This is a genomic window from Acinetobacter seohaensis, assembly GCF_056431365.1.
Window position 1 is genome coordinate 1 of the sequence record NZ_JBWKMK010000145.1, and the last position, 57,671, is coordinate 57,671.

The 57,671-nt window shown below is 42.5% G+C and carries 58 protein-coding genes (1 of these 58 running past the window's edge); 24 read left to right on the forward strand and 34 right to left on the reverse strand.

Features of this window, described 5'->3' with window-relative positions; genetic code table 11:
* Nucleotides 1–152 precede the first annotated feature (152 nt).
* Genes AC07E5_RS14810 through AC07E5_RS14820 form a run of 3 tightly spaced genes read right to left on the reverse strand, consistent with a single transcriptional unit; the run spans nt 153 to nt 3,001 of the window.
* Nucleotides 153–1,235, reverse strand: coding sequence for a DUF6670 family protein (locus AC07E5_RS14810; protein WP_104853049.1), 1,083 nt, complete (start codon nt 1,233–1,235; stop codon nt 153–155).
* Nucleotides 1,236–1,275: 40 nt separating this feature from the next.
* Nucleotides 1,276–2,100, reverse strand: a complete 825-nt coding sequence (pssA, locus tag AC07E5_RS14815; RefSeq protein ID WP_004976213.1) for a CDP-diacylglycerol--serine O-phosphatidyltransferase — start codon at nt 2,098–2,100, stop codon at nt 1,276–1,278.
* A 43-nt stretch (nt 2,101–2,143) separates the two neighbouring features.
* On the reverse strand, nt 2,144–3,001 hold the full coding sequence (locus tag AC07E5_RS14820; protein WP_026438537.1) for a 23S rRNA (adenine(2030)-N(6))-methyltransferase RlmJ: 858 nt from the start codon (nt 2,999–3,001) through the stop codon (nt 2,144–2,146).
* Between the two features lie 116 nt (nt 3,002–3,117).
* On the opposite strand from AC07E5_RS14820, the gene AC07E5_RS14825 reads away from it, so the two are divergent.
* Nucleotides 3,118–3,720, forward strand: a complete 603-nt coding sequence (locus AC07E5_RS14825; protein WP_180169080.1) for a 2OG-Fe(II) oxygenase — start codon at nt 3,118–3,120, stop codon at nt 3,718–3,720.
* An 86-nt stretch (nt 3,721–3,806) separates the two neighbouring features.
* The gene (locus tag AC07E5_RS14830) at nt 3,807–4,334 is read left to right on the forward strand and encodes a hypothetical protein (RefSeq protein ID WP_154321050.1); all 528 of its coding nucleotides are present in this window, start codon (nt 3,807–3,809) and stop codon (nt 4,332–4,334) included.
* 62 nt (nt 4,335–4,396) lie between these two features.
* Here the strand turns inward: AC07E5_RS14830 and AC07E5_RS14835 are convergent, their stop codons facing one another.
* The 6 genes from AC07E5_RS14835 to AC07E5_RS14860 form a co-directional block, all read right to left on the reverse strand.
* Nucleotides 4,397–4,654 (reverse strand): DUF2789 family protein, encoded by a 258-nt coding sequence (locus AC07E5_RS14835; protein ID WP_026438086.1) that lies wholly within the window; start codon nt 4,652–4,654, stop codon nt 4,397–4,399.
* Nucleotides 4,655–4,833: 179 nt separating this feature from the next.
* Complete coding sequence (locus AC07E5_RS14840; protein WP_096901745.1) at nt 4,834–5,082, reverse strand: DUF2789 family protein; 249 nt, start codon at nt 5,080–5,082, stop codon at nt 4,834–4,836.
* A gap of 205 nt (nt 5,083–5,287) precedes the next feature.
* A complete protein-coding gene (locus AC07E5_RS14845) occupies nt 5,288–6,499 on the reverse strand; it encodes a YeeE/YedE family protein (protein ID WP_131261021.1) in 1,212 nt (403 codons plus the stop codon).
* A 240-nt stretch (nt 6,500–6,739) separates the two neighbouring features.
* A complete protein-coding gene (locus AC07E5_RS14850) occupies nt 6,740–7,726 on the reverse strand; it encodes a malate dehydrogenase (RefSeq protein ID WP_019836931.1) in 987 nt (328 codons plus the stop codon).
* A 204-nt stretch (nt 7,727–7,930) separates the two neighbouring features.
* Nucleotides 7,931–8,578: a ribonuclease T2 family protein gene (locus AC07E5_RS14855; protein ID WP_179988453.1), complete on the reverse strand. Its 648-nt coding sequence runs from the start codon at nt 8,576–8,578 to the stop codon at nt 7,931–7,933.
* Between the two features lie 106 nt (nt 8,579–8,684).
* Nucleotides 8,685–10,571 (reverse strand): lytic transglycosylase domain-containing protein, encoded by a 1,887-nt coding sequence (locus AC07E5_RS14860; RefSeq protein ID WP_324529537.1) that lies wholly within the window; start codon nt 10,569–10,571, stop codon nt 8,685–8,687.
* Between the two features lie 358 nt (nt 10,572–10,929).
* Here AC07E5_RS14860 and miaB point away from each other — a divergent pair, with 358 nt between their 5' ends.
* The 3 genes from miaB to ybeY are packed head-to-tail and all read left to right on the forward strand — an operon-like array spanning nt 10,930 to nt 14,023.
* Nucleotides 10,930–12,384 (forward strand): tRNA (N6-isopentenyl adenosine(37)-C2)-methylthiotransferase MiaB, encoded by a 1,455-nt coding sequence (gene miaB / locus AC07E5_RS14865; protein WP_498625735.1) that lies wholly within the window; start codon nt 10,930–10,932, stop codon nt 12,382–12,384.
* Between the two features lie 39 nt (nt 12,385–12,423).
* Nucleotides 12,424–13,497 (forward strand): PhoH family protein, encoded by a 1,074-nt coding sequence (locus AC07E5_RS14870; protein WP_004976193.1) that lies wholly within the window; start codon nt 12,424–12,426, stop codon nt 13,495–13,497.
* A 43-nt stretch (nt 13,498–13,540) separates the two neighbouring features.
* On the forward strand, nt 13,541–14,023 hold the full coding sequence (gene ybeY, locus AC07E5_RS14875) for an rRNA maturation RNase YbeY (protein ID WP_004976192.1): 483 nt from the start codon (nt 13,541–13,543) through the stop codon (nt 14,021–14,023).
* Between the two features lie 212 nt (nt 14,024–14,235).
* Here ybeY and AC07E5_RS14880 read toward each other — a convergent pair whose 3' ends face one another.
* Nucleotides 14,236–15,093: an energy transducer TonB gene (locus tag AC07E5_RS14880; protein ID WP_171062604.1), complete on the reverse strand. Its 858-nt coding sequence runs from the start codon at nt 15,091–15,093 to the stop codon at nt 14,236–14,238.
* Between the two features lie 275 nt (nt 15,094–15,368).
* On the opposite strand from AC07E5_RS14880, the gene AC07E5_RS14885 reads away from it, so the two are divergent.
* The 4 genes from AC07E5_RS14885 to AC07E5_RS14900 all read left to right on the forward strand — a co-directional run bounded on the left by AC07E5_RS14885 (nt 15,369) and on the right by AC07E5_RS14900 (nt 18,270).
* Nucleotides 15,369–16,043 carry a hypothetical protein gene (locus tag AC07E5_RS14885; RefSeq protein ID WP_004976182.1) on the forward strand — a complete coding sequence of 225 codons (675 nt, stop codon included), beginning with the start codon at nt 15,369–15,371 and terminating at the stop codon, nt 16,041–16,043.
* A 145-nt stretch (nt 16,044–16,188) separates the two neighbouring features.
* Complete coding sequence (locus AC07E5_RS14890; protein WP_004976176.1) at nt 16,189–16,902, forward strand: DUF3108 domain-containing protein; 714 nt, start codon at nt 16,189–16,191, stop codon at nt 16,900–16,902.
* A gap of 128 nt (nt 16,903–17,030) precedes the next feature.
* Nucleotides 17,031–17,606 (forward strand): xanthine phosphoribosyltransferase, encoded by a 576-nt coding sequence (locus tag AC07E5_RS14895; RefSeq protein WP_498625737.1) that lies wholly within the window; start codon nt 17,031–17,033, stop codon nt 17,604–17,606.
* 283 nt (nt 17,607–17,889) lie between these two features.
* Nucleotides 17,890–18,270, forward strand: a complete 381-nt coding sequence (locus AC07E5_RS14900) for a hypothetical protein (RefSeq protein WP_371972010.1) — start codon at nt 17,890–17,892, stop codon at nt 18,268–18,270.
* Nucleotides 18,271–18,328: 58 nt separating this feature from the next.
* Here AC07E5_RS14900 and AC07E5_RS14905 read toward each other — a convergent pair whose 3' ends face one another.
* Nucleotides 18,329–18,520, reverse strand: a complete 192-nt coding sequence (locus AC07E5_RS14905) for a hypothetical protein (protein WP_179989432.1) — start codon at nt 18,518–18,520, stop codon at nt 18,329–18,331.
* A 569-nt stretch (nt 18,521–19,089) separates the two neighbouring features.
* Nucleotides 19,090–19,686, reverse strand: a complete 597-nt coding sequence (gene wrbA, locus AC07E5_RS14910; RefSeq protein ID WP_026438329.1) for an NAD(P)H:quinone oxidoreductase — start codon at nt 19,684–19,686, stop codon at nt 19,090–19,092.
* Nucleotides 19,687–19,800: 114 nt separating this feature from the next.
* Here wrbA and AC07E5_RS14915 point away from each other — a divergent pair, with 114 nt between their 5' ends.
* The gene (locus tag AC07E5_RS14915) at nt 19,801–21,048 is read left to right on the forward strand and encodes a YihY family inner membrane protein (protein WP_178866098.1); all 1,248 of its coding nucleotides are present in this window, start codon (nt 19,801–19,803) and stop codon (nt 21,046–21,048) included.
* A 146-nt stretch (nt 21,049–21,194) separates the two neighbouring features.
* Here the strand turns inward: AC07E5_RS14915 and AC07E5_RS14920 are convergent, their stop codons facing one another.
* The 6 genes from AC07E5_RS14920 to AC07E5_RS14945 all read right to left on the reverse strand — a co-directional run bounded on the left by AC07E5_RS14920 (nt 21,195) and on the right by AC07E5_RS14945 (nt 26,060).
* Nucleotides 21,195–22,133, reverse strand: coding sequence for a DMT family transporter (locus AC07E5_RS14920; RefSeq protein WP_136144062.1), 939 nt, complete (start codon nt 22,131–22,133; stop codon nt 21,195–21,197).
* 166 nt (nt 22,134–22,299) lie between these two features.
* The gene (locus AC07E5_RS14925) at nt 22,300–22,704 is read right to left on the reverse strand and encodes an ExbD/TolR family protein (RefSeq protein WP_278518480.1); all 405 of its coding nucleotides are present in this window, start codon (nt 22,702–22,704) and stop codon (nt 22,300–22,302) included.
* Complete coding sequence (locus AC07E5_RS14930; protein WP_096901723.1) at nt 22,704–23,327, reverse strand: MotA/TolQ/ExbB proton channel family protein; 624 nt, start codon at nt 23,325–23,327, stop codon at nt 22,704–22,706. The genes AC07E5_RS14925 and AC07E5_RS14930 overlap by 1 nt, the downstream gene beginning before the upstream one ends.
* Nucleotides 23,328–23,347: 20 nt before the next feature.
* Nucleotides 23,348–24,139: an energy transducer TonB family protein gene (locus AC07E5_RS14935; protein ID WP_104853035.1), complete on the reverse strand. Its 792-nt coding sequence runs from the start codon at nt 24,137–24,139 to the stop codon at nt 23,348–23,350.
* Between the two features lie 261 nt (nt 24,140–24,400).
* On the reverse strand, nt 24,401–25,267 hold the full coding sequence (purU, locus tag AC07E5_RS14940; RefSeq protein ID WP_004976151.1) for a formyltetrahydrofolate deformylase: 867 nt from the start codon (nt 25,265–25,267) through the stop codon (nt 24,401–24,403).
* A 91-nt stretch (nt 25,268–25,358) separates the two neighbouring features.
* Nucleotides 25,359–26,060: a TetR/AcrR family transcriptional regulator gene (locus tag AC07E5_RS14945; protein WP_278518476.1), complete on the reverse strand. Its 702-nt coding sequence runs from the start codon at nt 26,058–26,060 to the stop codon at nt 25,359–25,361.
* A gap of 117 nt (nt 26,061–26,177) precedes the next feature.
* Between AC07E5_RS14945 and AC07E5_RS14950 the strand changes: the two genes are divergently transcribed.
* The 4 genes from AC07E5_RS14950 to AC07E5_RS14965 all read left to right on the forward strand — a co-directional run bounded on the left by AC07E5_RS14950 (nt 26,178) and on the right by AC07E5_RS14965 (nt 30,071).
* The gene (locus tag AC07E5_RS14950) at nt 26,178–27,626 is read left to right on the forward strand and encodes a coniferyl aldehyde dehydrogenase (RefSeq protein ID WP_004976148.1); all 1,449 of its coding nucleotides are present in this window, start codon (nt 26,178–26,180) and stop codon (nt 27,624–27,626) included.
* Nucleotides 27,627–27,789: 163 nt separating this feature from the next.
* A complete protein-coding gene (gene rpmB / locus AC07E5_RS14955; protein WP_004976147.1) occupies nt 27,790–28,026 on the forward strand; it encodes a 50S ribosomal protein L28 in 237 nt (78 codons plus the stop codon).
* 16 nt (nt 28,027–28,042) lie between these two features.
* Nucleotides 28,043–28,198, forward strand: coding sequence for a 50S ribosomal protein L33 (rpmG, locus tag AC07E5_RS14960; RefSeq protein ID WP_004976146.1), 156 nt, complete (start codon nt 28,043–28,045; stop codon nt 28,196–28,198).
* A gap of 157 nt (nt 28,199–28,355) precedes the next feature.
* Nucleotides 28,356–30,071: a cation:proton antiporter gene (locus AC07E5_RS14965; RefSeq protein WP_498625738.1), complete on the forward strand. Its 1,716-nt coding sequence runs from the start codon at nt 28,356–28,358 to the stop codon at nt 30,069–30,071.
* A 191-nt stretch (nt 30,072–30,262) separates the two neighbouring features.
* Here AC07E5_RS14965 and AC07E5_RS14970 read toward each other — a convergent pair whose 3' ends face one another.
* From AC07E5_RS14970 to AC07E5_RS15015, 10 genes are all read right to left on the reverse strand, one after another.
* On the reverse strand, nt 30,263–30,541 hold the full coding sequence (locus AC07E5_RS14970) for a hypothetical protein (RefSeq protein ID WP_131261040.1): 279 nt from the start codon (nt 30,539–30,541) through the stop codon (nt 30,263–30,265).
* Between the two features lie 103 nt (nt 30,542–30,644).
* Nucleotides 30,645–31,148, reverse strand: a complete 504-nt coding sequence (locus AC07E5_RS14975) for a DUF6586 family protein (protein ID WP_346781440.1) — start codon at nt 31,146–31,148, stop codon at nt 30,645–30,647.
* Nucleotides 31,149–31,323: 175 nt separating this feature from the next.
* Entirely contained in the window at nt 31,324–31,578 is a 255-nt protein-coding gene (locus AC07E5_RS14980; RefSeq protein WP_004976139.1) for an RNA recognition motif domain-containing protein, read from the reverse strand.
* Between the two features lie 79 nt (nt 31,579–31,657).
* Entirely contained in the window at nt 31,658–33,646 is a 1,989-nt protein-coding gene (locus AC07E5_RS14985) for an ATP-dependent helicase (protein ID WP_278518472.1), read from the reverse strand.
* A 147-nt stretch (nt 33,647–33,793) separates the two neighbouring features.
* Nucleotides 33,794–34,549, reverse strand: a complete 756-nt coding sequence (locus tag AC07E5_RS14990) for a hypothetical protein (protein ID WP_104853029.1) — start codon at nt 34,547–34,549, stop codon at nt 33,794–33,796.
* Between the two features lie 14 nt (nt 34,550–34,563).
* Complete coding sequence (locus tag AC07E5_RS14995) at nt 34,564–35,532, reverse strand: NYN domain-containing protein (protein ID WP_154321061.1); 969 nt, start codon at nt 35,530–35,532, stop codon at nt 34,564–34,566.
* An 11-nt stretch (nt 35,533–35,543) separates the two neighbouring features.
* The gene (topA, locus tag AC07E5_RS15000) at nt 35,544–38,183 is read right to left on the reverse strand and encodes a type I DNA topoisomerase (RefSeq protein WP_278518471.1); all 2,640 of its coding nucleotides are present in this window, start codon (nt 38,181–38,183) and stop codon (nt 35,544–35,546) included.
* Nucleotides 38,184–38,217: 34 nt separating this feature from the next.
* Nucleotides 38,218–38,667 (reverse strand): ammonium transporter, encoded by a 450-nt coding sequence (locus AC07E5_RS15005; RefSeq protein WP_004976129.1) that lies wholly within the window; start codon nt 38,665–38,667, stop codon nt 38,218–38,220.
* A 261-nt stretch (nt 38,668–38,928) separates the two neighbouring features.
* Nucleotides 38,929–39,894 (reverse strand): hypothetical protein, encoded by a 966-nt coding sequence (locus tag AC07E5_RS15010; RefSeq protein ID WP_180096124.1) that lies wholly within the window; start codon nt 39,892–39,894, stop codon nt 38,929–38,931.
* Nucleotides 39,895–40,021: 127 nt separating this feature from the next.
* The gene (locus AC07E5_RS15015) at nt 40,022–40,264 is read right to left on the reverse strand and encodes a SlyX family protein (protein ID WP_004976120.1); all 243 of its coding nucleotides are present in this window, start codon (nt 40,262–40,264) and stop codon (nt 40,022–40,024) included.
* A 35-nt stretch (nt 40,265–40,299) separates the two neighbouring features.
* Here AC07E5_RS15015 and AC07E5_RS15020 point away from each other — a divergent pair, with 35 nt between their 5' ends.
* From AC07E5_RS15020 to AC07E5_RS15030, 3 genes are all read left to right on the forward strand, one after another.
* Nucleotides 40,300–42,207 (forward strand): ATP-binding cassette domain-containing protein, encoded by a 1,908-nt coding sequence (locus tag AC07E5_RS15020; protein WP_004976119.1) that lies wholly within the window; start codon nt 40,300–40,302, stop codon nt 42,205–42,207.
* A 141-nt stretch (nt 42,208–42,348) separates the two neighbouring features.
* A complete protein-coding gene (locus tag AC07E5_RS15025) occupies nt 42,349–43,284 on the forward strand; it encodes an LpxL/LpxP family acyltransferase (protein WP_104853025.1) in 936 nt (311 codons plus the stop codon).
* 24 nt (nt 43,285–43,308) lie between these two features.
* Nucleotides 43,309–44,421: a glycosyltransferase family 4 protein gene (locus AC07E5_RS15030; RefSeq protein ID WP_278518467.1), complete on the forward strand. Its 1,113-nt coding sequence runs from the start codon at nt 43,309–43,311 to the stop codon at nt 44,419–44,421.
* Between the two features lie 338 nt (nt 44,422–44,759).
* Here AC07E5_RS15030 and AC07E5_RS15035 read toward each other — a convergent pair whose 3' ends face one another.
* A complete protein-coding gene (locus tag AC07E5_RS15035; protein ID WP_104853024.1) occupies nt 44,760–45,887 on the reverse strand; it encodes an endonuclease/exonuclease/phosphatase family protein in 1,128 nt (375 codons plus the stop codon).
* A gap of 189 nt (nt 45,888–46,076) precedes the next feature.
* Between AC07E5_RS15035 and asd the strand changes: the two genes are divergently transcribed.
* The 5 genes from asd to truA all read left to right on the forward strand — a co-directional run bounded on the left by asd (nt 46,077) and on the right by truA (nt 52,036).
* Complete coding sequence (asd, locus tag AC07E5_RS15040) at nt 46,077–47,195, forward strand: aspartate-semialdehyde dehydrogenase (RefSeq protein ID WP_004976115.1); 1,119 nt, start codon at nt 46,077–46,079, stop codon at nt 47,193–47,195.
* 169 nt (nt 47,196–47,364) lie between these two features.
* Nucleotides 47,365–48,783: a type IV pilus assembly protein FimV gene (locus AC07E5_RS15045; protein WP_498625739.1), complete on the forward strand. Its 1,419-nt coding sequence runs from the start codon at nt 47,365–47,367 to the stop codon at nt 48,781–48,783.
* Between the two features lie 66 nt (nt 48,784–48,849).
* Nucleotides 48,850–50,199 (forward strand): T4P machinery localization factor FimV, encoded by a 1,350-nt coding sequence (gene fimV, locus AC07E5_RS15050; protein WP_278518463.1) that lies wholly within the window; start codon nt 48,850–48,852, stop codon nt 50,197–50,199.
* Between the two features lie 46 nt (nt 50,200–50,245).
* On the forward strand, nt 50,246–51,226 hold the full coding sequence (locus AC07E5_RS15055; RefSeq protein ID WP_004976109.1) for an asparaginase: 981 nt from the start codon (nt 50,246–50,248) through the stop codon (nt 51,224–51,226).
* 12 nt (nt 51,227–51,238) lie between these two features.
* Nucleotides 51,239–52,036 carry a tRNA pseudouridine(38-40) synthase TruA gene (truA, locus tag AC07E5_RS15060; RefSeq protein WP_004976106.1) on the forward strand — a complete coding sequence of 266 codons (798 nt, stop codon included), beginning with the start codon at nt 51,239–51,241 and terminating at the stop codon, nt 52,034–52,036.
* Nucleotides 52,037–52,164: 128 nt separating this feature from the next.
* Here the strand turns inward: truA and AC07E5_RS15065 are convergent, their stop codons facing one another.
* A complete protein-coding gene (locus AC07E5_RS15065; RefSeq protein WP_004976104.1) occupies nt 52,165–53,172 on the reverse strand; it encodes an AraC family transcriptional regulator in 1,008 nt (335 codons plus the stop codon).
* Nucleotides 53,173–53,402: 230 nt separating this feature from the next.
* Here AC07E5_RS15065 and infA point away from each other — a divergent pair, with 230 nt between their 5' ends.
* Both infA and AC07E5_RS15075 read left to right on the forward strand, forming a co-directional pair.
* On the forward strand, nt 53,403–53,624 hold the full coding sequence (gene infA, locus AC07E5_RS15070; protein ID WP_001284370.1) for a translation initiation factor IF-1: 222 nt from the start codon (nt 53,403–53,405) through the stop codon (nt 53,622–53,624).
* A gap of 158 nt (nt 53,625–53,782) precedes the next feature.
* Nucleotides 53,783–54,190, forward strand: a complete 408-nt coding sequence (locus AC07E5_RS15075) for a hypothetical protein (RefSeq protein WP_324529388.1) — start codon at nt 53,783–53,785, stop codon at nt 54,188–54,190.
* 114 nt (nt 54,191–54,304) lie between these two features.
* Here AC07E5_RS15075 and leuB read toward each other — a convergent pair whose 3' ends face one another.
* From leuB to leuC, 4 genes are all read right to left on the reverse strand, one after another.
* Complete coding sequence (gene leuB, locus AC07E5_RS15080) at nt 54,305–55,384, reverse strand: 3-isopropylmalate dehydrogenase (protein WP_004976098.1); 1,080 nt, start codon at nt 55,382–55,384, stop codon at nt 54,305–54,307.
* Between the two features lie 39 nt (nt 55,385–55,423).
* Entirely contained in the window at nt 55,424–55,987 is a 564-nt protein-coding gene (locus AC07E5_RS15085; RefSeq protein WP_004976096.1) for a hypothetical protein, read from the reverse strand.
* A 102-nt stretch (nt 55,988–56,089) separates the two neighbouring features.
* Nucleotides 56,090–56,740: a 3-isopropylmalate dehydratase small subunit gene (leuD, locus tag AC07E5_RS15090; protein ID WP_004976094.1), complete on the reverse strand. Its 651-nt coding sequence runs from the start codon at nt 56,738–56,740 to the stop codon at nt 56,090–56,092.
* Nucleotides 56,741–56,837: 97 nt separating this feature from the next.
* On the reverse strand, nt 56,838–57,671 hold the 3' portion of the coding sequence (gene leuC, locus AC07E5_RS15095; RefSeq protein WP_498625742.1) for a 3-isopropylmalate dehydratase large subunit. The gene runs 615 nt beyond the window's last position; only the last 834 of its 1,449 coding nucleotides appear in the window; its start codon lies off the right edge, out of view — the gene reads right to left on this strand; its stop codon occupies nt 56,838–56,840.

A 57,671-nucleotide genomic window follows, 5' to 3' on the forward strand; every position in this document is an offset into this window, starting at 1 on the left:
TTATCAGAAGTTTTAATCTTCATCACCGCCGATGGATGTGCATTATAGGTGAAATATTTCGCCTTGCAACCCCTCTTTTTAAGTTTTATGAGTTTTTTAGTCCGAACGGTTATTTATTCGGCAAAATACTTCACTTTTCCACAAAATACTGTTTATTTCTTTTTCTTGATCATAAAAGGTTCAGGATTCATAACTACATCTGGCATTTTTTCTGGCTGATCATGTTCCTGCCATTTCAGTGCGCGGCAGTCGATATATTCACAATAGCCTCCTTCTCCTTGTTGTTGATCTCCATTTATAGCCAACTGATATTGAAAACTTCCGACATAACCTGCTGCAGCCCCAAATTTAAAATCACCACGACTCTGCGCCTGTAAATGAATTGAGGTGCCATCTTCATCTTGATAACGCCATTCAAACTCACGTGGCAAATACATACACTGACCTGTTGGCGTTTTTACTTTTGGATAAACCCGTTGAATATTAAATTGTACTTGCCCATCAAATACCCGAGTTTGCTCCGTGTTCGCATTTCGCAGATAGATTCGAGATTGCAAAATTCGATTCAACACATCACGACTTTGTAGCAATATCATTTGTTGCTGATGATTCAGATTAATCACTTGATAGCAAAAAAATGCCACAGCGAAATAAGGAAACTGGATTGAGCGGGCAAACTCAAAACTACCCAATTGCTCAATCTGAAAATGCTGATCTTTATAGCGTACACTTCCCTGACACTGACACAGCAAAGACCAATGTTCTGCCAAATTCATTCGCAATTTAGTGAAATATGAAATTGTAGAGCTTGTGGTGATCTTTAAATCAAAGCTAAGTTCGCTATCTTCACGTTGAATATGAAATTGCGGAAAGTGTCCAGTAATGCGCTCTTTATTGGCAAACTGAAAATACTCTGCAGTAAATACGCAATCATGTTGTATTGAATAATGATTGGACTGCCCCACCATGTGTGGGCTGCTACTACAAAGAATACTGGCTGTGTCTAAAGCTGAGGTTGTAATCACATTTTCAGGGCGCAGCATTGCGGTATTTAGGCTGCCCAATAAACCAATAAAGTTGAGATAATGTAAGGGTGCAGGCAAATTAGGAAGAATTAAGCCCTGATAGATAAATTTATAATGATGTTTTGGGGCGTGATAAGGCAGTTTGGCGGTTGCCGCAGGAGTTTGATTGAGTTGTTTGGAACGATCGAGAAAATCTTGAAACAGCTGCATATCAAACTCCTTGTGAGTTGATGCTTTTATGAAAGCTTAATTAACTCACTGCATTTTTTCTTGCCATAAAAGTGGTCACAAAACCTGAAAGTGCATAAATAATTGAAATCACTAAAATTCCAACAGGAATATTATAAGTCATGGCTGCAAGGATAAATACTGCGATTGGCAATACAAAAAACGGCACACGCTTACGATCAAAGGTTTTAAATGAATAATATTTAATATTGGAAATCATCAACAATCCTACTGCAATAATAATCACAGCATTGAGGATTTGTAGACCAATTTCACGAATATCATACAGTTCAGGAAAATCCCGTCCTACCCAAACCAGCGACACGATAATCAGCGCAGCCAAAGGACTTGCAACACCAATAAAGTAGCGTTTATCGACCACACCAATTTGCACATTAAAACGCGCCAAACGGAATGCGGCACAAGCCGTATAAACAAAGCAAGCCGCCAAGCCGATACGACCTAAATCATGCAAACTCCAGCTATACATCAAAATCGCAGGTGCAACACCAAAGGCGAGCATATCGGATAATGAATCAAACTGTTCGCCAAATGGACTTTGCGCACCAATCGCACGTGCCACACGACCATCTAAACCATCAAACAATGCTGCTAGAAAAATGGCATAAATCGCTTGGCTAAATTCGCCATTCATACTGGCAATAATGGAGTAAAAACCCGACAGCAAGGCTGCCGTGGTAATCAGGTTTGGCCACAGATAGATACCACGACGTTTCACCTTTTGCCCTTCACGGGTATGTTCTTCTTCCACCACTTCAAATGTAATTCCGTCATGCTCAAGATCACGGGAACTATATTCTCCTTCGGGTTTGGATGTGTTTGTCATTATTTTGTGTCCTAACTGTAACCTGAACGTCTATTTAAATTTTTTATTCGCCAACTAACCAACGCACTGCAGCATGTCCACCATGTTCTTGCATACGCAAGTGCGGGAACAACCATTGCAGGGCTTCATCTGCATCTTCAGAGAATTTCCATGGTGGATTAATCACCAATAAACCACAACCGTTTAAGCCCACAGGAGTATCGTCAGGCCACACACAAATTTCACAAATGAGTTGACGGCGAATACCTGTTTTAAACATTTTCTTTTCAAAACGTTCAATCATGGCGCGGTCTTTAATTGGATACCACACCGCAAATACGCCTGTTGGCCATTTTTTATGTGCAGCTGCCAATAATTCAACCAACTGAGGGAAATCTTTACGTTCCAATTCATACGGTGGATCAATCATCACCAAACCGCGTTTTTCTTTTGGTGGAATGACGCCCAATAAACCTTCGTAAGCATCACGCTCATGTAAACCTGCGCGTTTGTCACGAATGTTATGACGCAATTGCTGGAATACATCGCGCTGCATTTCAAAAATAGTTGCTTTGTCGATGTCACGCATACCTTGTAAAGCAAACCATGGCGAACCGGGATATGCACCTTGCCCATCCGTTTCACGCATTGCTTCAACCAGTTTTAAATACTGCTGTACGCCTTCTGGTGCCTGACGTTTGATTGAATCATCTAGTTTCACTAAACGATGAATACCATTTAAAAATTCGCCCGATTTTTGTGCAGGTGCTAAAGATAAGTCATATTTACCCGCACCGCCATGTGTATCGACATAGCGATAAGGTTTATCTTTGGCATTTAAACGTGTCAGAATTTGCAGCAATAAAACATGCTTCATGACATCGGCAAAGTTGCCCGCATGGAAATGGTGACGATAATTCATGTTTGGTTCATTCCTAAAATCAACCGACATTTTAGCATGAAAAAAAGTTTCATTCAGGAGCTTGTATTCCTCTAAAATAATCAGCTTGTCTTGCATTTTGTCTGAGTATCTATTTTATGGACGCCACACTGCTTCCAAAATCTTGGAATATTGATCAAATTCTTGAAGATTTAGATTTGCATGGTTTTGCCATGTTGGATGATGCCTATTCACTTGAATATCAACAACAAGTTCTCGCAGAGTGTAGTCAAAATTTAGATCAATTTCGTGAAGCAGCCATTCAAAATGGTGTGGTCAGCAAAATTCGCAGTGATCATATTTTATGGATTCACGAAAATTTAAGCATTGCACAACAACATACCCAAACCCTTTTGACTTTGGCCGAACAATTCAATCAGGCATTTTATTTAGGGATTCGTGAGGTCGAAGCGCATTTTGCCAGCTACCAAGCAGGTTCTTTTTATGCCTTGCACCGCGATAACCCACAACAAAAAAATGATCGGGTGATTTCTGCTGTCTATTATTTACACCCTGAATGGCAGACAGATTGGGGTGGACAACTACGTTTACAAGACAAACATGGAGCATGGCAAATTATAGAACCACGCCCAAATCGGATTGCAATTTTCCAAAGTGATTTATTGCACGAAGTTTTGCCTGCGACACAGCAACGTCTTTCCATTACCGCATGGCTACGCAGCGGCAATCAACTTTGGTAAAAACAGACCGCATTTTTCAGACTATTGGCTTTAAAACTGTAAATTTGCCCCGATGTAGAGCAAATATTGCTATCAGGAATTCACCCATGCGCAACTCGACTCAACAGCTTATTCAACGTATTGGGGAAACCGACCAACTTTTTTTACAAGGCAATACGCCTGAATTGGCATTAGAACGTGCCGATTTACGCTTACAATTGGTGAGTTTGAGCGAGTTACGCCAAGAACAGATTTACTTTTTGCAAGAAGCCATTGTGCTGTTGGAACAAGGTCGGATTGAATTTGAAGAAATACCGTTGACGCTGTATATCAACTTGTCTTTGCATTTAGCCAAAGCCTATATGATGTATTTTGAGCTGACCCGCGATGCAAAATACGCCTTAATTACTCAACAAATTTTAAAAGCCATGACTCATTATGCACATGGAGATATTTTCTTTTTCTTGGCTTATGCCAGCGCCAGTAAAAATGAAAGTGCACTGTGTCGCCACTGGTTAGGCAAGTACAGTAAAACTGCCGAATTTGATTTGGAACTCTTACAAATTCACCCTGCCTTTAACGCCTATCAAACCGAAGTCTGGTTTAAACAAATTCTCAAAAGCAGAATGCATTAAAAAAACGCCTCGTTCTGAGGCGTTTTTAATGAAAACATATTAAATATGACGATGACTTAAACCTAAACAGCTTGTAAACGATAAGCATCTAAATGCAATTGTTGATTGAGTTCATCAATCCAAATGGCCCAATCATCGTCTTGTACCAAATGACTGATTAAAAATTCACGTTGTGATTTATTCCAAAACGGCGCTTCATGTAAATTAATATGTGCAGGTAATTGATGCGTACGTACATACAGTTCAATGGCTGCAGGGCTGCTGGCTAAACCGAGTTGGCTGAATAACATGGCTAATGATGGAGTATTTTGCATGAGCACCTTGCCCCCTTTTATTAGTTTCGTTGTAATTCCTTATTCAACCAACTTATAACACTTTGTATAAAAAACCCAGTCTTCCGACTGGGTTTGTTGTATCTTTTTGTGAGCACGCAGTTTACTGGCGCTTTTTAGATGAAAAGTATTTGATTTAACTTAAAAACTTTTAACTTAAATACCGATTAAACACTCGGATGTTGATCACTATGTAATTGCTCATTTAAGGTTTCAATCACAATGGCCCAATCATCATCTTTTTTCCAATGGCTTTGCAAAAATTGGCGCTGCCCTTCCGTCCAAAACTCGGCACAGTGTAATTTGGTTTCTGCAGGTAATTGATGCTCACGAATAAATTGATCAATTGCTGCATCGTCAGCATCTAGACCCAATTGTTGAAATAACAGTTCTAAAGTCGGTTGTTGGTCAAACATGGCATCCTCCTTTGATTCGTCTTGTACTTTTAATGACCTTAACCTGCTTCGAGCCGCAATTCAGCAGCAGCCGAGTTGCAGCATGTTATTTTTTGTACGATGCGATATACCTAAAGCATCCCACTCAATATTCTTAACACGATGACAGGCAACAAAAAAGCCAGTCAATGTAAACCGACTGGCTTTCATCTACTTAAATTAAAAGTTAGCAACCTGTTAGTTTTTCAGGCTGTGGCTTTTCATTTGGAAAGAAGATTGGGCGCAATTTCACACCAATGGCATTCCCCATAAATGCAAATACTAGCCATAACCAACCATGCACACTGCCCGAAGCAATTCCGCTAAAGTATGCGCCAATGTTACAACCGTAGGCCAAACGTGCACCATAACCAAGTAATAAGCCACCTATAACAGCCGCAACCAGTGAACGGCGTGGAATATTAAAGTTCGGGGCAAATTTTCCAGCCAAACTTGCAGCAAGCAATGCACCCAACATAATGCCAAAATTCATCATAGAGGTGATGTCATGCCACAATGAATTTGCCAATGCTTTAGCATTGCCTGACTGCTGCCAATAATCCCAAGCGCTTACATCTACACCCGCAAAAACAGCAACTTTTGCAGCCCAAACTGCAAGCGCAGAAGTCACGCCCCACGGACGACCAGCCAATACCAAGGTAGCAAAATTCAGCAGCGTTAAAATAAGCCCACCCCAAATTAACGGCCAAGGACCTTTGAGGAAACGCTTCCAACCATGGTACTGACTTTGCGGCTCGACTTCTAAACTGCCATGACGTTTCTTTTCAAAAAACACGGTTGCGGCAGCAATCACAGCAAAAATAACAAAGCTTAGAATAAGTGCAGGAATCACCCCAAAACTTTCGACAATCGAGATTGGCGCCAAATGCGGCAGATTAAACCACCAATCTAAATGCGAAGTGGCAATCAGTGAACCTAAGCAGAAGAAAAATAGCGTAACCAACATACGCGCACTGCCACCGCCTACCGTGTATAGCGTACCCGATGCACAGCCACCCCCCAACTGCATGCCAATACCAAAAATAAAAGCACCAATCATGACCGACATCGACACAGGATTGACATTGCCCTTGACGGGATTGCCAAACAACTCACCTGCACCTAAAGCAGGAAAGAACAACAACACCGCCAAGCCCAGCATAATCATTTGAGCCCGCAAACCACGACCACGACGTTCTTTAATAAACACACGCCAGCTAGAAGTAAAACCAAAAGAGGCGTGATACAACGTCATCCCCAAAGCACCACCAATTAAAAATAACAGTGCTTGATTTAGACCCACGATTTGATAGGCGCCGATAGTACCGACAACAAGTAAGATAAAAGCCACCCAAACCGAAACATTCGATCTATGGGCACTTGCAACAATAACTGACATGACAAAGAGAAGATTTGAAAAAGGAAACCCGCGTATTCTAAGCAATTTCCCCTACCGTGCAGGTCAATCGACCTATTTTATAGTCGCTTATCCATTCTGATATTTGATAAGCAATATGAGCTTAGCTGATGATAGGCTTTTAATTGCAAAGATAAAATCAAGCGCAAAAAAATGCCAGTCAACTTTTAGGTTGACTGGCATCACTCCCGAAGGAGTTTTAACTTAATCTAGCAGATTAAATTATTTAATCATGTCAGCAATTGCTGCGCGTTCTTCTTCAAGTTCGTTTAACGTGAAGTTGATACGCTCACGGCTGAACTCGTCGATTTCAAGACCTTGAACGATTTTGTATTCGCCATTTTCGCAAGTTACAGGGAAACCGAACATTACGCCTTCAGGAATACCGTAAGAACCGTCAGAAGGAATACCCATAGTTACCCATTCGCCGTTTGTGCCAAGCGCCCAATCACGCATGTGGTCAATTGCAGCGTTTGCAGCAGATGCAGCAGAAGATAAACCACGTGCTTCGATGATCGCAGCGCCACGCTTACCAACTGTAGGAAGGAATACGTCTTTGTTCCATTCAGCATCGTTGATTTTGTCTTTTAAGCTTTCTCCATTTGCAGTTGCAAAACGGTAGTCAGCATACATTGTTGGAGAGTGGTTACCCCAAACTGTCATTGTTTTGATGTCAGAAACAGCAACGCCAGCTTTTTGAGCAAGTTGAGTTAACGCGCGGTTGTGGTCAAGACGTAACATTGCTGTGAAGTTTTTCGCTGGAAGATCTGGAGCAGATTTCATTGCGATGTAAGCATTCGTGTTCGCTGGGTTACCAACAACTAGAACTTTAACATCACGGCTAGCAACTTCGTTAAGTGCTTGACCTTGACCAATAAAGATTTCACCGTTTACTTTAAGAAGGTCAGCACGCTCCATACCAGGACCACGTGGACGAGAACCAACCAATAACGCGTAGTCAGCATCTTTAAATGCCACTTTAGGATCATCAGTACCGATCATGCCAGCCAATAATGGGAAAGCACAGTCGTCAAGTTCCATCATTACGCCTTTAAGCGCAGCTTGAGCTTTCTCAAAAGGAACTTCTAATAATTGAAGGATAACTGGTTGGTCTTTACCCAACATTTCACCGCTAGCGATACGGAATAATAGGCTGTAACCAATTTGACCAGCAGCGCCAGTAACGGCAACGCGAACAGGTTGCTTCATGTAATTATCTCCAATTGAGAGGATAGTCAATGCGATTAAATAGCTGTTCTATCTAATCTTAATAATCATAAACGCGAAAGATTGTACTCCAATCATTCAGCGGATGCATGCAAAAGCGCATCAAATTCCACAAAAGTCTGATAGAAAATATGAATAAAATTTCTCAAAAAGCTTAAAATTCAGAAATTACAGTCACCTAGCAAACTAGTAAGAACCTTTAATGACAAACTGATTCGGGCAATTTGATTCAATCGCTGCACCGCACTGCTTATAGCGTCCTGCGGTGTTATAACAAATTTTGATTTCAGTTAAATAACTTTTACCTTGATGGTTAGAGCACTGAAAATGCACGCTTTTTGATGACATACCTGAATTGGACTTGAGAAACAAACTCCGTAGTTGTGACAATTGCACCGTCTGCGTGTCTTGGCCTGTCAATACCGAAGGCACGTTCATCCGATCTGCATTATTAATAATCATGCGAAAATACTGACTGGCATTCATGGGCACACAGCCGCCAATACCTTGCCACAATTGTATCCGTGCAGCTTCATCAGGCATGACTCGCGCCACTACCTTCGCTTGTAGCGGCGGTAACTTTGCCGATGAATGGGTGCTACATTCACGCGTGGCTACTTCGGGATATAAACCCTCAATATTCAGTGAGTAACCTTCTAAACATTTACGCTTTTTGCTTTTGCTCGAATCGATTAAACACACGGCGGGCGTCATTTGCACGGACATCACATAGCCTTGCACGGGGGCAGAAAATGTATTTTGCGTACACAAAACCAAAGCTGTACCACTCAAACCGAGCAATGTAACTTGAATTGGCTGTAAAACTGTACTCATCCACATTTTCAATGCTTCAGCCCCCTAAATTCTTATACACCCAATGACTCACGCATCTATATATCAACACGCATGATCATCTAACTGTATCACTTGTAACATTTTCCTAAGGTGTATTCCGAGATGGAATATGTTGCATACGGCTACTCATTGATTGTCCACCCTGCCCCAACAGCACACCATAGTGCGTGGCATTGGTCATGACATGCTTGACATAGTCACGTGTTTCCAACAAAGGAATGCTTTCAGTATATTGGTCTGCCGCAATTTGCTGAAACTCTGGCTGCCAACGGCGTGCACGATTTGGCCCGGCGTTGTATCCTGCTGTGGCCAGCACAGGGCTATTGCTTAATTGTCGCTGAATGGTCGACAAATAAAATGTACCGTAGCGGATGTTGGTATTCATGTCACTGAGTGCAGCAGGATTATAAGTTTCACCCATTTGTCGTGCAACCAAACGTGCCGTGTCTGGCATAATTTGCATGAGTCCACCTGCACCTACATGCGAACGTGCAGTAGTATTAAAACGGCTTTCTTGACGCATCAAACCATAAGCCCAAGCAGGGTCAATACCTGCATTTTGACTGTGGCTCACCACATAATTACGATGTGGCATAGCATAACGGTAACTATAGTTGTGCTTATTCACAGTACGATCTGCTGCATAAATGGCACGATCATACCAACCCATATCGGTCGCACGCTTAGCCGCTGCTAAAATCAAACCATCATCCTGTCTTAAATACGCCTGACGTACCGCCCAGTTCCATTCACGGTTGATATAATTGGCAGGTGCATTAATTTCACGCAAGGCAAAGGCACGGTTAAAGTGAATATCCTGATTTAAACGCTGTAAATCATTGGTTGTCGGCTGGCTATTTACTGGAATGGCATTGTAACGCTGCCCAAGACGATCTTTTGCTAATAAGTTGTGATAATCATCGCCCTGTGCCAACTGTTTATAAATATTTTGCGCGCTGCGTTTCGATGCTGCATCACCACGTTGTTCTGAGGCACGAGCCAACCAGTATTGCCAACGGTCTTCTTGTTTCTGAGTCACACTCATGCTGTCTACTGCACGAATCACACTTTCCCATGCACCAAAGCGGATGGCCTGTCGGGCATAGATTTCTGCTTCTTCGGGGCTAAATGGCAAGCCATAACTGGCATCTAAGGCGCTTAACACTTCACGGTTGAAATTATTTTTCATCACCGTGGTGCCACCAATATAGCCTACTGCACGGTGCAACGCTTTTTGTACGGCATCGGGTGTACCCTCTGCGCTCCGTTTTAGTGAAGACAAGGCCGAATCCAGATCACTGTCAGCCAAACGACCTATGGCATAAATTAAATAAGCGTGATCTTCATTGCTGGCTTTTGGGGCCGACCATAAATAATTCAGTGGATTGGCCTGAATACTGTTCAGTTGTGCCAAACTCAGATTCATACCTAAACTTTGCGCAGTCGCCAAAGCTTGCCCGGACTGCCCTGCACGCAGTTGTCCCCACAAACGCTGCTGCTTGTCTTGCTGAGTCATAATTGGACTAGAGAGCATCATTCGACCTAGACCTGTACAAGATTCAGGTTGTGAGTTCGTGGTCAACCAAACATCTTTAAATTCCGCGACCACCAAAGGATCACCCGAACGGGTACGAACTTGTGCCATGGCACAGCTTTCGGCCTGATCAGCATTACTCACATAGGCAAGCACAGGTTGTGCACTGCTAAAATCGGCCTGTTTCACTTTTTCTTCGATGTAATCGGCTGCGAGTTTTTCTGCCATCGCTGATTGTGGATGGCGCTGTGCAAACTGAACAATTGCACTGGCAGGTTGCATGCCCAAATTGGTGTTCAATGCCCAGTATTCAGGATAATAGCCCAATACATCATTTTGCATGGCGTATTGATACTGCTGCAATAAATCGACATCACCTGAATTGGCGGCACGTAACGCATCATTGAACTGTTCATTTGCCGCATGCGTACTTGCCATGACTGCAAACGAAACAAGGCTCAAAGCAAGCTTTTTAGCTAAATTATTATTTTGTTTCATCATTTGCAGCATTCGCTTGCTTTCGGTCATTTACTTCTGCCTCGAGATCCGCATCCAATCATTCAGCTTAGTTTAATTAGTCTAGAACCCAAGTTGTGTTCTGTTATGTAACCTTATGATTAGACACTATTAATCTTGAAATCAATCTTCCAACAATTTTACTTCACATTTCAAGTATGTGATGCACGGATTAAAGGCTGTCAGTTTATCTTGAATTCCTGCTAAAATACGCCCCTCTGTTTTATCTATTCCGTTTATTTTTATAAACGAACTCGTGAATTATCTCTTAGGAGCCTACATGACGGTTCAAACCTTCATCCCGAATGGTGCCCAAGCTGCCTCAGAAAACACTGTTACCCAGCCACAGCACACCCCAGCCGACGGTTCAGTTAAAAAACTGTATATCGAAACGCAAGGGTGTCAGATGAATGAGTATGACAGTCACCGTATGGCAGACCTTTTGGGCGACTCGCACGGCTATGTGCTGACCAGCAACCCTGCCGATGCCGATATTTTGCTCATGAACACCTGTTCAATTCGTGAAAAAGCCCAAGAAAAAGTATTTTCTGAATTAGGACGTTGGCGCAAGCTTAAAGAAAAAAATCCTGATTTGGTCATTGGTGTAGGCGGTTGCGTGGCTTCTCAAGAAGGCGACAACATTCAAAAACGCGCACCGTATGTGGATATGATTTTTGGCCCACAAACCTTGCACCGCTTGCCACAAATGCTTGATCAGCACCACGATCAAGTTGAAAAACCAAAGAAAGAAAAAATCAAACTGGTGGATATTTCTTTCCCAGACATCGAAAAATTCGACTTTTTACCTGAACCACGTGTTGAAGGGTTTAAAGCTTTTGTGTCGATTATGGAAGGCTGTTCAAAATACTGTTCTTTCTGCGTAGTGCCTTACACGCGCGGTGAAGAAGTTTCACGTCCTTTAGATGATGTCTTGGCTGAAATTGCGACTTTGGCTGAAAAAGGCGTGCGTGAAATTAGCTTGCTCGGTCAAAACGTAAATGGTTACCGTGGTGAGACTTTTGACGGCAAAATTTGTACTTTTGCAGATTTACTGCGCTTGGTTGCCGAAGTGCCTGGCATTGGTCGTATTCGTTACACCACGTCGCACCCACTTGAATTTAATGATGATTTAATTCAATGCTACCGTGATTTACCGCAAATGGTGTCGCATTTACACTTGCCTGTACAAAGTGGCTCGAACGATGTGCTACAAACCATGAAACGTAACCACACCATTGATGTGTATATCGACAAGATTGCCAAGTTACGTAAAGTGCGCCCAGATATGCATTTATCTAGCGATTTTATTATTGGCTTCCCTGGTGAAACCGATCAAAACTTTGAAGAAACTTATCAGTTTATTCAAGATATGGATTTTGACCACTCGTACAGTTTCATCTATTCAAAACGTCCAGGTACGCCTGCATCTGAACTTGAAGACACCACACCTGAAGATGTGAAAAAAGAACGTTTAGCCAAAGTTCAACAATGGATCAAACAATCGAGTATTGATAAGACCGATGCCATGCTAGGTACGGTGCAACGTGTCCTGATTGAAAATGTTTCTGACAAAGATCCAAACATTTTGGTCGGCACAGCAGACAATACACGTTTAGTAACATTTATTGGTGACCCTGCTTGGGTCGGACGCTTTGCGGAGATTGAGATTACCGAGATTAAAACTTTGAATTTAGTTTACGGTGAACTCTTGAATCTTGAGCCTGACGTGGCGTAATGTAGGAGCTAAAGTCCAATAACAGATTAAGGAATTCTCTTGACTGCAGCGATTCGACGTACAGTAACTTTTCCTGGTATTTCAATGGAACGTTTAAAAAGCATGCTCGGTGCTTATAACGGACATTTGAAACAAATCGAACAACGCCTAGACGTCCAAATTTCCCATCGTGGTGACGCCTTTTTTATAGATGGGGAAATTGATGCAGTTGAGCGAGCCGAAACGCTCTTGCAACGCCTGCATGAAGAAGCGGAAAGCTCTGCACAAATTAGTGCAGACACGCTCCACATGATGATTCAGGGCAGTCAGACTGACCGTGAATTACAATCGGATGATGGGCAAGAGCATACTGGATTGGATGCTGTTTGGTTGCAAACCCGCAAAGGGCGCATTAATCCACGCGGTGCCAATCAAAAGCGTTATGTGCAACGTATTTTGCAAAGTGATATTTCATTTGGTATTGGCCCTGCAGGTACGGGTAAAACCTATTTGGCTGTTGCCGCTGCCGTAGATATGTTGGAACGCAATGAAATCCAGCGGATTCTATTGGTGCGCCCTGCGGTTGAAGCGGGTGAAAAACTGGGCTTCTTACCGGGTGATTTAACCCAGAAAATTGACCCGTATTTGCGTCCCCTTTATGATGCCCTGTATGAAATGCTCGGCTTTGAAAAAGTTGCTAAGCTGATTGAACGTCAAGTGATTGAAGTTGCACCACTGGCGTATATGCGTGGTCGTACCCTCAACCACTCTTTTGTGATTTTGGATGAAGCCCAGAACACCACGCCTGAACAGATGAAGATGTTCCTGACCCGTTTAGGGTTTGGTTCACGTGCAGTGATTACCGGTGATGTGACTCAGGTGGATTTACCACGTGGTCAGCAGTCTGGTCTGGCACATGCCTTACGTGTGATTGATAAAATCCCTGAAATTCATATTACTCGTTTCCATTCTCGTGATGTCGTGCGTCACCAGCTGGTTCAGAAAATTGTTGAAGCCTATGAAGGCTGGGACAGTGAGCAACAGCGTTTAAGTGCCGAAGCGCGTGCAGAACGTAAAGCGCGCCAGGAAGCATTAATTGCGGAAAATGATGCCGCAGCAGATGCACAGCACTAATCGCTGTGCGCTCTGCAACCTACTGAAGTATTAAGGATTCATTTTGAAATTAAGTCTCAGCCTGCAACAGGACATTCAAGCGCCTGAGCTGGTGTTAAAACGTGCCTATCTGAAAAAAGTAGTCGAAACCACTTTAAGACATATAGACACCCAAAGTGATTGTGAAATTGGAATTGCCTGTGTCGATCATGCCGAAAGTCACAAGCTCAATCTGGAATATCGCAAAAAAGACAAATCTACCAACGTCTTGTCTTTCCCAAGCGATTTACCCGATGAAATGGCACAAGTTTTGCCGAGCTTCCCTATTGGGGATTTGGTAATTTGTATTCCTGTGGTTTTACAGGAAGCTGCAGAACAAGCCAAAACACCATTAGCGCATTTCACTCACATGCTAGTACATGGCACGCTGCACCTTATGGGCTATGATCATGAAACCTCAGATGAGGATGCCGAAGAAATGGAAGCTTTAGAAGTTGAGATTCTTGCCAAGTTGGGTTTGGATAATCCATACATGGAAAGAGATTGAATTTTAAGTTTTAGAAAATCATAAAAATAGCGGGCTAAGGCTCGCTTTTTTGTTTAAAACTACTCCCTCCCAATGGGAGGGAGAACATTCATTAGAGTCCCATGATTGCTAAATACCAGAAGAACATTGCTGCGTAAAGCAGAGAGTAGATTCTTGTTACTTGTCCACAAAGTCCTCTCTCCCTTTGAGAGAGAGCCAGAGAGAGGGAAAAACTAGCGCACCTCAAACTCAGCTTCAGCAGGGTCAAAACGCCACGTCCGTACAATCCGCAATTCAGAAATATCTTTCATTTTGGCATCAAATGCACCAAAAGGTGCGGCTTTACGCACCGAAGCTTTGGCTGCTTCATCTAGCATGGCATGTCCTGAACTTTCAATTAAACGAATGGCACGAATCCCACCATTGTTGTTCAAAATCACCATTAAACGTACTTCGCCTGCCAAATTCTGTGCTTTGGCTTGTTCTGGATAATAACGGTTACCATAAAATTCGACTTTTTGACGGAATTTTTCCATATAACCAGCGGTGTTGTCTTGCTTGGCCTGAATCCCATCGATGGTTTTAATTTTTTGCTGACGGCTAAAATTTTGTTGGCGTTGTAAATATTGCGCTTCAATACTGGCGACCATGGCAGCCTTAGCTTGGAATTGGCTATTCAACTCCTGCATGGCTTTTTTGCGCTGATTTTCTGCAGCCTGTTTTTGCCAACTGAGCGTGGTCATCAATACTTTTTCTTCAAAGTTTAATTCACGCTGTTGCTGCATACGCTCTAAACTTTCCAATTGCTGCTCCCCTGCACTTTGTTCAGTCATGGGTGCAGGCATATCACTCGACATGCGATGTTCTTCACGGAACGTACCTGAACCTTGCTGATCGGCTTGGGCTAAGAAATCTGCATCTTCAACTTTTGCATCGCTCATGCGTACCGATACCGCAATCTCTTTGACCGCAGCATCGCTTTGTTGCGGTGCAGCAAACTGCACGGCCAAAATTAATGCGTGCAATACAGCAGCCACCAGCAACGCTGCAGCAAAAATAGGATCTTTCCACCAATCTTGCGTAGAAGGCATCAATTGAATTTTTTTTAGCATCACATTAATCCGACAAAACGTCTGATTCCCCAAGCCGCCAAATGCGGTATAAACTAAAGAGCATATTACTTTGCTCAGTTTTTGCTTTTCTGCAAAACTGCGAAGTTCATCAAAAAGCTGACTACTGAGCCTTAAAATCTTAAAAATGGTGCAACTTATTTTGCTAAACTGCAAGCTTCTATGCCTGTATTTTTAATACAATTCGACAAAATATTTGTATCTGTAAAGAATGAATGAACGACTTGGACGGCCGTATGCAAACCCTGATCACCAATATCTCTCAACGTATCCGTCAAGTGTACCAAAAAGCGGAAGGATTTATTGAGGATGAACGTGAATTTCCATTATCTCAGGTCTTCTTAAATGCGACTTTTCAGCGCTTTGTGACCGATAATGTGAAAATGTTGCAAGATCTGCACGCAGACTTACACGACGACTGGTTACGTCTTTATGCAACCCTAGATTACAACGGCTTGAACATCACTCTGTCTGTCGATTTAAAATTAGTACAGATGGAATTGAATAAAGATACTCAGCTGATTGTGTTTGAACAAATTAGTGACACGCAGGTGATTGAAGCAAGTTATCCAAGTTTTTTGCATAAAATCGCTGTGAAGTGCGCTTTATTTTACTATCAAAAAATACGCAATGATGACCCTTTAGGCATGATTTTAGAAAAACTCAAAGTCATTAAAGTCAAAGATGATTTGCTGCATTTAGATTTAAATCGCTGGTTGGGCAAAAGCCGCTCTATCATTGACACACTCAGCAAAGTTCATGTGAATCATGCGGTATTACGTGAAGCGGAATTGGTGCTCACTGGCAACGTCAATTTAACGGCGTTGTTCCGCAAAATGTCTGAAGAAAGACTAGAAGATGTGGAAGAATCTCTTGCAGATACGCAAGTCACACCGCTGAAACAAAAATAAAGCTAAGCTGAAACTTTAGAAGAGAATACATACAGGAAAACTACACAAGCCGCATAATTCCTAATTTTCTCTTCATATTCAACGCGTATAATGGCAACAAGCAAGCAAATTGCATCTCCCTACATACAGAGGAAATATCTCAGCAATGGCAAATCATGTATTGAAAAAAATGGGTATGGCAGCCGGTGTGTCTACAGCACTGTTTTTGGCTGGTTTCTCTAGCCAAACATTTGCCATGAGTCCTTTCCAAGCCAGTTATCAATTTAACTACAATGGTAAAAACTTAGGTTCTGCAACACGTACTTTAAGCCAAACAGGTAACCAATGGAGTTATGTGTTTGCTGCCAAAGCAGGCGTGATTGCCTCTGCTACAGAAACTAGCCGTTTTAGTTTTAATAATGGCAAAATTGGCTCATCTAGCTTTAGCCGCAGCAGTAAGATTTTGGTGCATAACAACACCATGAGTATTAACTTCAATCCTTCGGCGAAAACCATTAACACCAAAAAGGACAGCGACACCCGTTCTTTTGCGTGGAAAGCGGGCGTGTTGGATGAGTTGAATGCGGAACTGCAAATCCGTGAAGACTTAAAAAGTGGCGGTTTAAAATCGAGCTACTATATTGCCGATAATAAAGAGGTGGAATCACGTCGCTTTATTAAGCAAGGTTCAGAAAAAATCAAAACCAGTTATGGTACTTTTGATACCATTAAAGTGGTGCTGAAACACAACAAACCAAACCGTGATACGATTTTCTGGTTGGCACCAAAACTTGACTACTTGCCTGTCAAAGTTACCCACCAAGACAAAGACAAGTCTTATGGATTATTACTCACAGGCTATAAAGGCCCGACCAACTAATTTAGAATATAACTACTGAGCAAAGCTTGGCAGTTATTCACCATTTGGTAAATTGTTCTTGCATTTTTTCAGGTGCTTTTTAAAATACGCTTTTGCTTTGAAAAGCACCTGCTCTTGAGGATTCTCCCGTGCATGCACTAGAACAGAAAATTTTAGCCGAAGGTATCGTTCTATCTGAAGCGGTTCTAAAAGTCGACTCTTTCTTAAACCATCAAATTGACCCTGTGATGATGCAGCAAATTGGTCAAGAATTTGCGCGTTTGTTTAAAGATGCAGGCATCACCAAAATTATTACCATCGAAGCTTCTGGCATTGCACCAGCTGTGATGGCAGGTTTAGAGCTTGGCGTACCTGTAATTTTTGCACGTAAATATCAATCTTTAACCTTAAAAGATGATTTATACCGCTCTAAAGTATTTTCATTTACCAAGCAAACTGAAAGCACGATTGCCATTTCAAACAAACATATCAGCGCGAGCGACAAAGTCTTGGTGATTGATGACTTTTTGGCAAATGGTCAAGCTGCACTTGGTTTGGCAGATTTAATCCATCAAGCCAATGCAGAAGTCGTGGGTATTGGGATTGTGATTGAAAAATCATTCCAACCGGGTCGTGAATTATTGCTTGAAAAAGGCTATCGTGTTGAATCATTGGCACGGGTAAAGTCTTTGGCAAACGGTACTGTTGAATTTGTACCCGATTAAGGTCGATTAAAACTGATGTTGTTTCATCATTTAGACCTTATGATCAAAGAGTGCTTAGGCGCTCTTTTTTATGCTTTTTTTCAAACTTAAACAACTCATTTACATATATTTTATTTACAAAACTGTGGTGCTACGCCATGCTGCACTTGAAATAACAGTGTTTAAGCAGTCTGCTCTTTTCAGATTGCAGCTCTACACAGCACTCTTTAGGTCGTCTACGTGCATTGATGCATGCGACATGAGTACAAGGCATTTTAAAGTCATGACACAAGACAATCCGTTGATGGAACACAGTATCGTCTGTCCAAAATGTGGTTCAACTCAAGTTGAAAAACGCAACCATGAACAAAACTTACAAAAAATTGGTGGCGTGTTATTAGGCTCTGCAGGTACAGCAGCAGGTACTGTGGGCGGCGCAGCTTCGGGAGCTTCTATTGGTGCGGCAATTGGTACAGCCGCAGGGCCATTGGGCGTGATTATGGGCGGCACCATTGGAACATTTGTCGGGGCAATTAGCGTGGGAATCACAGGTGGTTTTCTTGGGCATCGCTTTGGTAAAAAAGCAGGTGTAATTGTTGATCAGAATATTTTTCTAGATTTTCAATGCCTCAAATGTAAACACCGCTTTAAAGAAAAGTTGAAACAGCCAAGCAACTCTAAGTAACCCTAAATCAATTTCAAAAAAAGTGCTGCACATTGCAGCACTTTTTGATTGCATCTTTTTATTTTGCAGTGCTGCTTGCAGAAGTCATCACAGTTTTTTGTGCCGCTAAATACTGTGCTTCCGCAGGTTGTTTTTCAATACGTTGTTCTTCTGAAAAACTCAGACTATGCACAATTTCAGTCGCTGCAACACTCGACCATGAACACCCTAAACTCATTAGACCTAACCCAATCAGCATCCACTTATTCATTTTCACTTTCCTCAATCTCTCATTTTTACAGCAGTCCGTTGTGCTCAATACATTAGGGTCTGTTGACAATTCGTCTATGTTTGCGGCATGAGAGATATATCTCGCAAGGTTTTTTAGCTGATATAAGGCATGGGACAGGAAATTTAGTCATTCTAAATGACTGGCACATAACGCAATAGCAGCAAAAAATATGCTCGCCCCGAAAGGCTGTGGCTAAAACTTTCTCAGATTGCGTTATGAAACTTAGCAATAATCTCGCTATTCCTTGCGTTTCATGCCTGATCTGCTCAGTTTTAGCCTACAGCGCAAGCCATTTATGAAATGTCAACAGACCCTAGCCTGCAAAAAAAATGCTGCGTGAACCGTGACAGAAAACTCTGCTTTTAAAGCGGTTATTAGACGTGAAAAGAGAAAAACTGAATATCACTGCAAATGGTGATTTTAGGTGAAAAGTGAACTTATTTTTTAGCACGCTCAATGCTACATAAGCCAATCGAATTCAAGTACAAAAGATAAAAGCGTAAAACGATATCCACATTTTACGCTTCATCTTAATTAAAGAAAGAATCTCACATGCCCTGTAATTTTTTTACCATTTCACCTAGGCGTTGTCCTTGCGCTTCACAAAGGATTTTTTCATCCTGACTCAAAGCCTGATCGTGGCGCGGGCCGCTCACATGCGTTGCACCATACGGCGTACCGCCCGTTTTGGTATTTGATAAAGCAGGATGCGCATTATGCAATCCCATAATCATCATTCCGTGGTGAAACAATGGCGGCAACATGGTCAATAAGGTACTTTCCTGTCCACCATGCATCGAACCCGATGAGGTAAAAACGCAGGCAGGTTTATTGTGCAATGCGCCATTCAGCCACAGACTAGTGGTTTGATCCCAGAAATATTTCATTTCAGATGCCATATTGCCAAAACGTGTAGGTGAACCTAAAGCCAAACCTGCACAATTGGCCAAGTCATCCAAAGTACAATAAATATCACCTTCGGCAGGAATACTTGGCTCGGCTTGTTGCACCACGGTCGAGATATTTGGCACAGTTCTAATTTTAACGGGCATGCCACTAGCCTCTACCCCGTTGGCAATTAAATGTGCCATTTCTTTGGTAGAACCATATTTACTAAAGTACAAAACCAGAATATATGCTTGCATCATGCTAAGAAATCAGACTAAAAATGAAAACTATACGGTATTTTGCTGCTTTTTTGGTTAAGCTTAACCATGAAAACAGATAAAGATGATTAAAAAAGTTGAGACAGCCACTGTATGATCGTTGAGTATTTAAAGAAACTGCCTTTTTATGACAAACAATGGTTTCAATTTGTCTTATTTGTGCTGCGTCGCTTTGAAGCAGATCGCTGCCGTGAACAAGCAGGCTCTTTAACCTACACTACCCTGTTTGCCGTTGTACCTATGCTCACCGTATTTTTGGTGATCATCTCATCCATTAAGGCACTCGAACCTGCACGGCAACAATTACAACAACTGATTTACAGCAACTTTTTACCTAAAACCACCATCGCCTTTGATAAAGCCTTAAATGCCTTTACCGACAAATCTAGCAACTTAACCGTCATCGGGATTTTGTTTTTATTCGTGACCACGGTGATGATGCTGACCAGTATTGAAACTGTGTTTAACCGAATTTGGCGGGTTAAGGAAACCCGTGGCGGCATTATGGGTTTTATGCGTTACTGGACCATTATCTCATTAGGCCCTATTTTACTGGGCAGTGCTTTTGTCATTTCCTCAACTTTGGCATCTATGAATGTGCTGAGTAATAACTTTGCAGGTTATGAACTCAATGGCGCATTTATTTTATGGCTGATTTCATTTGCCCTAACCATTTTAGGTTTTTTTATTCTGAATTGGACCATTCCCAACCGCAGTGTACCTATTAAAGCCGCATTAATTGCGGGGGGTTTCAGTGCTGTTGTATTTGAATTTTTGAAAAACCTGTTTGGTTTTATTATGTCCAACTTCACCAGTTATGAAATTATTTATGGTGCTTTTGCTGCCGTACCTATTTTCTTACTGTGGATTTTCCTGTCTTGGAATATTGTGCTGTTAGGTGTTGAAATTAGTTATGCCTTGACCGCTTTTGAAGCCAGTCGCGAAAAAAAATGCCATCCGCTGCTCATGCTATTGGACTTACTGGAATTGTTTTACAAAAAACAAATGCGCGGAGAAAGTGTCACTGAAGCTGAAGCCTTAGATGTATTGGGACGTAATGAAATTGGGCGCTGGCCGTCTTATGTGCTGATGCTAGAACAACAAAATTTAATTAAACGTACTGAAAATGATGAATTTGTTTTGGTGCGCAATTTATCTCAAGTAGATTTTTGGAGTTTTTATTCACAGCTACCGTATTCATTGCCACGTCGTCAGGACTTGGCCAATGTCTATCCTGATGATGAATGGATGCAAAAACTTGGCCCCGTACTCAGTGAAACCGATGACTATTTGGCTGCCAAATTGTCGATTCCGCTCTCTAAGATTTTTGAAGAAAAATAATCTTGTACGCGCTCGCTAGATTTTAAATATCACCCATCTTCAAATTTAAACCCGTATTGAGCTACTAGGTTATTTGAAGATGATTTTTACATGACAACATTGCTGATGTTGAGTCTTGCTCAAGTTCATGGAAAAGCTGCAAATACTTATTTTCTTTTTAGTACTTGGGTTTTATGTTTAAACCAACATTGAGCATTCACCATCAACACCCCCAGCATGACCAAAACAGCCCCAATCATAAAACTTTGGCTCAAGCTTTCATTCAACAACCATACACCAAACAATACGCCAAATAATGGCGTTAAAAATGAAAACACGCCTAAACTGGATGCTAAATATTGTTTCAGCAACCAAAACCAAGCGAGATAGCTAATAAACGAAATCAATACCGCATGAAAAATCAAACTGCCTATGGCTAAGGCTGTCCAATGAATTTCAGCCTGTCCCATCCACCATGCCATCGGCAGTAAAATCAAAAAACCACCCATCAATTGGTAAAACAAAGTTTGTGTTGCAGGGGCTTCCGATAAACGACTTAGACGTACCGCAACAGTTGTGGCTGCCCAAAGTATGCCTGCACTCAGCGCAAGTAAATCGCCAAAAAGCATCTGGCTGAAGTTTTGGTGGCTCTCTTGTTGCACAGTATCACGCCATAAAAAAGTCACCGCTATGCCAGCAAAAGACAACAGAATCCCGCCCCATTGCAAGCGAGATAAACGCTCTGCAGGGAGTTTCCAGTGCAGTGCTAAAGCCACAAAAATAGGCGCGGTATATAGTAAAACCACCACATGCGACGCAGAAGTATATTGAATCGCCTGCCCTAACATAAAAAATTCTGCGGCAAATAAAATACCCACCAATATGCCTGCAGGCAGATATTCAGTCGAAGCCCATTGTGTATTTCTTGCAAGCAATAACAAAGGCAACACCATCACAGCAGACAAGCCTGAACGCAGTGCCAATTGCATCAAGGGTGAAATATCTGCCGCAGCAACTTTTAGCACCACTTGTTGCAAACCCCAAAAAACACACAAAATTAGCATCATACTGCTGGCTTTTGCATCAAGTGCTTGGCGTGAACTCATGGCTGAACCTGATCTGAGATAAAAAATAGACTTTAAAGTAAGCAGCGGACTCAACCTAAATCTTTTGGATATTCAACATCATTGAGTACTTGAGGAGTTTTGGCATTATGCGCGACTTTGCATAAAAAAAGCGACCTAAATAGATCGCTAATTTTTAAGGATTAACTTAATCATCTGTTGCGAAAGCAATATCACTGAGTCCGGCTTCACTCGCACGTGACATCACTTGCGCCACAGTATCATAACGCGCATCTTTATCTGCTCTTAACACCACGGTTGGCTGTTGAGCTTGCTGACTAGCATCATTAAAGCGGGTTTGCAACTCATCTAAACTAATGATTTGATCATCCCACGCCACTTCACCATTGGCATTGATACTGACCTGAATTTGCTCAGGCGGTAAATCAACAATTTCTGCGCTGGTTTGCGGTAAGGTTAATGGTATAGATGGGCTGGCAACGGTCGCTGTCACCAAAAAGATGATCATCAATACCAACATAATGTCGATCAGGGGAATAAGGTTCATCTCATTCATGCCTGAATCGTTGTCTTCACCCAATTGAAAAGCCATTAAACCTGACCTCCCACTAAACTTTGTTGTGTTGCATTCACTTCAGTTCTTTGAACAGAAGAATCTTGTTGCAACATGGTGTCAATCAACAAACTATGTGCATGATCTTGCAAATTTGTAGATAAGGTACGGTTCACACGCGAACAAATGTTGTAAGCAATCACGGCAGGAATCGCCACCGCCAAACCGAAGCCCGTCATAATCAACGCTTCACCAACAGGCGTTGCCACTTGGGCCAATCCCGCCTGACCGCTTTTTCCAACCGCAACGAGTGCATGGAAAATACCCCAAACTGTACCAAACAAACCCACAAACGGTGCTAATGACGCAATTGTACCCAGTACCGATACGCCTTTTTCTGCCGATGCTTTTTCTACCGAAATTTGACGCAATAAGGCTTGCTCAGCAACCGCTTTACGCTGCTCAAAATTTAAGGGCACCAGTTTTGCTTTAAGCTGATTTAAAGCCTGTGACAGTTGAGCATAAGCTTGTTGCTTCAATTGGCGCGTGCCTATCAAACGTAATGCGAAGATGGTCCATGTCGCAATCGACATCGCCAATAACACGAAATACAGCGTTTTGCTGACTGCATCTGCGTGTTGCCAATAGACGGAAAAGTTCATACTCGAACTCCTGTTGAAGGTTAGCCGTTAGGGTTCAATGTCAATTCAAAAGGCTGCTCAGCACGAATTGGATAAGCCACGCCATTTTCTTTGTACGGTTTGAATTTTGCACTACGCACTGCGCGTAAAATCTTTTGATCTAAAGCAGGTACACCACTAGAACGCGTAATTTGAGCATCGGTGATCACGCCTTTTTCATTTGCTTCAATCCGAACCACCACGTTACGGGTTTCTCCCTGTAAATCACGATTGGTATAAGAAGGTTTTGGAGAACGACTCCATTGCACGCCTGAGCCGCCAATCGACACTGTTTTTGGAGCAGAAGGTGCGACAGGAGCAGGTGCTGGCGCAACAGGTGCAACTGTCGGTTTCGGTGCAGGCTGTACCACTTTAGTTTCAGTCACCGTTGCTACAGGTGCAGGTTGCACCACACGTTCGACTGGTTTTTCTACGGGCTTCGCCACGGGTTTAGGGGCTTCTGCTTTTTTAACTTGCTGTACTTTTTCTACTTTTTTCGGTGGCGGTGGCAACGGTTTTTCTACCACAGGCACTTCTTTTACAGGCTGAGGCTTGGGTTTTTCAGGCTGTGGTTCAGCCTTAGGTTGCGGTGGCAACGGTTTAGGCTGTTCTTGAATTTTTACAAAGCGTACTTTTAAAGGTTCTTTTTCTATGGGCTTTAAGGTCGGAGTTTGCATTTGCCCCAATGCCCACAACACACCGACATGACCTAATGCAACCACAGCTAAAGCCGTCACAACTTTCTTTTTCATGGCATTGGGCATTTGTAGCATAGCGTTGGGAGATTGGTTCATTAAAGTCAGCGACCTTCAAAAGCAATTGCCAAACCATCACAGTTCCGAACGATCAAACTGATCGGTTAGCACAATTAAAGTAACGCAATAATAAATGAGAAGTGTTTTCATTTGCAACTATTTTTTAATAACAAACGTGAATCATCCAATAAATTTGCTATTTTAAAAACAGTTTAAATAAATGTTATAACATTACAATTTTAGCATAAAAAAACATGCCATGTCGGCATGTTTTAATTCGATTTTTAGATAGCTTTTACCCTATTGAAATACAACAGTTTTGTTGCCATCTACAATAATACGGTCTTCCAAATGCCATTTAACTGCACGTGCCAGTACATTACGTTCCACATCCTGACCCAATTCACGCAGTTGATCTACCGTAAAGTCGTGGTTTACACGCTCTACATCTTGCTCAATGATCGGACCTTGATCTAGGTCTGCTGTTACATAGTGTGCAGTTGCACCAATCAGTTTTACGCCTTTTTCATAAGCTTGTTTATATGGATTTGCGCCCACGAAAGCAGGCAGGAATGAATGGTGAATATTGATCACTTTCATTTCCCACTTAGAGACAAACTCTTCATCCAAAATTTGCATATAACGCGCCAATACCAACAAATCATTGCCTTGCATCAATTCATCAATTTTAGCGTAAGCTTCACGTTTATTTTCTTTATTAACAGGCACTACTTCAAACGGAATACCAAAGTTTTCTACCGCTTCACGCAAGGTGTCATGGTTCGACACCACTTTGGTAATTTCACATGGTAAACCACCACGTGAATGACGCCATAATAGTTCGAGCAAAGCATGATCAACTTTAGACACCAAAATGCCGACTTTTTTCACATCGCTGACCAAAGCCAAACGCCATTGCATTTCATAACGCTCTGCCACGTTAGAAGCAAAGGTTTGCAATAAGCTTTCTTTACGGCTTTGCAAGTGATCCAGTTCAAACTCAACCCGCATGAAATAACGCCCGCCCTGAGCTTCTGTTGCGTATTGATCAAGCGCGGTAATGTTGGCTCCTTGATGATACAAAAAGCTCGATACAGCCTGCACAATACCTGGCTTATCTTCACAGGTAATCAGTAAACGTGCAGTATTCGCAGTCGTCATATTCATGTTGTTTTTAGTCACTACTTGGTTAAATTGAAAAACAAGCCGAGTATTCTAGCGCGTTTCTCAGACATTCTAAATAGCCATTCTCAGTCTCTTAGTCGGCTTGAGTATTTTTACTGGATGATAAACTCTCAAACAGTTCAGATGTGCCTAGTGTTTCTAGTAAACGCTCATAGGTTGCACGACTTTCACCCCGTAAATATGCCCCTTCAAGGAACAGCATTTGACGTAAAGCCTGCCAAATCCATTTTTCTTCCAAATGGTTTGAATCGGTAATGTGACCCGACATATATAAGAAGTTCGTCCAGTTGGTCAGCACAATCCAAATATTGATAATCAAGGCTTCAATTTCTGACTCAGTCATTTGCATCAGACCCGCATCCACAAAGGCCTGATAAATTTTTTGTCCCTGCTGCATGACCTGTCCTGCAAAACGTGGATACATTTTGCGGAAATCTTCATTGGTTTCGACCAAATGATAGACATCACGATGCAAAAAACGATAAGCCCACAGCTGACTACTGAGAACCTGAAAATAACGAATTTTGTCATTGGCATCTAAGCTACGATTTTCAGGCAAAGCCAGCATTTCTAAAGTTTCTTGCTGATATTGTTCCATCAGCTCTTTAATAATTTCGTTCTTATTGCGGAAGTGGTAATACAAGTTTCCTGGGCTCATGCCCAGTTCTGCCGCAATATGATTGGTTGTTACCGAACGCTCACCACGCTCGTTAAACAATTGCAAACTCAATTGCAAAATACGTTCTTTGGTTTTCAACGTTTTGGTTTGAGACATCCTAAAAACAACCATTCTTTAAAATTTGGGGGGCATGAAAACATAAAGTCACTTGACTGATTAGAGTAAATACTCTAAAAATTAACTTATATTGCTTTTATTGAATGGTAACATGCCATGAACAGTCAAACAAAAACAACTTCAATGACCCCACATTCACCCGATTTACAACGTCTGGATGATATTTTGGCATTGCAGAAATATGCCTATCAGCGTCATCCTGTCCCAAGTGCCAAAGAACGCATTGAACGCTTAGCCCGCTTAAAACGTGTGATTGTGAAATATCAGGATCAATTTGCCGAAGCCATTAACCGTGACTATGGCAACCGCGCCATTGCAGAAACCAAAATTGGTGAATTACTTACCTGCTTGGAACATATCAAATATTACAGCAAAAACCTGACCGACTGGATGAAGCCATCTAAACGTCAGGTTGGTATTATCCACCAACCTGCAAAAGCATGGGTACAGTATCAACCTTTAGGGGTAATTGGCATTATTGCACCTTGGAACTATCCGCTGCTGTTGTCTTTAGGCCCACTGATCTGTGCTTTGGCTGCAGGCAACCATGCCATGATCAAAATTTCCAGTGCTTCTGCGCATTTTGGTAAAGTACTGGAAAACGCCATGAGCGAAGCATTTCCACAGGAATTGGTGGCAGTAATTAATGGCGGCGGTATTATTTCCGATGCGTTCTGTCATTTGCCTTTTGACAAAATTATTTTCACAGGCTCTACCGAAGTCGGCAAAACTGTAATGGCTGCCGCGTCACAAAACCTTGTGCCTGTCATTTTAGAACTAGGTGGAAAATCCCCTGTTTTGGTGCATCCATCTAGCGATATGGTCGATGTAGCGCAGCGTATTGCGGTAGGTAAACTCTGGAATGCTGGACAAACCTGTGTTGCACCCGACTATATGTTCTTGCCTAAAGGCAAAACTGCCGAATTTATGGAGCATTTCGAGCAATTTGTGACCGAAATGTATCCGCATATTCGTGATAACCAAGACTACACTTCTATTATTAATGACAAACAATATCGTCGCTTACAGGGCTATTTAGAAGATGCACGTGAGCGAGGTGCAAATATTATTGAAATTAATCCGCAAAGTGAAAATGTGGCTGCAACCCGTAAAATGGCACCAACGGTACTGACCAATGTCAGTCCAGACATGCAAATTATGCAAAATGAGATCTTTGGTCCAGTTCTGCCAATCTTAGAATATGAACAAATTGATGATGTAATCGAGTTTATTAATAGCCGACCGCGTCCTCTTGCTTTATACTATTTCGACTTTGATCAGGCGCGTGCCGACTATGTCGCACAGCGAACCCATTCAGGGCATTTCGGACTCAATACTGTATTGACCCACGTTGCACAAGATGACTTACCATTTGGTGGTGTTGGTGCATCGGGCATGGGGAAATATCACGGTCCAGAAGGTTTTTTCAGCTTGTCACATGAACGGTCGGTAATGTCTAATCCGAAGCTTTACAGCTTGAAGTTCATTCTCCCCCCATTTGATAAGCCGATTCATCGATTGATTTCGAAGACGCTTCTTCGTTAACTGATCAAGGCATGAGCTATCAAACACGCTCATGCTGTTTTTGAAGAAAATCGCTTGTCTTTTAAGCGTATTTTTGATATAAAACGCCCCTTGAATGAATTCATCCGTTTATTTTTGACTGGCCATACAGATTTGCTGTTGGCTAAATCAATGGAGTTACACCATGTCTAAGGTTTGCCAAGTTACCGGCAAGCGTCCAGTCGTTGGTAACAACGTCTCACACGCCAACAACAAAACTAAGCGCCGGTTCGAGCCGAACCTGCACAACCACCGTTTCTGGTTAGAAAGCGAAAAACGTTTCGTACGTCTTCGTTTAACCACTAAAGGTATGCGTATTATCGACAAATTGGGCATTGAAAAGGTTGTTGCTGACCTTCGTGCTCAAGGTCAAAAGATCTAAGTAAGGAGTCAGGACAATGCGTGATAAGATTCGCTTAGTTTCTACAGCTGGTACAGGTTATTTCTATACCACTACTAAAAACAAACGTACTATGCCGGAAAAAATGGAAATCAAAAAATTTGATCCAAAAATCCGTCAACACGTAGTTTTCAAAGAAGCTAAAATCAAATAATTTTAGCTTTTTTAAAAAACGACCTTATTCAGGTCGTTTTTTTTGCACTTTTTTTGCCTCACTTGTTAAAATTTCCTCGTTTTCTTTTTTGGCACTATTTGTGCTTGTCTTATTTCAGTCTTTTGACCGCACCTTCACCATGGCTTAGGAGTTTCTCGTGCCTCATGATGTAGAACTCATCATCTTACTTGCCGTTGGTTTTAGCTTGGCACTGGTATTTGGCTATATCGCTGCGCGCTTACGCCTTCCACCGCTTATAGGCTATCTGATTGCAGGTGTCATCATTAGTCCCAACACACCGGGCATTGTGGCAGATATTCATCTTGCCAACCAATTGGCAGAACTTGGGGTCATGTTCCTCATGTTCGGTGTTGGCATGCATTTCTCGCTAAATGATTTAATGCAGGTACGACGCATTGCTTTGCCTGGTGCAGTATTGCAGATCGCCGTGGCGACCCTGCTCGGTGTAGGCGTGTCGATGATGTGGGGTTGGAGTTTTGGTTCTGCCTTAATTTTTGGCTTGAGTCTGTCTTGTGCCAGTACCGTTGTGCTCTTAAAAGCATTGGGTGATCGTGGCCTGCTCGACTCCGTGAACGGTAAAATTGCCGTAGGCTGGTTGTTAGTTGAAGACTTAGTGATGGTCTTAGCATTGGTGCTTTTGCCTGCCACAGCTGTATTACTGGGTGGACAAGCTATCGACAATGCCAGTGATGAAAATATTTGGCTAACACTCGGACTGACTTTATTAAAAGTTTCAGGCTTTATTGCCTTTATGCTGATTGTTGGCAAACGCCTTGTGCCCTTCATTATGCAAATTGTGGCTCGCTTAGGCTCGCGGGAACTGTTTACTCTGACTGTGGTCGCTGCTGCGGTATCAATTGCCTTTGGTGCTTATAAAATCTTTGGCGTGTCGATGGCACTTGGGGCGTTCTTTGCGGGGATGGTGGTCAAAGAATCTGATTTCAGTCATCGCGCCGAAGAAGAAACTTTACCCTTACGTGAAATTTTCTCCATTCTATTTTTCGTTGCTGTGGGCATGCTGTTTGACCCGCGTATTCTGATAGAAGAACCACTGCACGTTTTAGCGGTCGTCGGCATTATCATGGTGGGTAAAACCATTGCAGCCATGGCATTGGTCTTGTTCTTCCGCTATCCACTCAATACAGCCTTGACCGTAGGCGCGAGCTTGGCACAAATTGGTGAGTTTTCCTTTATTTTGGCAACGCTAGGTGTATCTTTACAACTGCTGTCACTAGAAGGACAAAACCTGATTTTAGCAGGCGCACTCATTTCAATTACCCTCAATTCTTTTGTTTTTTCTGCGATTGAGCCTGTGCAAAACTGGATTCGGGAACGCTCTTATTTGGCGCGTTTACTTGAACGCAGCAATGACCCTTTAGCCATGCTGCCCGATGAAGTTTCTCAAGATTATTTACGTGATCAGGTGGTGATTGTTGGACATGGTGAAGTCGGACGCCGCATTACTCAAAATTTAATGGCTGAAAATATTAAGGTCGTGATTGCGGAAGAAAACCGTGAAATTGTCGAAGACTTACGCGAAAAAGGCATTGCTGCAGTCAGCGGCATTGCCACAGAAGCGGGTGTACTGATTCAGGCACATATTCAACATGCACGACTACTCGTTCTCTCGCCTATGGACATTCTGGATATTCATAAAATTGTGGATATTGCCAAAACCCTAAACCCTCAAATTCAGGTTTTGGTGTGTGCAGAAAGCAAAGCCGAAGCGGAAGTAATTCGTAAAGACAACATTGGTGAAGTGTATTTTGCCAAAGAAGAAATGGCGAAAAATATGAGCAATTATATTTTAAATCAAATTGAAATTGCCCATCATCAGCCACCAACGCATTGAGCATCATTCATCTAAAACCCATAGCCAAAATCACAAAAAGCGCACCGTTTAAGCTGCGCTTTTTTTGTTGACGTATAGATTGGCTTTCATTGTGTTGATGAAAAACTATCTAATAATGTCCATGATTTTAACCAAAGCAGATAGACAATCTATTCATTAAAGATAGCTCATCACCGAAAGACCTTTTCGGATTAACTCATAAATTGCGGCTGTTCATCCACAATTTCGGCATGCCATTCATTGACCTGCTTTTCCAACAAGCCAAATAATGCCGCCTGAATCATGTGCTGTGCCACAACAGCCGTCTGATCGCCCAATATGGCTTTGACTTCGTCATTGAACTGGATTTTGACCAATGGCTCTTTCTCTGAGCCTGCATTACGCAATGCCAACTCGCCACCTTCAAGCTGAACCAGCTCTAAAATCGCTTCCTGATTACCAAATAATTCTTTCAATTGCTCTATAGACATATATCCTCCATGCTCGACATGGCGGCAAAGGCGCTTGCACTTTGCATCGTTCAGAATATTTATATCGGGCTGATCAGATTTTTTTCAAGGGCGTTTGGTCGGCTTAAAATTCCACCATTTCATTACGAAAACCATCAATCAACTGGGTTAAGTCACGATGCCATTCACGCAAAATTTTCGTATCTGGTAGCCATGCTTGCGGAGATTGCGTGACTTTAATAATCAAATTGGATGACGTTTCCTGTTCAGGTTCTGGTGCACTTGGCTCGGGCGTGTACTGACATAAACGATAAGCGCGCTTTAACTCTGCAATAAAATCCGATTTGCTCAGTTGCTGCAAAATTGCCACTTCAGGGGAAATCTGCCCTTTGGCTGCCATCAATTCTTCAATTGATTTAAGGGTTGGATTACTGTCATTTAAACGATAATACCGCACCAATTCCTGCAAAAAAGCCAGCACCGCACCATTTAAATGAAACACCGCAGCTTCACGATGTGCCTGCGCTTGCTGAACATGCTCGGTTTGCTCGGCCTGCTGATATGAAAGACGGGCGAAATATAATTTCTGATTGGTACGATCTGCATGAAAACGAGCAACACGGGACATGAGCTTTTCCTCAATTTAGCGTTCTAAGAAGCTTAGATTAAACCGATTTTCCTACAACGCCCAATAAAAAATACACTATTTTTACTGCGATAAAATCGCGCACCAATGCAGTGCCAATCTCGTATTTTTACTAAAATTCACGCATAAAAAAGGAGCATTTTTTGCTCCCTTTGAACTATTTTGATGCAGGCTTATCTTCTGCTGCTTTGACACGTATTCCATGACCATGCAGACGCAAAGTATTCAGCGCTTTAATGGCTTTTACTGCCTCACGTGCATGTGGCATTTCTACAAATGCAAAACCTTTAGATTTTCCTGTTGCAGCATCCAACACCAAATTACAAGATTCTACAGTGCCATATTCCTGAAAAAGTTTTAACAATTCTTCTTCAGTAACAGTACGCTCTAAACTACGAACTAAAATTTTCATCTTACAACCTTAAAATAGGCAAAAAACATCAAAAAGCACTCGCCTACTCTACTTTTTGCAGGAAACCATGTGGCATAGTTTAATCGAGATCTATACCAAAATCTAAATTAATCGCTTGGCGTTCCACCAAGGCACTTTTCACAGTTTGCTGACGGGTACGGTGATGAGTTTCCATCGCACACAACTGCCGTGTCAGATCACTCAAAAAATAACTGTCCAGTTTGCGCCCTTGTTCATCTACCGTATCACGCGCCCATAAATTAAAATTTTGCTTGGTTAAAATCAGTTCATTTTGGGCACGGGTCAAAGCCACGTACAACACTCGACGTTCTTCTTCAATATCATCAAAACTGCCCTGCGCCCGTGCATGGGGGTACTGTCCTGCTGTCACATTCGCCACATAACAGACTTTTTGCTCAGTCCCTTTGGCAGAATGAATGGTGATTAAAGTGACCACATCGGTATCAGACTGGCGTTCAATTTCAGAAATAGACACAGGATCAAGCACGTATTCTTCTAAAAACTCACTTAACTGTGCATGCTTGCCCGCCAATTGTTGCACCAACTGAAAATCACCCTGACGACGATTCCAGTCTTTTTTATAGTTATCAGTCAATTGTTCCTGAATCGCTTCAATGCCTAAACCGACGCAAGCTGCAACTTCATGGCGTAAGACATCCATTTGCTTCATGATCAATAAAGTTTTTTCTGGCAAGCGTCCAAATTTTTCCAGCTTTTCAATCACCTTATCCATTGTGGGTTCAAGTAACAATTGCTGCGCCAACTTACTCGCACCGACATCACCCACGCCATTCCATAAAGTGAGAAAACGCATCCATGCAATATCATCTAAAGGATTGGCAATAACGCGCAATAAACTAAGTAAGTCTTTCACATGCGCAGTTTCCAAGAGCTTCATGCCGCCAATAAAACGATACGGCACACTTGCCGCAATACAGGCAGCTTCAATATGTCGCGCTGCAAAACTTGAACGCACCAAGACCATGTGATCTGACCACGGCGCGCCTTGCAAGAAATGTCGCTCTTTAATATCAATCGCAATCCATTTGGCTTCATCAAATTCATTCGGGAAAATATGCATTTTGGGTTTGATGCCATCACCACGATGCGCCTGCAACCGTTTGTTATAGCGAATCTCACTTTGATCTAACAACCAATTGGACAGGTCTAAAATTTCCTGCGTAGAACGGTAATTTTGCTCTAATTTGAAAATTTGAGCATTGGGTACGCGCTCTGTGAAATGATGAATATTTTCAAAATCTGCACCACGGAAACCATAAATCGATTGTGCATCATCGCCCACACAAAACAAACTGACCCGATCTTTTAAAGGCTCAAGCAAAGCCCATTGCAAAGGATTGGTGTCCTGCATTTCATCGACCAGAAGATGCTGACAAATTGACGCGACATAATCGACCAGACCTTCCGACTGCGCCAATGCCGATGCCACCACAGCCAAAATATCGTCATAATCGAGAAAGCCACGTGCACGTTTACGGCTTTCGTATTCCTGCATAATTTCAGCAATTTGATCTTTTAATGCCAAATATTCAGGCTGTTGCTTTTCTAAAGCCACACTCAGTTTTTGACGGGTATTCCGCGCAAAAGAATACAAATCACATAATTCTTGAGGCTTAGGCAACTGACTTGGATTTTTCTTATCATCTTTTCCGCGAATGAGGCGAAACATCATCAACTGATCATCACGATCAATAATAGAAAATTGTTCCAAGCCAAAAGCTTTAGGAATACGTCGTAACAAGTACATACAAAAAGTATGAAAGGTCGAAGCACGTAAGCCTTTGGCTTGCTCGCCCAGTGCCAACTCCACCCGTGCGACAATTTCACTCGCCGCACGGCGGGTAAAGGTCAAAATTTGAATTTGATTGGCTGGAATACCTTGATCAATCAAGTACGCTGCACGTGCCACAATGGTTTTGGTTTTGCCACAGCCTGCGCCAGCCAAGACCAGACTATGTTGATATGCTGTCGTGGCTGCTTGTTTTTGCTGGGGATTCAATTCATCAATTAGGCTGGCTAAACTCATAGTGACTCATCGTACTGGGTGGATGAATAGTTTAACAGATCGGTTTAGGAATAAACCCATGAATATAAATGGCTCGGTTCATGCCTAAACACATACTTTTACACAAGCTCTATTGTAGAGATGTGGATAAGTACATGCTTATCCACATTATTTCCAGCCCAATTCTATGGCAGTGATTTCGTTAATACGTGTCTGTTGTAACGATTCAGGCATTTTACTTTTGCTTTGCGAAAGTGGCACATAACCCGCCATCAGTTCAGCCTGTCGTTGTGGATACAATGGTTGCTGATTTGGGTCTGCATAACCAATCGGATAAATCGGCTGACCTGTGCTTAAATCATATTTATCTGTGGCACCAAAGGTATGCAGTAATTCATGCACCATCACCAACGTATTACGCTGACTGTGCGCAGCAGAAGCAAATAAATTCACCGAGCCAATTTTGCCTTTTTGCAAAGCGGTGGAATGCTTCAAAATTTGAGTTTGACTCGGATCATAATAATTCAGGTACAGTGTCACTGTTGCAGCACCATCACTGCTTTGTCGTTGCTGCCAAGCGTAAAAACGGAACTTTAAACTCCAAAGTACGGTGCTCAGTAGCGATGCTTGCTCAGGCACTTTTGGTGGCAACTGCTTTAATTCTCGCCCCTGTTTGAAATAAAGCGCAATCGGTTGCCCACGATACTGCAAAGAAGCTTGTTTTAGATAGTCTTGAGCTGAATTTAAGTTATTGATATTTAATGTATTGATATAGTTTTGGGTGTTTGATCGTCCATCGGCATTGATTGGATGTAACAATACGATGATGGGCTTATTCCAGTCTTGATTCTGATCACGCCAAGCATTGACTGCAACGACCAGTAAAACCAGCAATAAGCATAAAATTCGGATTTTTTTCCACATGAATTAGGACAACATTAAGACATCAGCTTGCCGACTTTAACACGATTGTGATCACTGGAAAATTCCAACCAACCACTGTGTATTGAAAGTATAGCTGACTGTGTATTTTCAAATCCCTGATTTTGAATATTAAAGTAGGGATCATTTTGTTCGATATGTTGAATAATCTCGGAAATTTTTGCCCAACCTGCCTGATCTGCAAGTTGCTGAATGGTTTTTTGGACAAGTTTGACAAACGTACTAAAACTACGCTTTCTCAAATACATCTGACTGCCCTGTAATTTGGTTTCAAATAAACCCAAGGCTTTAATTAAACCAGAGAGTTTATCGTAACCATAGTTTCGGGTGTCAAAGTCGGGCTTGACCGAGCTGATATACGTACCAATTGCCCCTAAATAAGCCCAACCACTATCATCGGCATTTTCTTTGACCGCTTTATAAATCAGGTTCAAGGTGTATTTATCTATGCTGAGTGCAACATCGGTAACTTTATTATTTTTCCCTTTCTGATCAGATTCTTCTGCTACCGCAGCTTTTTCAGCTTCGGACACCAAGTTTTCTACATAAATAAATTTATCGCAGGCTTTACGAAAAGCTTCAGGCGTATTACTACGCCCAAAACCATAAACGATTAAACCACTTTCACGAATGCGAGAGGCTAAAGGCGTGAAATCACTGTCGCTAGATACAATACAAAAACCATCTAAAGCACCGCTATACAACAAATCCATGGCATCGATAATTAAAATCATATCGGTGGCATCTTTGCTTTTGGTATAAGCAAATTGCTGTACAGGCGTAATGGCGTGCGGTAAAAGTACATCACGCCAATTTTTTAGACTTTCGCTGCTCCAGTCACCATACACGCGCTTTACACTGGCGATGCCATACTTCGCCACTTCTTCCAATACAGACTCAATCGAGTTGACCGATGAGTTATCTGCATCGATTAAAATGGCGAATTTTTTTGGCTTCAACTCCATAACAGATCGTGTTAAGCCTCAACCCACTTACCATCTTGGTAAACCAATGACCATTTGGTTTGTTTGCCTTCAGGCGTTTCCGAACCAATATATTGCGCTTGATTCTTACGGCTGAATTTCACCAAGGTTGGATTACCTTCTGGGTCTGCATCAGGTGCTTGCAAAATAAACTGATATTTCGGATCAAGCTGTTCTGCAACTGTGCGTAATTCCGCGACTTTCGGTGCACGGGTTTCACGTACTTTCGGGAACTTACTGGCTGCCAAGAACAAGCCTGCTGCACCATCACGCAACACAAAGAAATCATCGTGTTTGGTTGAACGTAAATGTTCCATTTTAATTGGATCAACACGCGGTGGCGCAGGCTGACCATTCTTGAGTACTTTTCGCGTGTTTTCACAGCTGGTGCAGGCAAAATAAGGGCCAAAACGACCTGTTTTCAACTGCATTTCGCCATCGCACTTGTCACACGGAATGGTTGGGCCATCATAGCCTTTAATTTTGAACTCGCCTTCTTCTAGCTCAAAACCTGCACAGTCTGGGTTATTCCCACAAATGTGCAGTTTACGACCACCATCAATCACATAGCTGTCCATGGCAGTTTCGCAAATTGGACAGCGTTTTTTAGACATCAAATCTGCAGTTTCAGCGGTATCATCATCCGACAATACAGCAAGCGACTCGACAGGAGTTAGGTTCAGAGTTCCCTTGCAACGTTCTTTCGGTGGCAAGTTATAGCCTGAACATCCCAAGAATACCCCTGTTGTACCTGTACGAATCTGCATTGGACGTGAACATTCTTTACAATGTACTGCATCAACCTCTACAGGTAGATTACGGCGCATGCCTTGTTCGCCCTGTGCATTGGTCAAACGCTGCTTGAAGTCACCATAAAAACTGTTGAGTAAGTCTTTCCAGTTACGTTCTCCATCTGCAACTTTATCCAGTTGACCTTCCAAGTCTGCTGTAAAATCGTAGTTCATCAGGTTATTAAAACTTTCATCCAGACGATCTGTAACAATCTCACCCATTTTTTCGGCAAACAGACGACGGTTTTCCAGTTTGACATAACCACGGTCTTGAATAGTTGAAATAATCGCAGCATAGGTCGATGGACGTCCAATACCTTTTTTCTCAAGCTCTTTCACCAAAGAGGCTTCGGTAAAACGCGCAGGTGGTTTGGTAAAGTGTTGCGATGGATCAAGCTTTACTAATTTAAGAATTTCACCGACTTTAACTGCAGGCAGTAACACATCATCATCCGATTTGTTTTGCCCACGCACTTTGGTAAAGCCATCAAAAACTAGCGTACGACCTTTGGCTTTTAACTCGACACCATTGGCATCAACCAAAATGGTCGATGACAAATATTCGGCTGGTGTCATTTGACAGGCCACAAACTGACGCCAAATCAAGTCATATAAACGCTGTGCATCACGCTCTACACCCACTAGACTATCGCCTTTAAGCGCAACATTAGATGGACGAATCGCTTCGTGCGCTTCTTGTGCACCTGCTTTATTGCCATAACGATTTGGTTTAGCAGGCAGATATTTTTGACCAAACTCCGCTTCAATATGCGTACGCACCATATTGACCGCATCATCACTCAGGAAGGTCGAGTCTGTACGCATATAGGTGATAAAACCTGCCTCATACAAACGCTGTGCCAGCATCATGGTTTTCTTGACTGAAAAACCAAGACGGGTACTCGCAGCCTGTTGCAGCGTTGACGTGATATATGGCGCACTTGGGTTGACTTTGGTCGGCTTATCTTCACGTGCAGATACGGTGTATTGCGCATCTTTAATCAAGTTCAGTAAAGCATCGGTTTCCGCTTTGTTGCGTAACTTGAGGGTTTTACCCGCTTGCTTAACCGCTTCTAGACGAATGTCATCTTTTTCAGATTTAGTATCTGCAAAGACTTGCCAATATTCTTCGGGTACAAAGGCGCGAATTTCACGCTCGCGCTCCACAACCAGCTTCACCGCAACTGACTGCACTCGTCCTGCCGATAAACCACGGGCAATTTTTTCCCAGAGCAGTGGCGAAATCATAAAACCCACCACGCGATCTAAGAAACGACGTGCCTGTTGGGCATTGACTTTGTTGGTATCTAAACGCGCAGGATGCTTAAAGGCTTCTTGAATCGCATTTTTGGTAATTTCGTTAAACACGACACGTTGATAACGTGAGTCATCTCCACCAATGACTTCTTTTAAGTGCCACGCAATCGCTTCCCCTTCACGGTCCAAGTCCGTTGCGAGATAGACTTCATCGACCTGCGATGCCAGTTTTTTTAATTCAGCGACTACATTTTCTTTGCCTGGCAGCACTTCATAGTGTGCTTTCCAGTCATGTTCAGGATCAACCCCCATTCGGTTGACTAATGCTTGTTGAGCTTTTTCAGCTTTCTGAGCCTCGGTCAGTTTGGTTCGGGTGGTGGTTTTCTTTTCTGTGGTTTTTGCGCCACCACTGGTTGGCAAATCACGCACGTGACCGACCGAAGACTTCACAATGTAGTCCGAACCAAGATATTTATTGATTGTTTTCGCTTTTGCAGGCGACTCCACAATCACTAAGGCACGTTTGTGACCAGCTTCAGATTTGGCTGCAGTGCTTTTGGATGTGGACCGAGGAGCGTTCGCCATAAGTAACCGTATTTCCTATTTAATGGTTTAAAAATTAACGTTCAGCCAAGCTATGTAAAAAGGCTTTCATCTCATCTAATTGAGTTGCGCGAAGATCGGCTTCTTCATCCCAATAGATTCCTACACAGTTTGCCTGCATATCAATAGCATAAATGCCCTTTAATGCAATGGGTAAGCCTTGGAATTTCTCATCGCCATGCAACAGTTCTAGCTTTTGGTCTGTCACTAAAGCACGCATTAACGGTAAACGTGCATCGGCAATGAGTACACTGTAATACGCCACCATACTGGCACGTGATTCCGTGGCTTTCGGGATTTTTGTCCAGTCAGGCGCAACCACCAAACGAGGGTGTAGTCCCATTTTTCGGGCTTTTTCACGCATCAATCCTAAAGCTTTTTCTCTTGGGCTGACACGCAGACCAAAAATAGAGCCCATCACAAATATAATGATGGCAACGGCAACCCAAATTCCAGTATTTTCCATAGTACAACCTTTCTATTCTTATATTAGAGTTGCATAAGCACAATATAAAACGCAAGATTAAAATAAGCTGTGATTTATTTATTTCAAGTGTTTTAGTCTATCTGCCTACAAACAGCTTAAAATCGTCTTACGTGAAAAGGCATCATTTTCAAAACTTTAAATGGTTGATAAATGATGACTTAAATCAGTCGTATCGATAAAAAACTATCTTGCAGATGGGTTTTAAATCGACTCATGCCATTAATCGAAAAATTCTAAAACTTAGCTTAAAAACATCTCATGACTATATAGCACTTCATGTCCATTCCAATAAATATAGCCTTTTTCAATCAGTTCTTTGAGCAATAAACGAATATCAGATTTTGGAAATAACCGTTCCAGCAAATCACGCAATTCATAAATATCTTTTGGTTTTTCACCTTTTAGCTCACGTAACTTTTTGGCAACTTCCCATTGCACAGGGTCAATTTGGCTAAAGTTTTTAAATAAACTGTGCTGAGGATGTGGCTCTACGGCTTCAGTTTGCGCCACGATTGTAGAAGTGACTGTCGCCTCTTGCGTAGATTCTTCCACGACATCTAGGTCAAGTTGTACCCACTGCTTCAGTACTTTTTTACGAAAGCTAATTTGCTCATCCACTCGCTTTACAATTTTCAGGTTCATCAACATGCCAACCACATGCTGCACTTTGTCTGCCTCAAGTTGCAAAATATTGGCAATCGAGTTTTTTAAAGCCTCTACGTTGGTTGGCTTGCCTGACATTTTTGCCAACGCATCACAATACTTTTTTACCAACAGCAATTCAGGTTTGTTGCGAATTGCCATTGGGCTTGGTAAACGATTTTTGCTTTTCCCAGACTGCGTTTCAGGCTGAATATGAATCAGGTGACAGGCAATTTCAGATGCTTGCAACATTTCCATTAAAATCTGAATACTATCAGCCGCAGAAATCACTTCAACTTGTGTTTCTGGCTCTAGCAGTGCCATCAGTTGCCCCACCACCACCGCATATTCAAACTCTTTAAACTCTGCGCGCGGGCTGTCTAAAATCATAAGCTGACCGGTACTGATCCAGCCAGCCAACTCAGTTAAATCCTGCAAGTTATATTCAAATTTTCCTGCACAATTAAACAGATACACACTCGGATGATGCTCAATAATTTCTCGCAACAAAGTCGCGGTAGGCTGGTTGTTTTCAAGGTCAAGTAACACAACTTTAAAGGACATAAACTTTAGCGGACACAATAGGGTTTAAAAGATTCAGGCACAGCAGCCGAGCATTACAGCGGGAAGTACAGCAAAGGTCAAATTAAAATCAGTACGGAAACCAATACCGTTGATTAAGTACGATTGATTAATAGTGTGGTGGGCGATTGGTCATCGGGTCAAATGGTGCAATCCCATCCGACAAATCTGCCGACTCTACCCGCTGATATAACAACTGCATTTGTTTCTTTAAATCAGCAATTTCCAGACTTTGATGAACCACTTGTTCATTCAATTGCTCAACTAAATCGTCCAAAAATGCAATTCGCACTTGCAAATCTTCAATGGGTGCGGAAAATGACGCCTGATCATCTATACTTTGTTTAGTCATTTCAAATCCTCATTTGAGATTTTTTAGGAAACACTATGGCCTATATTACTTTAAGGGATGTCCAACTCGCATTTGGTGGACCTGCCTTGCTCGACGGCGCGAATTTTAACCTAGAACGTGGCGAACGAGTGTGTTTGATTGGCCGTAATGGAGAAGGTAAGTCTACTCTACTTAAACTGATTGAAGGAAGTTTACTGCCCGATGCAGGTGAAGTGTCTATTCAAAATGGCATCACCATTGCCATGTTGGCGCAAGATGTGCCCATGGATTCAGGCAAAGTCGCCGATATTGTTGCTGATGGTGCAGGCGAAGCTGCTGCAGTATTAAAAGCCTATCACGAAGCCAGTGATGCCTGTGTATTGGGCGATATGGATGCCTGTGACCGTATGGGGAACTTGCAACACAAGCTAGATCAGCTTGATGGCTGGGCGCTAGAAAATAAGGTCAATGCCATTTTAAGTAAAATGGGACTTGATCCAAATGCCGACTTGGCCGATTTATCGGGTGGACGTAAACGTCGTGTGTTGTTGGCACGTGCCCTACTCACCCAACCTGACGTATTGTTGCTAGATGAGCCGACCAACCACTTAGATGTGGAAAGTATTGAATGGCTAGAAAAATTTTTACTCGATCAAAATAATTTAACTCTACTGTTTATTTCGCATGACCGTGCTTTTGTCGATAGTATCGCCACCCGCATTGTCGAGTTAGATCGTGGTGTATTACGCAGCTACGAAGGCAACTATTCACGTTATTTAGATTTAAAAGCACAGCAACTTGAAGCTGAAGAAAAACAAAATGCGCTGTTTGATAAAAAACTGGCCGAAGAAGAAGCATGGATTCGTCAAGGCATTAAAGCACGTCGTACCCGCAACGAAGGACGTGTGCGTGCCTTAAAAGCCTTACGTGAAGAATCCAAAGCACGTCGCTTCCAACAAGGCAAAGTCAATATGGCAGCGCAGGAAGCCAATCGCTCAGGCAAACTGGTCTTTGATATTGAACATTTACAAGTGGCCTTTGGCAATCAAGCTCCGATTATCAAAGACTTTTCAACACTGGTATTACGTGGCGATCGTATTGGTTTAGTTGGCGATAACGGTGTCGGTAAAACCACTCTGATTAAAGCCATTTTAGGTGAAATTGAGCATGGCGGCTCTGTCAAAACAGGAACACAACTGGAAATTGCCTATTTTGACCAATTGCGTAACGTCTTGGATTTGGAAAAGTCGGTCAAAGATAACGTGTCTGAAGGTTCAGATTTTGTTGATGTGAACGGACAACGTCGTCATATCTATAGTTATTTACAAGACTTTTTATTCTCACCCGAACGTGCGCGCACGCCCGTTAAAGCCTTGTCTGGCGGAGAACGCAACCGTATTTTACTGGCCAAATTATTACTCAAACCATCTAACCTGATTGTGATGGATGAGCCGACCAACGATTTGGATATGGTCACTTTAGAGTTGCTTGAGGAAATGCTCAGCGACTATAAAGGCACATTATTGCTGATTTCACACGACCGTGCCTTTATGGACAACGTGGTGACTTCAACTTGGGTATTTGATGGCAAAGGCAATATTGATGAATATATTGGCGGCTATCAGGACTATTTGCAGCAACGCCCAGACCAAACTGTGGTTGATCAAAAAAGTGATGTTAAAAAAGCCGTTGCCAAAGCCGAAGCGGCTGCAGCAGCACCAACGGCTAAAAAAGTAAAATTGAGCTACAAAGATCAACGTGCTTTAGAGCAGTTGCCAGGTGAAATTGAAGCACTGGAACAGGAACAAACCGAATTGGCTGAAAAACTGGCGGATGGTTCTTGGTTTGTAACAGATGCCAATGCAGCCACCAAAGCCTCACAGCGTTTGGCTGAAATTGATGAAGAACTGCTGGAAAAACTGGAGCGTTGGGACGAACTGGAAAACTTGGCGAATGGTAACTAGGGTCTATTGACACTTCGTCTACGCTTGTCCTGAAAGACTTCGCAAAACCGTTTTAAGCATCTTTCCCATTGGACGGATGCTTTTAAATTTTAAAATCGGTTCGTGCTAAACTGCAACGATACAACACTTTACACGGTCATTATGAGTCAACACACTGAATATCAACCAGGCGAATTTCAATGGTCTTTCCTGTTGCCAAAATATTGGGGCATCTGGATTGGCATTGTCTGCCTGATGATTTTAGCCATTTTGCCGTGGGCGATTCAGTATCGTTTGGCGCAGCTTTTAGGCAATCTTGCCTTTAACAGCATGAAGTCACGTCGCGTAACTACGTTACGCAATTTGGAAGTGTGTTTTCCTGAATGGAGCGAGGCTGAAGTACATGAAAATGCTCGCCAAGTCTTTGTTGATCAAATGCTGGGCGTATTTGAAACCTTAAATGCGTGGTACTGTCCACAGTGGTTTAAAGGACGTACTCAGGTTGAAGGTTTAGAACATATTCAGCAAGCCCAAGCAGATGGTCGCGGGGTTTTATTGTTAGGTACACATTCTACTCTGCTAGATGCAGGCGGCTATGTCTGTGCGCAATATTTTGACCCCGATGTGGTCTATCGTCCACAAAACAATCCATTACTGGACATGCTGATTTACCGTTGTCGCGCCACCATTTACGGTCATCAAATTGACCACGATGACATGCGTGGTTTAATCCGTCACTTAAAAAATGGTCGTGCCATTTGGTATAGCCCAGATCAGGACTTTGGTTTAAAACAAGGTGTTATGGCGCCATTTTTTGGCGTGCCTGCTGCGACAGTTACAGCGCATCGTCGTTTACTTAAAATGACCAAAGCCGCAGCAATTCCGTTATATTTTTACCGTACAGGTGAGCTTTCCAACCCTCAATATAAAGTCTTGATTGAACCTGAACTGCTGGATTTCCCAAGCGCAGATGAAGTTGCAGATGCAACGCGCACCAATTTCATTATTGAGCAGCAATTACGGATCGCTCCTACCCAATATATGTGGTTTCATCGTCGGTTTAAGAGCCGCCCCGAAGGTTATGACAGTATTTACTAATCTGTACGGCAGAAGGAAAGATTCATGAAAGTCATGCAGTTATTACCCGAATTAAACAGTGGCGGTGTAGAACGCGGTACGCTCGAAATCGCCCGAGCCTTGGTCGCTCAAGGACATACGTCATTGGTGGTGTCGAATGGCGGACGGATGGTTAACCAACTCGAAGCTGAAGGTTCCACTCATTTAAAGTTAGCCATCCACAAAAAATCATTATCAAGCTTGTGGCAAATCCGTCCTTTACGCCAACTGATTATGCAACATCAACCTGATATTGTGCATGTACGTTCCCGCGTACCTGCATGGCTAACTCATTTTTCCCTAAAAGGTATTCCAGCCGAAAAACGTCCACACTTAATTTCAACTGTACATGGTTTTTATTCAGTTAACCGTTACAGCCAAATTATGACCCAAGCGGAAAAAGTGATCGCAGTTTCTGACAGTGTAGTCAAATACATTCGTGATCATTATCAAAACTGTCCACCTGAAGATATTGTCCGTATTTATCGTGGAATTGACCCTGCTGCATTTCCGCACGAGTATCAACCTTCGGCACAATGGATGCAACAAACCTATCAAGATTTCCCAGAACTTGAACATAAGTTTTTAATTTGTTTGCCGGGACGTATCACCCGCTTAAAAGGTCATGAAACATTGATTGATCTAATTGCGAAATTAAAAACCCAGTATCCACAGATTCATGCTGTTGTTGTAGGCGGTGCAGATGTTAAAAAAGCAGCTTATTTACAGGAACTGGAACGCAATATTCGGGATAAACATCTGACCGAAGCGATAACCTTTGTTGGACACCGTTCTGACATTCGCGAGTGGCTTGCGTTTAGCGATATTGTACTTTCACTTTCCAATCAGGCGGAAACCTTTGGACGCACTGCACTTGAGGCTTTATCTGTAGGAACACCTGTGATTGGCTGGAACCGTGGTGGTGTGGCTGAAATTTTGTCACAACTGTATCCGCAAGGGCTCATCGCAGCAGATGACCAAGTGGCTTTATTCAATGCAGTGCAATTGCATCTGGAAATACCGCAAAGTGTCACCCCTGTTGAATTGTTCAGCTTGGCAGATATGTGTCATCAAACCTTAGATTTATATCAGCAAGTTTTGCAGTCAAAACACACCTAAAGCCTTAAAACTGAATCGAGCTGATTGAAGTTTAATTTTTTTTAAAAACTATGAGAATGAAAAAATAAGCCCTAAAAAATCATCGCCCGAGTTCTACATCCTGTAAAACTCGGGCTCATGAGGTTGTGCTTTCAAAACTTATTGTTATTTTATTGTATGGCGTTCCTTACCTACATCATATCCTTGATGTTTATCCCTCAGCGTCGTCTTCCTTAATGGGATATTCCGTTCCCGAGTCCTTGTGCTGATGAATTAATCTTAACCAGATCAGTCAGAATAAACCATGCGTCATGTGCCTAAATCCGTGTAAGCCATTTCGTACACTTTTCGTTTAATTTCTAAACCGATTTATCCTGTGCTTTATACGGTTGTGCAATTTCATCGGTCACCAGTTTTTCTTCTTGCTCTGCTTTTTCAATCCCATCCTGAATCGCCTGTTGTGCTTCCTGCTCATCGGCATCGGTTTGCGGCAGTTCTTCCTGAATTCGATCAAACACCCGCCCAGTTTGCAATACCACATACACAGGAAAATGATCTGAACCAATATGTGCTAAACGCTGCATATCTACCAATGCAAAATCTGTACTATGAAATACATGGTCTAATGACCAACGCAGTAAAGGATAATCGGCATGAAAGGTATTGATATAGTGCCGCCCTACGCGCGGGTCGAGCAAGCCACTGATTCTTTGAAACAAGCGCGTAGTCCGCGACCACGCCACATCGTTTAAATCACCCATTACGATACAGCTTTCATCTAAATCTTTGATTTGATCGCCTACAATCAACAATTCGGCATCTCTTAAAACTGAATCTTTGGCTTCGGTAGGACTTGGTGGTTTAGGATGCAAACAATACAACTGTACAGGCTGCCCCGAAGGCAAAATCACACTGGTATGAATGGATGGAATTTCATCGCTGAGAATAAATTTGATCTCACTGTCTTTTAATGGCAAACGGCTATACAAATGCATGCCATATAAATTATCTAAAGGTGCAGCGACCCGATAAGGATAATCGGCTTCAATCACAGACAAGGCTTTCTGCCAAGCCAAATCAGATTCTAGGGTCAACACCAAATCTGGTTTTAAGGCTTGAATATGTTCAATTAAAAGATGATATTTTTGATTTGGTGTCAGAACATTGGACACGATTAATGAAATTTGTTTTTCAGGATTTAGCTGTTCTGGACGAACTTGTTTGACCTGTTTTTTCCACAGCAAGGTGTAGGGCAAGACCATTTTTAACTGATAAGCCAAAGCTGCAATCAGCCCAATTAAAATCACTTGGCTAGACACATCCCACGTCTGCTCCCAAATCAGTAGCAAAACAAAGGCAATGATGCCCAAAACCAAGATCTGTAAACGTGGAAAATCTGCGCCCCGAATCCACCATTCATCACGCGGAATCAGTGACCAAAAACTTAACCAAATGACTAATATTGCAAGCCCTTCTACCCAAATCATCTTGCTTTACTCTTTTGTATTTTTTGTCGTTTTTACATGAAAACCAAAGTTATCAATTTTGTATGTAACACAAACAAGAGATTTCACTCAATAATACTCATGTTTTGTTCATGTAATGCTTGCAGTTGCGTCCCCTTTTGATAGACTTATATTCCTTTATTGTTTTTTAACGCACCGAGGCAAAGTGACATGAAAGTAGGTCTGGTCGGTTGGCGCGGGATGGTGGGTTCCGTCCTTATGCAACGTATGGTTGAAGAAAATGATTTTGCTCATTTTGAGCCATTCTATTTCTCTACCAGTAATGCTGGCGGTGAAGCACCAGCGTTTGGTGGTAAGACTGCCCCAGCACTTATGGATGCAACAGATATTGAAAGTCTGAAGCAAATGGATGTCATTATTACCTGTCAAGGTGGTGATTACACTTCTGCCGTTTTCCCGAAGCTTAAAGCTGAAGGTTGGAATGGTTACTGGATTGATGCTGCATCTACCCTGCGTATGGATGATGAAGCGATTATCGTACTTGATCCAGTCAACATGAATGTCATTAAAGATGGCTTGGTGAATGGCACCAAAACATTTGTGGGCGGTAACTGTACTGTTTCACTCATGTTGATGGGCTTGGGTTCATTATTCCAAAACAATTTGGTGGAATGGGCAACTTCAATGACCTATCAAGCAGCTTCTGGTGCAGGTGCGCAAAACATGCGTGAGCTGATCACAGGCATGGGCTACTTGTATAACAACACCAAAGACTTGTTGGATGACCCACGTTCACCAATTTTAGACATCGACTCTAAAATTGCCGAATTACAACGTGGCGAAGGTTTCCCATCGGCAAACTTTGGTGTGCCTTTAGCGGGTTCTCTCATTCCATATATCGACAAACAGCTTGAAAGCGGTCAGTCAAAAGAAGAATGGAAAGGTCAGGTTGAAACCAACAAGATTTTAGGCAATCAGCAGATCGTTCCAATTGATGGTCACTGTGTGCGTATTGGCGCAATGCGTTGTCACTCTCAGGCAATCACATTGAAGCTGAAAAAAGACGTTCCACTGAACGAAATTGAAGATATGATTCGTCAATCAAGCCAATGGGCAAAAGTGGTACCAAATACACGCGAAGCATCAATGACCGATCTTACCCCAGTTGCAGTTACAGGGACTTTAACAGTACCTGTTGGTCGTTTACGCAAAATGAACATGGGTAAAGAATACCTTGGTGCATTCACTGTAGGTGACCAATTACTTTGGGGCGCAGCAGAGCCATTACGTCGTATGTTACGCATCTTAATTGATTACAAAAATGCTTAAGCTTCGTCTTGAGCACTGAATCATTTTTGATTCTGTGATCAATCTCAACAAGCCAGTCAAATTTGACTGGCTTTTTTATGTAATCAACGTGTTAATATTTTACAATCGACCTACAACTCGCTACTCTATCCTTTTCGCCTTGCGATAAATGACCGAGCTAACAATTAAGATGACTGTATATAACAAATTAAAGATCGCCATTTTATCTATTTTGGCTTCACAGCAAATGTATGCAATGAATGTTGACCCGATTCAAATTCAGTCAACAACTGGGGAATTGCTCTATGCCGAAATCAACTTTCGTCAATCGAATGTGAATGAAGCGATTGATGTTAGTTTAGCTACGGCCGAAGATCTGATGTCGATTGGTGCGAGCCACCGTCCGCCTGGTCATCTTAACTTTTTTACACGTCGTAACAGCAACGGTACAGGGGTCATCACCATTACCTCATCTCGACCTCTAACCGAGTCTGAGTTGAATATTGTGGTCAAAATTAAAGAAGGTAATGCAACTCGCCTGCAACATATTCGTACACCATTAAAACGCAGTGCACCTGCGCCATTGGCCGCTATGCAACGCAGTAATGAACAAGCTTTAACGCCTGTCATGATTGTCAATGAGCAAGACATTGCTTTAAATTTACCCGTAAGTGCGAACTATCAGGTTGAAACGCCTAAAGCAATTGAACAACAAACTTTTGAAGCACCGTTAACCATTAAACATAATACACCACCTGCATTAAACCATCAAACAGTGACGGTGGTTCAAACTGCACCAAGCCGTAGCGCAGCAAGTGAAAATACGACTGTGATTACCCCAAAAGTAGCGCCAGCACAGACAAATAACAACCCAACACCGACAGCATCTACAGCCACCACTTCAGTCACCGCACAACAATCGGCTGATCCATTGGTACAAAAATTTGCTGAACAGCAACGTACGAAGCAACTGGCACAAACTCAGCCTGCTGCTGCAACGAAAAAGCCTGCACAAATAGCGGCTACACAAGCTAAACCAAGCCCTGTAACAGCGAAGCCTACGGTCAATACTCAACATGTAGTGCAATCGAATGAATCATTATGGGCCATTGCCTCACGCATTGCGGGCGAAAACAATCGCCCTGTTGCCGAAGTGATGCAACAAATTAAAGCCAATAATGAGCATGCTTTTATTCAAGGCGATGCCAATCGTTTACGTCGTGGTGCGACCTTAAACTTACATGCACAAGCTAACTCTAAACCAGAGAAAAAAGCCGCAATTCCACAACCAGAAACGGCCAGTGCATCACAATCAGGCAAAGCCAAATATCGTTTAAATCAAGCAGAAATGAGCCTTGTGGCAGAGAATCAACAAGACTCAACCCACGGTTCTGCCAAGAAGAACACACAATCCACACAAACTTCGGGTGACTTGTCATTAAAAGTTATGACATCCCGCGAGAAAACCGTTAAATTACAGAGAAACGTAACAGAATTAGAATTGGCATTACGTCAGAAGGATCACAGAATTCAATTACTCAACGCGCGCCTTGCCGAACTGCAACAACAATTGCAAAAACAACAAGCCGCAAATAAGCCAAAACACTAAATGTTACACACAATGATTTTTTTGGGATAAGGTCAAACAGGGACCACATCCTCAAGGGGTATAAACATGCTGATTTATGTGATTCCGTTTATTTTATTACTGGTGATCGCAATTTTCTTGAAAAAGCGTGAAGCAAGTAAAGAAGCCGAACCAAGCAACAAGAAAACAGCAGCGCCAGCCAAAACCAGTGGGAAGAAAACCACAACTACCAAAAAAGTTGCCCAGAAATCGGTGGTGGTTGAAGAGGTTGTTCCAACTCCACAACACTCTACCCCTGTACCTGTTAAAATTCAGACAAATATTGAAAATCTGATTAAGGAACGCAATTTCTTTGCTGCGGAAGCACAGATCAACCAGGCCTTAAAACGTGATAATTCTTTACACGGTCTGTATTTATTCTTGCTCGACATTCATTTACAGCAAAAAGATGAGTTTGCGATTGATCAATTACTCAATCATATACGCGCTTTGGGCCTTGATGATATTTTGGTTCAAGCAGAAGCTCAAAAACAAGTATTTGATGAGCAAAACAACAAAGCAATTGATGGGATTGATTTTCAACCAACGACTCCAGCGGATTTAGAATCGGCTCCTGTTGAACAAAAATCAACTGCTGATTTTGATGCCCTCATACAATCAAAAGATGATATCTCTTCTGATAGCTCTTCTTTTGACCAGTTACAGCACGAACTAACTTCAAATAAAACAGCAGCACCTGAAGCAGCTTTAGAATTTGATACCTCATCGTTAAATTTCAGCCCTGCTGCTGCACCTGTAGAAAAAGCAGCTGAGCCTGAAGTAAAAGCAGAACCTGCTGCTTTAGACTTTAATTTTTCTGTAGATACTGCACCAGCAACAGAGAAAACTGAAACACCCGCAATTACTCCTGAGCCAAGTACAAGTGCTACAGAAGCAGCCCAACCGCTTGAGTTTTCTTTTGATTTAGAACCGAATAAAACTGAAATAGTAGCATCTGAAACACCAGCAAATGCACCTGCTACAACTGAAGCCCCAAGTTTAGACTTTGACTTTTCAACAACAGAAACCCCTGCGACTGTTGAAGCAAAAACTGAACCTGCAACACCTGATTTTAATTTCACATTTGACAATACGCCTGCTGCGGAAACCAATCTTCAACCTACAACTGAACCAGAAATCATTGCTGCACCAAGTATTGCACTTGAACCTGCTGCAACCGTTGTCAGCACAGATGTTGATCTGAATGATCCATTGGTGAAATCATTCCCAGACTTATCTCAAGTGGATGAAATTCAGTTGAACTTAGACTTAGCGAGCCAATATGTAGAGTTGGGCGCTTATGATGCTGCGAAAGCTTTACTTAGCGAACAAGGCGCAAATTATTCTGCTGAACAACGCCAACGTGCCGATCAGTTACTGAATCAAATCGCTTCTTAATTCAAATCAGATTAAGATAAAGCAGTCATTCTTGGCTGCTTTTTTTATGATGAAAAAAATTGCGTTAATCTATATGGGCGGCACTTTTGGCTGTGTCGGTGAACCACTAAGCCCAATGCCTGCGGAGCAATTTCTGCCACGCTTGGCACAGGTCTTACCCCTAAATTTAGAGATTGAATGCTTTGTTGCCCCTGTCATTAAAGACAGTAGTGCCTGCACAGCCGCAGACTGGTTACAGCTCATTCAATATATTCAAAAATTACAACACGATGATTTTCAACATTTCGTTATTTTACATGGCACCGACACCCTCAGCTATGCCAGCGCAGTCTTGGCACGTTTTTTAGCGCAAAGTACCCATGTCATTCTCACGGGTAGCCAATATCCCTTACTCAATGCACAAGGCACAGATACCCGTGAATTTAGTGATGCCTTGGACAACCTAAATTTTGCTTTACAACAGATTCATCAAGTGACTCAGGGCGTATATCTGGCCTTCCATCAGCAACTGATTCATGCCGCAACGGCACTGAAACAACACACCACCGAGTTAAATGCATTTACAGGTCAGTCTGCTTTGGTTTACACGGAGAACAAATCGCAGAATGAGCCAGCATTCAACATTAGCACTCAACATATTGAAAAAGCCCAGCACTTTAACTGCCTGAACTGGATGTTACAGCCAATTGCCATTTCCGCTTTGGTCGATAATTTAAAAGCCTTACAGCAACAGCCACCACACTGCCTGATTTTACAGAGTTATGGTACAGGCAATATGGCCGTCAATGCCGAAGTGATTGAGTTAATTCAGGCCTTACAAGCTCAACAATGTGCCGTGATTCTCACCACCCAAGTCACTTTTGGTGGCATGCAACAACGCTATGCGATCAGCCAGTGGTTACAGGACAGTAAAATTTTAATCAGTGATTGCCAAAGTCACGCAGATCTTTATGCCAAAGCCTTAAAAATGTATTTACAATACGACAGCCTTGCACAGTGGTATGCGCATTGGCAGTCTTCAGTGTGATTTGAGGTGATTATGCAGCGTTTTGCAATCGGAATTGAGTTTTGTGGCATTCGGTATCGGGGTTGGCAAACCCAGCAAGCAGGCGTACCTAGTGTGCAGGAAACCATTGAAAAAGTTCTGAGCAAAATTGCCGATGAACCCATTATTTTACATGGTGCAGGACGTACCGATGCAGGCGTGCATGCAACCAATATGGTGGCACATTTTGATACGCATGCCATTCGCCCTGAACGCGGTTGGTTGATGGGTGCCAACAGCCAACTACCCAAAGACATTGCAATTCAATGGATTAAAACGATGGATATGGACTTCCATGCTCGTTTTAAGGCTCAGGCACGGCGTTATCGCTATGTCGTGTATAACAATCCACAACGCCCTGCCTTGCTGCACAAACAAGTCACTCACGCTTATTATCCCTTAGATGTCGATAAAATGATTGCGGCTGCGCAGAAATTTGAAGGGACACATAATTTTGAAAGCTTTCGTGCCGCAGCGTGTCAGTCCAATCAGCCTGTCCGTCATGTCAGCCATTGCCGCTTAATTCGTCACGGCAATTATTTAGTGTTAGATATTCAAGCCGATGGTTTTTTACATCACATGGTTCGCAATATCATGGGTTGTCTATTGGAGATTGGACAAGGTTTATATGACATTGCGCATATTGACCAAATTTTTGCAGCTCAAGACCGTAAAGCAGCAGGAATTACCGCCCCACCCGATGGCTTGTATTTTATTCAGGCACACTATCCTGAACAGTTTGATTTACCGAAAGTTCCCTTAGGGCCACATTGGTTAAATATGCCGGAATAATTTAATCCCTTCCGACCTCCCTTTTCCAAAGAGAGGAGCTCCATTTCGAGGCTTTAAAACGAAAGTCCCCCTTTGAAAAAGGGGGATTTAGGGGGATTCTGTTTAGGAAAGGTTTTAAATTTTCAAACTTAACGCTGCTTGCGCTTTCTATATTCCACTGGGGTTTCATTGGTCCAGCGTTTAAAGGCACGATAGAACGTACTTGGCTCTGAAAAACCCGTTAAGTACACAATCCGCTCCACGCTTTCATTGGTATTCGATAATAATCGTTTAGCCAGACGACAGCGATAATCGGACAGAATTTGCTGAAAACTGGTATTGGCTTCGCTCAATTGGGTACGCAAACGGCGTGGCGTGATATTCAATTGCGCCGCTACTGTTTCCAATGTCGTTTCACCGCTTTCTAAAGTTGAACCAATGGCACGGCGTACTTCACCAACCAAGTCATAACGCGCCAGCTCCTGCAGCTTTTCTAATGCCAACTGTTCGTGTAATTGCAATAACTCAGGTTCTGCCTGCCACAGTGGATAATCCAAAATACTCGGATCAAAATACAAACGCGTTTCTTTCTGCCCCAAACTCACAGGACATTCAAAGACACGGAAATATTCATCATCTGCAGCACCATCACTAAAGTTAAAGTCAATATAAATAGGCTGAAAACGACCTTCGGTAATGAATTTAAAGAAGCGTAAAACACCCGACATGGCGCATTCAGAAAAATGACGATTGACGATATTTTCTGACCACGGCTGCACGCCATTGGTTAAATAGCAGCGTCCATCTTCCACCACCAATTTGGCATCAAAAGCATCACTAATCAGGCGTTGATAAGCCAAAGCACGTTTTAGGCCTTCACCAAAGTTTTCTGAAGAAATAAACAAATGTTCAATCACCTGCCCGCGATAAAGTGGCAAATGTTCCCCCAGATGTAAACCAATATCAGGGTCTTTACTGACTTCCTCAGCCGCAACCCAAAACGCATATTGTGCATTTAAAGGCGTACGCTCATTGGCTTCGACCTGATTTAAGGCCACACCTGCTTTTGTTAAAATATCTTCGGTTGGCAACCCCGCACGACGAATCGCTTGGTAGCCTAAACGCAATACAACCGATGCATCAGTTAGCTGACCCACGCAAAAACCTTCCTTGTATGTACTTCATTTATACTTAAAAAGATTGAAATTAGATTAACTGCGATTGACCGAACTGACAACCTACCCAAGCCCATTTTTACAGAAAAAGTATAAACCGATGATTCGCTTATTTTACTAACAGATGCGCTGTGTATAGGGTAAAGCATCTTGTTTTTTTCAGAAAAATTGCCTATAATTTGCGCCTTTCCAATTTGATACTCAGGTAGGCTATGGCCAATAAAGAGGAACTCATCGAGTTCGAAGGCGTTGTCACCGAAACGCTTCCTAATACTATGTTTCGTGTACGTTTAGAAAACGGTCATGAAGTGATTGCTCACATTTCTGGTAAAATGCGTAAACACTATATTCGTATTTTAACAGGCGACAGTGTGAAAGTTGAAATGACACCTTACGACTTAACCAAGGGTCGCATCACTTATCGCGCACGCTAAGTTTTAGAGTAAGCTAAAGCCACTTTCGGAGTGGCTTTTTTACGTTCACTTAAAAAAATTCTGTTTAGCCTTTAATTCGTCCCCGCCGCTTATCGAATCACCACATTCTTTTCTTGCATTGCCTTCTACAATAAAGTTTTGAGCAAGGGAGAAAAAGCATGTTATTTCGATCCTGCGTTGCTTGTATAACAGGTCTTTTTGCGCTCAGTTTAGTGGCGTGTAGTAGTAATCCACCGCATTCCACTTTAAACCGCGATGCGTATTTACAGCAATTTATTGGTCAATCTAGCCAATATATCCTGACCCATTTGCAATTAAGCCAAATTGGCTATCAACAGCTTGGTACAGCTCAAGCTACCCCTCAATTGCTACATTACCGTATCATTCGTCCTGTACGTGTTCCGATCCCTATGGCGCAGCATCCCACTACAGGTATTGGTGCTGTTCCGTTAAATATCGGTATCCCGAGTCATGAAAGTTACGATGTTGCACTGACTTGTGATTTGTATTTTCGCCTACAGCAGGGTATTGCTACCGCAGTGTATATTTCGGGACAACGCTGTTAAGTCTCCTAGCTAAAACACTCTGAAAGTACAAAACCAATAAAAAAACGCAGCCCGAAGACTGCGTTTAATGATTTGATTTTGAGCTGTAAGCGATAGGTTAAATCGCTTAAATTTTTAGTTGAGTGCCGTAACGACTGCTTGACCCATTTCAACAGTACCAACTTTATTCATGCCTTCAGACATAATATCGGCAGTACGTAAACCTTGATCTAATACATTGCCTACTGCATCTTCAATGGCTTTTGCTGCCGCTTCTTCGCGGAAGGTGTAACGTAACATCATTGCCACAGAAAGAATGGTTGCCAATGGGTTTGCCAAGTTTTGACCTGCGATATCTGGCGCTGAACCATGGCAAGGCTCGTACATACCTTTGCCATTTTCGTCTAAAGACGCAGATGGCAACATACCAATAGAACCTGTCAACATCGCCGCTTCATCAGACAAGATGTCACCAAACAAGTTACCTGTCACCAATACGTCAAATTGTTTTGGCGCGCGTACCAATTGCATCGCTGCGTTATCGACATACATGTGCGACAAGTTGATTTCTGGGTACTGTTCTGCATGTAACTGAGTCACGGTTTGCTTCCACAATTCAGTCACTTCCAGTACGTTGGCTTTATCCACCGAACATACTTTACCGCCACGCAATTTCGCCATTTCAAACGCTACTTTTGCAATGCGTTTGATTTCTGACTCAGCATATACGTCGGTGTTAAAACCTTGTTTTTCACCGTTTTCTAATTCACGAATACCACGTGGCTGACCGAAATAGATACCACCCGTCAATTCACGCACGATTAAGATATCTAAGCCCGATACAATTTCAGGTTTTAAGCTTGAAGCATCTGCCAATTGTGGATACAAAATTGCAGGACGTAAGTTCGCAAATAAATTGAGTTCTGAACGCAATTTTAACAAACCACGCTCTGGACGGATTGAGCGCTCAATGTTGTCCCATTTTGGACCACCAACTGCACCCAATAAAATTGCATCGGCTTTTTTTGCTTGCTCAGATGTTACTGCTGGGTACGGTTCACCATGTGCATCAATTGCAGAACCACCCAATAAACCTTGTTCCCAAGTCAAACCCAAATTGAATTTTTCATTGACACGTGTCAGCACTTGTTCAGCAGCTTTCACAATTTCTGGACCAATGCCGTCACCAGCTAAAATCAAAATATGTTTTGACATGAGAGTTTCCATTGTTCATGACAGTCAAAGACTGTGGGATTAAATTTTTTGTTCTACAAACTCACCCAAGCCATTTAAGACATTGTAGGGTTTGCAAAAACGTCGAATGGTTTTGTTGTTTTGCACCAAATCTACACATAAAGGATCTGGCGCAGACACATTTAATAAGCTGCCTTTAGTACGACTTCGATCACGATACATTCTAAAGGTATATTTTTGCCTGGCATTAAACTTATGAATTACATGCAGTTTTTCTGCACGATCTTTAGAAATGGGATAAAAGCGAATCACCAATTCATGTTGTTTAGGCGGTACAGATAAATACAAGGCATTGGATTTATTTAAGGATGATTCCTGTAAACGTACCAAACCCTCCTGAATGGCAGCACGTGTAACACGATGTTTTTCTGCATCGAAAATTGTGACCGTATTTAAACGCTCAAACTCACAATCATCTGTACCCGCACAGTAAATCAGTGCATTGGATTTGCTTTGTTCAGTTTCTTTCACCTGTTTAATGCGTGCTGTATTCCACGTTTGGCATGCGCTTAGCGTGGTGATACATAATCCAATGACAGCAAGCCGACCGAAAATTTTAGTCATTGTTCGCGCCCAACCTCACCTGTTAGATACAAAATATAAAAATTATTATGTGCCGATGTTAGCAAGAGTTAGGCAGCGATGCTATGACAAATTTCAGCGAATTTATGCCTGAATTTCGGCAAAAACCCATGGACGCGACTGCTTAGTTTTCTCTTCATAAGCACGAATGTCATCAGCTGCTTGTAATGTTAAGCCAATATCATCCAAACCATTCAATAAACAGTGCTTACGGAATGGATCTACTTCAAATTTAAATGCCGTACCGCTTGGTGTGCGTACTTCTTGCGCGTCTAAGTCGATGGTTAATTGATAGCCTTCAGTCGCCGCACACTCTTTAAATAATTGCTCGACCTGCTCTTCAGACAAGATCACAGGCAACATGCCGTTTTTAAAGCAGTTATTGAAGAAAATATCGGCAAAGCTTGGTGCAATAACGGTACGGAAACCATATTCATTCAATGCCCAAGGTGCGTGCTCACGGCTTGAACCACAACCAAAGTTGGCACGTGAAATTAAGATTGAAGCACCCTGATAACGCGGCTGATTCAATACAAACTCAGTATTAATCGGACGTTTTGAGTTGTCCTGACCCGGATAACCTTCATCTAAATAACGCAATTCATCAAATAAGTTATCGCCAAAACCTGTACGTTTGATAGATTTCAAAAACTGTTTTGGAATGATTAAGTCTGTATCGACATTGGCACGGTCTAATGGTGCAACGATACCTTGTTCAACGGTATATTTTTTCATGTTTAATTCTCACTGAATCCGTAACCTCTCCCTTGCCCTCTGCTATAGCGAGAGGGAACGCCATCTCTCTGAGAGAAGGCTGGGATGAAGGCATAACTTAGAATGAACGTACGTCTACAAAATGACCTGCGATTGCTGCCGCAGCTGCCATTGCTGGACTCACCAAATGGGTACGACCACCGTTACCTTGACGGCCCTCAAAGTTACGGTTTGAAGTCGATGCACAGTGTTCACCCGGTTGCAATTTGTCTGCGTTCATTGCCAAGCACATTGAACAACCTGGTTCACGCCATTCAAAGCCTGCTTCTACAAACACTTTGTCTAAGCCTTCTTGTTCCGCTTGTTGCTTAACTAAACCAGAACCTGGAACCACCATCGCCTGTTTAATACTTGCTGCAACTTTACGACCTTTAATCACTTCAGCGGCTGCACGAATATCTTCAATACGCGAGTTGGTGCATGAGCCAATAAATACGCGGTCTAATTGAATATCTGCCAAAGACTGACCTGCAGTTAAGCCCATATATTGATAAGCACGCGTCCAGTCATTGCGCTGTACATCATCTTTCGCCTGCTCTAAAGTTGGTACGACTTGTGATACTGGAATGACCATTTCAGGTGAAGTTCCCCAAGACACTTGCGGCTCAATTTCTTCGCCTTGTAATACCACTACGGTGTCAAAGTGCGCGCCTTCATCTGAGTGTAAAGTATTCCAGTAAGCAACTGCTGCATCCCATTGCTCGCCTTTTGGTGCATAGTTACGACCTTTCACGTATTCAATGGTTTTGTCATCCACAGCGACCATACCTACGCGCGCGCCTGCTTCAATCGCCATATTACATACTGTCATACGTCCTTCAATCGACATATCACGGAATACTTGACCACCAAACTCAATCGCGTGACCTGTACCGCCTGCAGTACCAATTTT

What these genes read in the sequence shown, in the direction of transcription:
- AC07E5_RS14810 (WP_104853049.1), bottom strand. Translation starts at nt 1,235, where the DNA reads ATGCAGCTGTTTCAAGATTTTCTCGATCGTTCCAAACAACTCAATCAA.
- pssA (WP_004976213.1), bottom strand. Translation starts at nt 2,100, where the DNA reads ATGACAAACACATCCAAACCCGAAGGAGAATATAGTTCCCGTGATCTT.
- AC07E5_RS14820 (WP_026438537.1), bottom strand. Translation starts at nt 3,001, where the DNA reads ATGAATTATCGTCACCATTTCCATGCGGGCAACTTTGCCGATGTCATG.
- AC07E5_RS14825 (WP_180169080.1), top strand. Translation starts at nt 3,118, where the DNA reads ATGGACGCCACACTGCTTCCAAAATCTTGGAATATTGATCAAATTCTT.
- AC07E5_RS14830 (WP_154321050.1), top strand. Translation starts at nt 3,807, where the DNA reads ATGCGCAACTCGACTCAACAGCTTATTCAACGTATTGGGGAAACCGAC.
- AC07E5_RS14840 (WP_096901745.1), bottom strand. Translation starts at nt 5,082, where the DNA reads ATGTTTGACCAACAACCGACTTTAGAACTGTTATTTCAACAATTGGGT.
- AC07E5_RS14845 (WP_131261021.1), bottom strand. Translation starts at nt 6,499, where the DNA reads ATGTCAGTTATTGTTGCAAGTGCCCATAGATCGAATGTTTCGGTTTGG.
- AC07E5_RS14850 (WP_019836931.1), bottom strand. Translation starts at nt 7,726, where the DNA reads ATGAAGCAACCTGTTCGCGTTGCCGTTACTGGCGCTGCTGGTCAAATT.
- AC07E5_RS14855 (WP_179988453.1), bottom strand. Translation starts at nt 8,578, where the DNA reads ATGAGTACAGTTTTACAGCCAATTCAAGTTACATTGCTCGGTTTGAGT.
- AC07E5_RS14860 (WP_324529537.1), bottom strand. Translation starts at nt 10,571, where the DNA reads ATGGCAAGTACGCATGCGGCAAATGAACAGTTCAATGATGCGTTACGT.
- miaB (WP_498625735.1), top strand. Translation starts at nt 10,930, where the DNA reads ATGACGGTTCAAACCTTCATCCCGAATGGTGCCCAAGCTGCCTCAGAA.
- AC07E5_RS14880 (WP_171062604.1), bottom strand. Translation starts at nt 15,093, where the DNA reads ATGCCTTCTACGCAAGATTGGTGGAAAGATCCTATTTTTGCTGCAGCG.
- AC07E5_RS14885 (WP_004976182.1), top strand. Translation starts at nt 15,369, where the DNA reads ATGCAAACCCTGATCACCAATATCTCTCAACGTATCCGTCAAGTGTAC.
- AC07E5_RS14890 (WP_004976176.1), top strand. Translation starts at nt 16,189, where the DNA reads ATGGCAAATCATGTATTGAAAAAAATGGGTATGGCAGCCGGTGTGTCT.
- AC07E5_RS14900 (WP_371972010.1), top strand. Translation starts at nt 17,890, where the DNA reads ATGGAACACAGTATCGTCTGTCCAAAATGTGGTTCAACTCAAGTTGAA.
- AC07E5_RS14905 (WP_179989432.1), bottom strand. Translation starts at nt 18,520, where the DNA reads ATGAATAAGTGGATGCTGATTGGGTTAGGTCTAATGAGTTTAGGGTGT.
- wrbA (WP_026438329.1), bottom strand. Translation starts at nt 19,686, where the DNA reads ATGCAAGCATATATTCTGGTTTTGTACTTTAGTAAATATGGTTCTACC.
- AC07E5_RS14915 (WP_178866098.1), top strand. Translation starts at nt 19,801, where the DNA reads ATGATCGTTGAGTATTTAAAGAAACTGCCTTTTTATGACAAACAATGG.
- AC07E5_RS14920 (WP_136144062.1), bottom strand. Translation starts at nt 22,133, where the DNA reads ATGAGTTCACGCCAAGCACTTGATGCAAAAGCCAGCAGTATGATGCTA.
- AC07E5_RS14925 (WP_278518480.1), bottom strand. Translation starts at nt 22,704, where the DNA reads ATGGCTTTTCAATTGGGTGAAGACAACGATTCAGGCATGAATGAGATG.
- AC07E5_RS14930 (WP_096901723.1), bottom strand. Translation starts at nt 23,327, where the DNA reads ATGAACTTTTCCGTCTATTGGCAACACGCAGATGCAGTCAGCAAAACG.
- AC07E5_RS14935 (WP_104853035.1), bottom strand. Translation starts at nt 24,139, where the DNA reads ATGAACCAATCTCCCAACGCTATGCTACAAATGCCCAATGCCATGAAA.
- purU (WP_004976151.1), bottom strand. Translation starts at nt 25,267, where the DNA reads ATGAATATGACGACTGCGAATACTGCACGTTTACTGATTACCTGTGAA.
- AC07E5_RS14945 (WP_278518476.1), bottom strand. Translation starts at nt 26,060, where the DNA reads ATGTCTCAAACCAAAACGTTGAAAACCAAAGAACGTATTTTGCAATTG.
- AC07E5_RS14950 (WP_004976148.1), top strand. Translation starts at nt 26,178, where the DNA reads ATGAACAGTCAAACAAAAACAACTTCAATGACCCCACATTCACCCGAT.
- rpmB (WP_004976147.1), top strand. Translation starts at nt 27,790, where the DNA reads ATGTCTAAGGTTTGCCAAGTTACCGGCAAGCGTCCAGTCGTTGGTAAC.
- rpmG (WP_004976146.1), top strand. Translation starts at nt 28,043, where the DNA reads ATGCGTGATAAGATTCGCTTAGTTTCTACAGCTGGTACAGGTTATTTC.
- AC07E5_RS14970 (WP_131261040.1), bottom strand. Translation starts at nt 30,541, where the DNA reads ATGTCTATAGAGCAATTGAAAGAATTATTTGGTAATCAGGAAGCGATT.
- AC07E5_RS14975 (WP_346781440.1), bottom strand. Translation starts at nt 31,148, where the DNA reads ATGTCCCGTGTTGCTCGTTTTCATGCAGATCGTACCAATCAGAAATTA.
- AC07E5_RS14980 (WP_004976139.1), bottom strand. Translation starts at nt 31,578, where the DNA reads ATGAAAATTTTAGTTCGTAGTTTAGAGCGTACTGTTACTGAAGAAGAA.
- AC07E5_RS14985 (WP_278518472.1), bottom strand. Translation starts at nt 33,646, where the DNA reads ATGAGTTTAGCCAGCCTAATTGATGAATTGAATCCCCAGCAAAAACAA.
- AC07E5_RS14990 (WP_104853029.1), bottom strand. Translation starts at nt 34,549, where the DNA reads ATGTGGAAAAAAATCCGAATTTTATGCTTATTGCTGGTTTTACTGGTC.
- AC07E5_RS14995 (WP_154321061.1), bottom strand. Translation starts at nt 35,532, where the DNA reads ATGGAGTTGAAGCCAAAAAAATTCGCCATTTTAATCGATGCAGATAAC.
- topA (WP_278518471.1), bottom strand. Translation starts at nt 38,183, where the DNA reads ATGGCGAACGCTCCTCGGTCCACATCCAAAAGCACTGCAGCCAAATCT.
- AC07E5_RS15005 (WP_004976129.1), bottom strand. Translation starts at nt 38,667, where the DNA reads ATGGAAAATACTGGAATTTGGGTTGCCGTTGCCATCATTATATTTGTG.
- AC07E5_RS15010 (WP_180096124.1), bottom strand. Translation starts at nt 39,894, where the DNA reads ATGTCCTTTAAAGTTGTGTTACTTGACCTTGAAAACAACCAGCCTACC.
- AC07E5_RS15015 (WP_004976120.1), bottom strand. Translation starts at nt 40,264, where the DNA reads ATGACTAAACAAAGTATAGATGATCAGGCGTCATTTTCCGCACCCATT.
- AC07E5_RS15020 (WP_004976119.1), top strand. Translation starts at nt 40,300, where the DNA reads ATGGCCTATATTACTTTAAGGGATGTCCAACTCGCATTTGGTGGACCT.
- AC07E5_RS15025 (WP_104853025.1), top strand. Translation starts at nt 42,349, where the DNA reads ATGAGTCAACACACTGAATATCAACCAGGCGAATTTCAATGGTCTTTC.
- AC07E5_RS15030 (WP_278518467.1), top strand. Translation starts at nt 43,309, where the DNA reads ATGAAAGTCATGCAGTTATTACCCGAATTAAACAGTGGCGGTGTAGAA.
- AC07E5_RS15035 (WP_104853024.1), bottom strand. Translation starts at nt 45,887, where the DNA reads ATGATTTGGGTAGAAGGGCTTGCAATATTAGTCATTTGGTTAAGTTTT.
- asd (WP_004976115.1), top strand. Translation starts at nt 46,077, where the DNA reads ATGAAAGTAGGTCTGGTCGGTTGGCGCGGGATGGTGGGTTCCGTCCTT.
- AC07E5_RS15045 (WP_498625739.1), top strand. Translation starts at nt 47,365, where the DNA reads ATGACTGTATATAACAAATTAAAGATCGCCATTTTATCTATTTTGGCT.
- fimV (WP_278518463.1), top strand. Translation starts at nt 48,850, where the DNA reads ATGCTGATTTATGTGATTCCGTTTATTTTATTACTGGTGATCGCAATT.
- AC07E5_RS15055 (WP_004976109.1), top strand. Translation starts at nt 50,246, where the DNA reads ATGATGAAAAAAATTGCGTTAATCTATATGGGCGGCACTTTTGGCTGT.
- truA (WP_004976106.1), top strand. Translation starts at nt 51,239, where the DNA reads ATGCAGCGTTTTGCAATCGGAATTGAGTTTTGTGGCATTCGGTATCGG.
- infA (WP_001284370.1), top strand. Translation starts at nt 53,403, where the DNA reads ATGGCCAATAAAGAGGAACTCATCGAGTTCGAAGGCGTTGTCACCGAA.
- AC07E5_RS15075 (WP_324529388.1), top strand. Translation starts at nt 53,783, where the DNA reads ATGTTATTTCGATCCTGCGTTGCTTGTATAACAGGTCTTTTTGCGCTC.
- leuB (WP_004976098.1), bottom strand. Translation starts at nt 55,384, where the DNA reads ATGTCAAAACATATTTTGATTTTAGCTGGTGACGGCATTGGTCCAGAA.
- AC07E5_RS15085 (WP_004976096.1), bottom strand. Translation starts at nt 55,987, where the DNA reads ATGACTAAAATTTTCGGTCGGCTTGCTGTCATTGGATTATGTATCACC.
- leuD (WP_004976094.1), bottom strand. Translation starts at nt 56,740, where the DNA reads ATGAAAAAATATACCGTTGAACAAGGTATCGTTGCACCATTAGACCGT.